Annotated in this window: 35 protein-coding genes and 3 pseudogenes (1 of these 38 running past the window's edge); 20 read left to right on the top strand and 18 right to left on the bottom strand. The window is 56.8% G+C overall.

The window, feature by feature from the left end:
* From ACF8E5_RS08435 to ACF8E5_RS08420, 4 genes and pseudogenes are all read right to left on the bottom strand, one after another.
* A partial coding sequence (locus tag ACF8E5_RS08435; protein ID WP_392475137.1) for a hypothetical protein occupies positions 1–1049 on the bottom strand: 1049 nt, incomplete at its 3' end.
* A 538-nt stretch (positions 1050–1587) separates the two neighbouring features.
* The gene (locus ACF8E5_RS08430) at positions 1588–1851 is read right to left on the bottom strand and encodes a DUF3077 domain-containing protein (RefSeq protein WP_392475136.1); all 264 of its coding nucleotides are present in this window, start codon (positions 1849–1851) and stop codon (positions 1588–1590) included.
* 87 nt (positions 1852–1938) lie between these two features.
* Positions 1939–2181, bottom strand: coding sequence for a hypothetical protein (locus tag ACF8E5_RS08425; RefSeq protein ID WP_392475135.1), 243 nt, complete (start codon positions 2179–2181; stop codon positions 1939–1941).
* 617 nt (positions 2182–2798) lie between these two features.
* Positions 2799–3445 (bottom strand): annotated as a pseudogene (locus ACF8E5_RS08420) (hypothetical protein).
* 639 nt (positions 3446–4084) lie between these two features.
* Between ACF8E5_RS08420 and ACF8E5_RS08415 the strand changes: the two are divergent.
* Positions 4085–8563 carry a TM0106 family RecB-like putative nuclease gene (locus tag ACF8E5_RS08415; RefSeq protein WP_392475134.1) on the top strand — a complete coding sequence of 1493 codons (4479 nt, stop codon included), beginning with the start codon at positions 4085–4087 and terminating at the stop codon, positions 8561–8563.
* 37 nt (positions 8564–8600) lie between these two features.
* On the top strand, positions 8601–9260 hold the full coding sequence (locus ACF8E5_RS08410) for an ankyrin repeat domain-containing protein (RefSeq protein ID WP_392475133.1): 660 nt from the start codon (positions 8601–8603) through the stop codon (positions 9258–9260).
* Between the two features lie 61 nt (positions 9261–9321).
* Here the strand turns inward: ACF8E5_RS08410 and ACF8E5_RS08405 are convergent, their stop codons facing one another.
* Complete coding sequence (locus ACF8E5_RS08405) at positions 9322–10197, bottom strand: WYL domain-containing protein (protein ID WP_196125447.1); 876 nt, start codon at positions 10195–10197, stop codon at positions 9322–9324.
* A 119-nt stretch (positions 10198–10316) separates the two neighbouring features.
* On the opposite strand from ACF8E5_RS08405, the gene ACF8E5_RS08400 reads away from it, so the two are divergent.
* From ACF8E5_RS08400 to ACF8E5_RS08385, 4 genes are all read left to right on the top strand, one after another.
* Entirely contained in the window at positions 10317–10577 is a 261-nt protein-coding gene (locus ACF8E5_RS08400) for a hypothetical protein (protein WP_144968035.1), read from the top strand.
* An 8-nt stretch (positions 10578–10585) separates the two neighbouring features.
* Positions 10586–11638, top strand: a complete 1053-nt coding sequence (locus tag ACF8E5_RS08395) for an ADP-ribosylglycohydrolase family protein (protein WP_196125445.1) — start codon at positions 10586–10588, stop codon at positions 11636–11638.
* Between the two features lie 287 nt (positions 11639–11925).
* Entirely contained in the window at positions 11926–12051 is a 126-nt protein-coding gene (locus ACF8E5_RS08390; protein WP_392475132.1) for a hypothetical protein, read from the top strand.
* 185 nt (positions 12052–12236) lie between these two features.
* Positions 12237–12974 (top strand): hypothetical protein, encoded by a 738-nt coding sequence (locus ACF8E5_RS08385; RefSeq protein WP_392475131.1) that lies wholly within the window; start codon positions 12237–12239, stop codon positions 12972–12974.
* A gap of 118 nt (positions 12975–13092) precedes the next feature.
* Here ACF8E5_RS08385 and ACF8E5_RS08380 read toward each other — a convergent pair whose 3' ends face one another.
* The 7 genes from ACF8E5_RS08380 to ACF8E5_RS08350 are packed head-to-tail and all read right to left on the bottom strand — an operon-like array spanning position 13093 to position 19938.
* Positions 13093–13989, bottom strand: a complete 897-nt coding sequence (locus tag ACF8E5_RS08380; RefSeq protein WP_392475130.1) for a hypothetical protein — start codon at positions 13987–13989, stop codon at positions 13093–13095.
* On the bottom strand, positions 13989–14729 hold the full coding sequence (locus tag ACF8E5_RS08375) for a DUF3944 domain-containing protein (RefSeq protein WP_392475129.1): 741 nt from the start codon (positions 14727–14729) through the stop codon (positions 13989–13991). The genes ACF8E5_RS08380 and ACF8E5_RS08375 overlap by 1 nt, the downstream gene beginning before the upstream one ends.
* A gap of 10 nt (positions 14730–14739) precedes the next feature.
* Positions 14740–15012, bottom strand: a complete 273-nt coding sequence (locus tag ACF8E5_RS08370) for a YkgJ family cysteine cluster protein (RefSeq protein ID WP_392475127.1) — start codon at positions 15010–15012, stop codon at positions 14740–14742.
* 49 nt (positions 15013–15061) lie between these two features.
* Complete coding sequence (locus ACF8E5_RS08365) at positions 15062–16696, bottom strand: GTPase (RefSeq protein ID WP_392475126.1); 1635 nt, start codon at positions 16694–16696, stop codon at positions 15062–15064.
* A complete protein-coding gene (locus ACF8E5_RS08360; RefSeq protein ID WP_392475125.1) occupies positions 16693–18456 on the bottom strand; it encodes a dynamin family protein in 1764 nt (587 codons plus the stop codon). Before ACF8E5_RS08360 ends, ACF8E5_RS08365 begins: the two co-directional genes overlap by 4 nt.
* 7 nt (positions 18457–18463) lie before the next feature.
* Complete coding sequence (locus ACF8E5_RS08355; protein WP_392475124.1) at positions 18464–19057, bottom strand: hypothetical protein; 594 nt, start codon at positions 19055–19057, stop codon at positions 18464–18466.
* A gap of 11 nt (positions 19058–19068) precedes the next feature.
* Positions 19069–19938 (bottom strand): GTPase, encoded by an 870-nt coding sequence (locus ACF8E5_RS08350; RefSeq protein ID WP_392475123.1) that lies wholly within the window; start codon positions 19936–19938, stop codon positions 19069–19071.
* Positions 19939–20428: 490 nt separating this feature from the next.
* Between ACF8E5_RS08350 and ACF8E5_RS08345 the strand changes: the two genes are divergently transcribed.
* From ACF8E5_RS08345 to ACF8E5_RS08290, 12 genes are all read left to right on the top strand, one after another.
* Complete coding sequence (locus tag ACF8E5_RS08345) at positions 20429–21172, top strand: hypothetical protein (RefSeq protein WP_392475122.1); 744 nt, start codon at positions 20429–20431, stop codon at positions 21170–21172.
* Between the two features lie 89 nt (positions 21173–21261).
* Positions 21262–22689, top strand: a complete 1428-nt coding sequence (locus ACF8E5_RS08340; RefSeq protein WP_392475121.1) for a DUF262 domain-containing protein — start codon at positions 21262–21264, stop codon at positions 22687–22689.
* Positions 22679–24709: a DUF262 domain-containing protein gene (locus ACF8E5_RS08335; protein ID WP_145128982.1), complete on the top strand. Its 2031-nt coding sequence runs from the start codon at positions 22679–22681 to the stop codon at positions 24707–24709. Before ACF8E5_RS08340 ends, ACF8E5_RS08335 begins: the two co-directional genes overlap by 11 nt.
* A gap of 367 nt (positions 24710–25076) precedes the next feature.
* Positions 25077–27269, top strand: a complete 2193-nt coding sequence (zorA1, locus tag ACF8E5_RS08330; protein ID WP_145128984.1) for a type I Zorya anti-phage system protein ZorA1 — start codon at positions 25077–25079, stop codon at positions 27267–27269.
* A gap of 13 nt (positions 27270–27282) precedes the next feature.
* Positions 27283–28026 carry a type I Zorya anti-phage system protein ZorB1 gene (gene zorB1 / locus ACF8E5_RS08325; RefSeq protein WP_015269894.1) on the top strand — a complete coding sequence of 248 codons (744 nt, stop codon included), beginning with the start codon at positions 27283–27285 and terminating at the stop codon, positions 28024–28026.
* The gene (zorC, locus tag ACF8E5_RS08320; protein ID WP_392475120.1) at positions 28023–29651 is read left to right on the top strand and encodes a type I Zorya anti-phage system protein ZorC; all 1629 of its coding nucleotides are present in this window, start codon (positions 28023–28025) and stop codon (positions 29649–29651) included. The genes zorB1 and zorC overlap by 4 nt, the downstream gene beginning before the upstream one ends.
* Positions 29651–32899 (top strand): type I Zorya anti-phage system protein ZorD, encoded by a 3249-nt coding sequence (zorD, locus tag ACF8E5_RS08315; protein WP_392475119.1) that lies wholly within the window; start codon positions 29651–29653, stop codon positions 32897–32899. The genes zorC and zorD overlap by 1 nt, the downstream gene beginning before the upstream one ends.
* A gap of 800 nt (positions 32900–33699) precedes the next feature.
* Positions 33700–36075, top strand: a complete 2376-nt coding sequence (gene hsdR / locus ACF8E5_RS08310; protein WP_145128991.1) for an EcoAI/FtnUII family type I restriction enzme subunit R — start codon at positions 33700–33702, stop codon at positions 36073–36075.
* Between the two features lie 38 nt (positions 36076–36113).
* Positions 36114–37433 (top strand): HNH endonuclease, encoded by a 1320-nt coding sequence (locus ACF8E5_RS08305; RefSeq protein ID WP_392475118.1) that lies wholly within the window; start codon positions 36114–36116, stop codon positions 37431–37433.
* A gap of 2 nt (positions 37434–37435) precedes the next feature.
* Positions 37436–38920, top strand: a complete 1485-nt coding sequence (locus tag ACF8E5_RS08300) for an N-6 DNA methylase (protein WP_392475117.1) — start codon at positions 37436–37438, stop codon at positions 38918–38920.
* Complete coding sequence (locus tag ACF8E5_RS08295) at positions 38917–40590, top strand: restriction endonuclease subunit S (RefSeq protein ID WP_196125417.1); 1674 nt, start codon at positions 38917–38919, stop codon at positions 40588–40590. Before ACF8E5_RS08300 ends, ACF8E5_RS08295 begins: the two co-directional genes overlap by 4 nt.
* 29 nt (positions 40591–40619) lie before the next feature.
* A complete protein-coding gene (locus ACF8E5_RS08290) occupies positions 40620–42590 on the top strand; it encodes a DUF262 domain-containing protein (protein ID WP_196125415.1) in 1971 nt (656 codons plus the stop codon).
* A 430-nt stretch (positions 42591–43020) separates the two neighbouring features.
* Here ACF8E5_RS08290 and ACF8E5_RS08285 read toward each other — a convergent pair.
* From ACF8E5_RS08285 to ACF8E5_RS08275, 3 genes and pseudogenes are all read right to left on the bottom strand, one after another.
* Positions 43021–44171, bottom strand: a pseudogene (locus tag ACF8E5_RS08285) (IS3 family transposase).
* Between the two features lie 62 nt (positions 44172–44233).
* Positions 44234–44437 (bottom strand): annotated as a pseudogene (locus ACF8E5_RS08280) (integrase arm-type DNA-binding domain-containing protein); the annotation flags it as partial.
* Positions 44438–45387: 950 nt separating this feature from the next.
* Positions 45388–45615, bottom strand: a complete 228-nt coding sequence (locus ACF8E5_RS08275; RefSeq protein WP_392475116.1) for a helix-turn-helix domain-containing protein — start codon at positions 45613–45615, stop codon at positions 45388–45390.
* A gap of 194 nt (positions 45616–45809) precedes the next feature.
* Between ACF8E5_RS08275 and ACF8E5_RS08270 the strand changes: the two genes are divergently transcribed.
* Both ACF8E5_RS08270 and ACF8E5_RS08265 read left to right on the top strand, forming a co-directional pair.
* Positions 45810–46547 carry a hypothetical protein gene (locus tag ACF8E5_RS08270; protein WP_392475115.1) on the top strand — a complete coding sequence of 246 codons (738 nt, stop codon included), beginning with the start codon at positions 45810–45812 and terminating at the stop codon, positions 46545–46547.
* 478 nt (positions 46548–47025) lie between these two features.
* Positions 47026–47952 (top strand): DUF5655 domain-containing protein, encoded by a 927-nt coding sequence (locus tag ACF8E5_RS08265; protein ID WP_392475114.1) that lies wholly within the window; start codon positions 47026–47028, stop codon positions 47950–47952.
* 11 nt (positions 47953–47963) lie between these two features.
* Here ACF8E5_RS08265 and ACF8E5_RS08260 read toward each other — a convergent pair whose 3' ends face one another.
* The 3 genes from ACF8E5_RS08260 to ACF8E5_RS08250 form a co-directional block, all read right to left on the bottom strand.
* Positions 47964–48728: a hypothetical protein gene (locus tag ACF8E5_RS08260; protein ID WP_392475113.1), complete on the bottom strand. Its 765-nt coding sequence runs from the start codon at positions 48726–48728 to the stop codon at positions 47964–47966.
* Positions 48729–49055: 327 nt separating this feature from the next.
* Entirely contained in the window at positions 49056–49709 is a 654-nt protein-coding gene (locus tag ACF8E5_RS08255) for a helix-turn-helix domain-containing protein (RefSeq protein ID WP_196125402.1), read from the bottom strand.
* A gap of 14 nt (positions 49710–49723) precedes the next feature.
* Positions 49724–49848: the final stretch of a recombinase family protein gene (locus ACF8E5_RS08250; protein WP_196125401.1), read on the bottom strand. Its footprint extends 445 nt past the window's final position; 125 of the gene's 570 nt are visible here — the last part of the coding sequence; its start codon lies beyond the right edge, outside the window; it ends in the stop codon at positions 49724–49726.

Below are 49848 nucleotides of genomic sequence, written 5' to 3'. Positions count from 1 at the left end.
TCGCCGAAGCGGAACAGACGGAACCCTCTAACACTGTACAAACCATTGGGCCCCTCATAGCTTTCCAGTTGCCACGTGGCACTACTGAACACCTCTTTCGGGTAGTCCTTTTCGCTCAACACATAGCTAAGCTCGGTATTGTCTCTGATCTTGATCAGATTGGCGGCGGAGTAAACCCACAAGTCCACGAAGGCCGGCAACAGCATTGCATTGACGAAAACGCACCCAAGTAATGTCAATGCGGCTCGACCGATGCGGCCCATCGCATCGCCCTCTGCCCGGTAAAAGACGATGACCGGCGCCAGGTACAGCGTCATGATCAGCAAGCAGAGCACGATAGCCCAAATGGCTTCCTCATCGCTCTCTCCGCCTCGCCAGGTCATGATGGCTAGCTGGGCGGGCATGACGCCGCTCATCGAAGTGAATGCCAGCAGTACACCGAGCCAGCCAACGACGGCTATGTAAAAGATTTTGCGATGAGCAGGTTTGCGGGGGCCAGGTGGCAGTTCCAGTACTTTCTCGTGCAGGGGCGGATTGCGGCGAAGCACAATCAGCAGCGCACAAATGGCAGCGGCTACGACGATAGGGAAGAAGTAGGCTGGGGCCATGGTGAAACCAAAGATTGCCCCCAGCAGGTTGAGCGATAGCAGTAAATAGCCCCCGACTACGATCAGGCCAAAGCGTAAGGCGAGCTTCTTTTCCAGCTCTCTGTCAACGTTGCATACAGACATGCTCAGCGTGAAGACCCAAGAGGGCACCGATACGACGATCAGCAGAGAGGCGAGTACCAGCAGGCTGAAGAATAACCAGGCAACCAAGTTTGAGGGGTTACCTAACGAGCTCAAAATCAACTCTGGGTGATGGATTACCCAAAGGTACTTGGTGAGGAGCAAGATTGAGATAAGCGTTGAAACTACTGGCAGCCACCATTTGATATCGGCAAGCAGTTTGAATACTGCTTGCCGGGTGGAGTTGGGGGCAGAGGGTTCGGGCGGTGGGTGGGAGGACTGGTTTTGCTGGACGGTTGTGGACGTAGATTCGGCTGTCATGGGTATGTGTTTCTTCCTTGAGTACAGTTTTGTGCTTAGGGAATGCAAAGACACGTTTAGGTGCTTTACACGTAGCCGCCCTTGATATTCCGCATGTTGGGTAGGCATTAGCGTTTCAGGGCAAGCATGGCGATAGGCAACGACACGCGAGGCTAAGGGTAGGGGCAAGGCACCGCAATAGGTACGGCGGATTTCGTGTGTCTTTGAGAAGCGGACTACAAGGAAAGAAAATAATCTGAAAGTTTCAGCTTGCTTTTGAGGTGGAGGCTGTAGGAACGCTAAACTTTCAGTGCTGAGATTACTGGCATGTTGATGCATCGCAATATCCGCGACGTGGCAGAAGGGCGCCCGCGGTGTCTGGATAGTTGTCGCTTCGCCAGAGTAGAAGGCGATAAGAAACGATAACGGCTTGGGCTTGGGCTTGGGCTTGGGCTTGGGTCGTTGGATTTCACGGCTCTTTTATGAGCTCCCGCAAGCTTCACCCACGAGCCATGTCCCGGCGCCATGAGCAGCCTCATTCCGCCGGGGATCTATAGGCTTAGCGCATCATGCCCAGTTCAGCATCGTCTAGCAGGGCTTTGCCGAGTGCGCAGAGGTAATGGGCGGCCCAGATCAGTTTGGGTTTGTCTTCCATCAAGCCTTCGAGCGTGAGGTCGCGGGCGTAACCCATTAATTCCGAAGCCTGTTCGCGTGCGTGTTGGCAAGGGATGCCGGGTTCGATGCGGAACAGTGCGTGGGTGTGGTTTTCGCCCTGGTAGAAGACGGTTTGGCCGAGGGTGCGGGGGGTGTCTGGGGTGGACATGGGTGTGGCTCCCTGAAGTTTTTTGGGCTGGCTGTTTTGTGCTGCGGCTGGGTTACTGCCGTTTTGCTTGAGCCAGGGGCTTGAGGGTTAGTGCGTGGGGTGTCGCGAGGGAGGGTGATGGATTTGCAGGAGGGCGGATTCCAGCAGGCGGCGCAGGCATTCCAGCTCGTGCATGGAGGCCATGATCAGTGGGGCTGCCGGAGAGCGGGGCTGCATGAGGAGGGCTTGTTGGGCCACGGCTTCGGCGCAGAGGGCGTAGTCGGCGGCTAGGGTTAGGGTGTCTTCCAGGGTGACGGGTGTGGGTGGTGGGTCGGGGACGATCTTCAGCATGTTCTGGTCCTCAGTGGAGCGACCAACGCTTGCTGTCAAACAAGTGGTGGCAGCTGTGCATGGGTTGACAGACCGGTGAAGACCAAACCGGCGCACACGAGGTGCCCCACACACAGCCGCCATAGGCAATCCGCGTGTTTGGTCGTCATCAGCCTGTCAAAGCTAGTCGTTGATGTGCAACGACGTGCTGAGACTAAGGCGGTGGAAAAACGACCGCAATGGGAAAGGTGGGTTGGGAGTGTCTTTGGGAAATGGACTACAGGGAAGGGGGGGATTCTGAGATTTTGGGTCGGAAGAGCTACTCGTGAACGTGTTTTCAGAGACGTCCGGCCGTTGGCGGTGCTTCACGGAACACGACATCGGGGCTCGTTTCAAGCGATATTGACCTAGCGGTTTCCAGATCCCAGGCACCAACATGCGCATAAAAGTGATCTGAAACTTCGGTGTGCCGGGGTAATCTGAATTAAGTCAGTAACATATTGATTAATAGTGGGAGTATCGGTTTGTAATTTTGGCTGGAATACCGATTGGAATACTGCGAGAAGTATTCCTGGTTTGCCGATGACCGGCTCGGGCGCCCAGCGTCGGGCGACCCAGGTCCAAGTGTGGTCACTGAGCTAAACAACCACGGGATAACATGCATCACCCCACAATGTATCCGGGTTATCCAACATCAGCAGAATGATGACCGGAACCAGCCTGCCGAGCAGGTTGGCACAGTCGCGCAGTTGATCTCGATTGACGCTGCTGTTCCAAGTGGCACCGCCATGCATGATCTGGTTGCGCAGGGTGTAGATCCGGTTGAACAGCACCCCTAGCACGGCCGCGGTGTTGCGATTGGCCAGTGCTTGCTGCGCGGTTTTACGACCGTTGGTAAAGCGTTCGGTCCACAGTGGCTCGCTGATTTTGCCGTTCTGGTAATCCCAGAAACTCCGAAACACATAAGGGTTGTCAAGCAAGATGCTAATACTGCCAGAGAACTCGGACCACACCAGATTTTCGATCAGGCTGTTCTTGTGCAAGGCACAGAGTTTTCGAGAAATGCCTTAAAGGTGGGCTGTTCGGACAGGCGGAACTCTTCATCAATGTCCGTCGCGTATGCCGAGTTGAAGGCGATCCACAGAAAGATAAAGCGTCCATCAATATCATCAGTCTGCTCAGCGCGGTTCAGCCAGCTCAGTGCTCGATGAGCACGCAAGGTGAGGTTGGGGTGATGGCCCTCACGTTCTTGGCGGTGTCGGGTCTTGAGTGCTTGATGGTCCATGAGGTGATGATCCTTGAGGGGGCGCGCGGTCCGTAAAGAGCTGATGTGTGTCTGAAAACTTTACAGCTAAATGAGCGACTCGCCGCTGGCGCTGGAAACTATATGGCCAGGGCACCCGAACCTGCTCCAATTGTTTACCTGTATGAACAGACAACGTGGACGCAGCCTGTCATTTTGCTTAGGGTATGGCCATTCGACACTACCTGCAAGGCGGCTGGCATGAAGCGTGATGACTTCCTGGCACAACCCGAAGTTGAGGCTTTCATTGAATGGCTGGCAGCCAACTTGCCGGTACTCACCTTCAAGCTGCGATTCAAGTCCAGCAAGTTTGTGCCCGGCGGTTTGACGGTCGATGTACAGGGGATAGAGCAGGTCCTTGAGCATTACCGCTGGAAGGCAAGCTGGCGCGACAGCCACCAGAGCGCGGTCGACTCTGAAACCTGGATGCAGACCCAGGGCTCGCTTAGGCAATTGCGTGAGTGGCTGTCGGCTGGTGTCCACGCCGGTGATGAGCAACAAGCGCTTCAGGCCTGTTTGCAGATTCTGCGCTGGGGCGGCGTGCGGGGCGCCATTCCATTCTTGCATCGGCTGGCGGCCAGCGGCGAGTTGTCGAGCTACCTGAAGAAGATGGCTGGGCTCATGGCGCTCGATGCCGACAATGACCTGGATGACCTCAGCAGTGTCGAGCGTTTCGATTCGGGCCTGACCAAGATTCACGCCTTGCTAGACTTGTCCGGTTCGCCGATCTATGACAGCCGTGTGGGCGCCGCGATTGCCATGTTGTATGCGCTGTTCCGCCAGCAGTGGGCAGGGCGTGGCAAACCTCTGCTGAGGTTTCCGTCCGGCGGCGCGCGTGGCGACCAAATCCGCAACCCCGGTGCGTTTGCCAATTGTTTGGCAGCGCCGCAGTTCTCGGCGATCGAATACGCTGAGTGGGCGCGCTGGCAGGTCCGCTTGGGCTGGATTGTCCGCGCGTTGCTCGGGCGCACAGGCTGGTTTGCCGACCAAGGGGCTATGCCCGCGCGATGCCATGCATTCGAGGCGAGCCTTTTCATGCTCGGCTATGACCTTCGCTGCTTTGGCCTGACACCAGTACCTGAGGCCCAAGCTGTTGGCGAGCAGGGCGAAGTATCGCTGCGCGAGTCTGGCAATAGCGGCTGGGTGCCCACGGGTCATCCTTTTGGCCAGGTGCTCAGTGACTACTTGGCCTTCCGTCACAGCGGTGCGCCAGACAATAAAAACGCGTTCGTTGATTGGCTGGTGGCTGAGCCGCGCAATGGGAAAACGCTCTCACGCGCTACTGCACAGGGCTATTGCTTCCCGTTTTCCATTGACGAGTTTGACTTGTTCGGTCGCTCGCTTGCTGTCCTTGAACGCATAGTTGAAGGTGGTGAGGACGGACTGCGAGCAGCCTTGTCTGGTGAAACGCTCGAGCCGTTCACGGTGGGGGACGAGCGCGTCAGTGTCTGCCTGGTTGATGTATTTATCACTGGCAATGCCTATGCCCGCGCAGAGAGCGACAAGGAACGTGTCGACTACGTCGTAAACGCTGGCTGCCGGTACCGAGAACTCCGCGAGAACACTCATGGCCGTAGGGCGCAGCGTAGGCAAGCACTTCGGCCTGCTCGATGTGCAGCACTTGCCAACGCCCTTGTTCGAGCAGTTCTACCAAGGTTGCTCGCTCGACGCCTGAGCCACGCCGGAGGCACTACAACCATGCAAGCTCGAAATGGGACTCGGCTGTATTCCGCCTCGGACATCTGCGGCTTCCTGGAATGCCAGCATCTGACAGCGCTGGACCTGCAACACCTGGTCGCGCCGATGGAGAAAGCCCCGGCAAGCGAGCAGAACCGCTTGATCCAGGACAAAGGGCTGGCCCACGAAGCAGCATTTCTTGAACGGCTCAAGAGCAACCATGCCCACGTAGTCGACGTCGCTGAGGGTAATCCGAGCTTCCCTCGGCGGGTGGAGCTGACCATCGAAGCCATGCAGGCTGGTGCGGACATCATCTTTCAGGCCTCGCTTCAGGAAGGCGCCTTTATCGGGCATGCCGACTTCCTGCGCAAAGTGCCTCGGCCGTCGGCGTTGGGTGGCCACAGCTATGAAGTGATCGACACCAAGTTGGCCAAGAATACAAAGGCCAAGTTTCTGGTGCAGGTTGCGCTTTATTCGCGGATGCTGATAGCGATTCAGGGCGTACAGCCACAGTTCATGTACATCGTGCTGGGTGATGTTGCGCGTACCGAACAGGCCTACCGGGTTGCTGACTACGCGGATTACCTAGAGCAGGTGCTGCAGCGTTTCACTGCGTTCGTGAACATTGACGGACCTCGGGTCACCTACCCGGACCCGTGTGGGCATTGTGGTTTTTGTGGGTGGCGTGATCGTTGCACTGAACAACGTCTACAGGATGACCATCTGTTGGCAGTCGCTGGTATCAGCCGCTCGCAAATCAAGAAATTACAGGTCGGCGGTGTGACCACCTTGCAACAGTTGGCGGCCAGTGGCGATGACTTGCGTATACCCAAGCTGCAAGTGGAGTCACTGAACAAGTTACGCCATCAGGCGCGCCTGCAGTTTCAGGGGCGCTCCAGCGATACCCCGTTGTACGAGCTGTTGCCGGTCATGGGGCAGCGGCGTGGCTTTGGCCGTATGCCTTCTGCAGTCGAGGGTGATCTGTTCTTCGATATGGAAGGTAATCCTCTGGAGGAGGGTGGCCTGGAGTACCTCTTCGGCCTGTATATAGACGAAGGCGGTGAACAAACCTTCAAAGCTTTTTGGGCGCACAGCCGGGACGAAGAAAAGATCGCGTTCGAGCAGTTCATCGACTGGGTCATCGCGCACCTTGAGCGTTACCCGAATGCGCATGTCTACCACTATGCCAGCTATGAAGAAACGGCCATCAAGCGCCTGATGAGCCAGCACGGTACGCGAGAGGCGCAAGTGGACTGGCTGCTGCGCAATGGCAAATTGATTGACCTTTACAAGGTGGTGCGTGAAGCGATCCGGGTCTCGGAACCCAGCTACTCGATCAAGAACATCGAACACTTCTACATGGCAAAGCGCGACGGTGATGTTACCAATGCCGGTGCGAGCATCGTGTTCTATGAGCGCTGGAAAGAGACTGGTGAGCCAGCATTGCTCGAGCAGATCGAGCGGTACAACGAAGACGATGTGCTTTCTACGTATTTGTTACGCAACTGGCTTGCAACCATAAGTCCGTTGGGCGTCGAGGCTCTTGCCGTACCGCATGCTGAGGGCGAGAAAGCCGTAGCAGAGCAGAAGGAGATCGAGGTTCTGCTGGCAAATTATCGTGATCGACTGCTTGCTGGCTTGCCGTCCGAAGAATGCGCACTGAGCGAAGAGGATCAGGTCAGGGTACTGACCTTCCAACTGCTCGACTTCTACCGTAGGGCAGAAAAGCCGGTGTGGTGGCAGCTGTTCAGCCGCCAGGACATGACGACCGGAGAGTTGCTGGAGGATATCGAGAGCCTCGCCGGTTTGCAGCGTACAAAAACGCCGCCGGAACCGATCAATAATTCGTTCCTGTTCGAATACAGTTTCGAGCCGCAGGAAAGCAAAATGCGTTCGGGATCCCAAGGTGTCATCCCAGAATCGTTGGCCAGTGTGCAACTGGTCAGTCTGGACCATGACGCGTGCCTGGCGACATTCAAGGCCACCGCAAAAAAGGCGCCACCGGAAGCCTTTGACATGATTCCCGGCAGGCCAATACCGTCCACGCCGCTGCGCAAGGCACTGTTTCGTTATGCCGATAGCGTCTTAGCTGGTGAGCAACGCTTCCAGGCGGTGGCGGATTTCCTCTATCGACGCGCACCACGGGTTAAAGGCATCGAGCCAGGTACGCCTCTGCTTAATCAGGACCTGGCAACGACCGATGCCATCAAGCAGGTGGTACGCAACCTCGAGGACAGTGTGCTGTTCATTCAGGGGCCGCCAGGTGCCGGCAAGACCTACACCGGCTCGCATGTGATCGTTGACCTGCTCAAAGCCGGCAAGCGCATCGGGGTAACCTCCAATTCGCACTATGCCATCAACAATCTCTTAGCGGCTGTTGAAGCGCGTGCACAAGTAGAGGGCGTCACATTCAAGGGACTGAAAAAGTCATCGGAAGGCGAGGGCACGGATTTCACTGGCCGTTGCATCCGCTCCATCGAGGACAAAACGGAATTCCTCGACAACTGGGGCCCGGCTATCGACCTGAGCGCCGGGACTGCTTGGTTGTTTGCCGATGCGAGCTTTACCGAACAGTTGGATTACCTATTCATTGATGAAGCAGGGCAGGTGAGCGTGGCGAATCTAGTCACCATGGGCATGGCGGCACGTAACATCGTGCTGATGGGTGACCAGATGCAGCTATCGCAACCTGTGCAAGGCGTGCATCCGGGCCGTTCCGGTGACTCTACACTCGACTACCTGCTGGACGGCACGCCTGCCATCGCGCCCGACCGAGGGGTGTTCCTGGCGCAGACTTGGCGGATGCATCCTCAGGTTTGCTCCTTCATTTCCTTGGCAGTATACGAAGGCCAGCTCACATCGGCGCCGGGTACCGAGCGGCAGTTGTTGCTGCTCGACGGAGAGCGACCAGAAATACCGGACAGCGGGCTGATGTTCTGCGCTGTGGAACATGATGGCAATGGCCAGAGTTCCGAGGAAGAGGCTGCCTATGTCAAAGCGCTGTACGAGTACTTCTTGCGTCAGCGATATGTGGACAAAAACGGTGATGAATACGTGGTTAGCAGTGAAAACATTCTGGTCGTGGCGCCTTACAACCTGCAGGTTCAGCTGTTGAGGCAGGTTCTGCCTGCCGGCGCGCGTGTTGGAACCGTGGACAAATTTCAGGGGCAAGAGGCGGAAATTGTCATCGTATCTATGGCGACGTCGAATGAAGACTACCTGCCAAGGGACATTGGCTTCCTGTACTCGAAAAACCGTTTGAATGTAGCGGTCAGTCGCGCCAAAACGCTGGCTTGCATCGTTGCCAGCCCGGACCTGACGGCCATTCGCTGTCAGACGCCGCAAGACATGAATCTGGTCAACGGCTTGTGTATGGCGATCCGCTATGGACGGGAGGAAAAGCAGTCGTCCCGGTGTGAATAGCGGCCTCGGTGTTTCTATCTATTCGGGAAAACGTGTCATGACTTATCCGCCCGCATTGCTTGCCGTGATGGAAAAGACTCTCAAGACGACGCGCTTCGGCATCGACGACCTGTTGGCGCTAGAAATAGGAGTCTGGCATGCCGCCGTGCTTTTCGACGACACCGAGCACTTGCGGCTATTTGCTCCTGCAGCGATGAACGAGCGCGACCGCGCCGAAAACACGCCACTGGACATCGCCTACCGACTTAACCGCTCGATATGGATCGACAGGTTGGAGGCGTTCGGGGCCGAGGGAGACAAGGCGCTTCTGGACTGGAAAGGCCTCGGCAGCTTTCTGGCCCCTGTCAACCATGTTCGTTTGCACAGCAAACGCGGCATCATCAAGGTGCTCGCCAATCGATACCGGCAGGGCCGCAGTCTGAATGACCGTGATGCGGCAGGTAATACTCCACTCCATTGGCTGGCCGTGCACGGCCACAGCAAGGCTGCGAACTACTTCGCCAACCACTACCGGACGTTCTGCCTGGACCTGAGCGCGAGGAACAACGTGGGCCACACCGCCCGAGACGTTGCCAAGCTGGCGTGCCATCACGACATAGCGGCGCAGCTGTTAATCCGGGAAATCGACAACTACCTGGGCGCGGCATATATCTGGCAGCAGATGTGTGCCGACCGCAGCAGTTACAGCTGTAGCTGAACCTCTGTGAGCGAGCCATCGACCAAGGGCATTGAGCCCCTTGTCTGAGAGACTCGCGATTTCAATCATGCAACAACCACGGCTTCAGCTCTTTGAGGTTGCTCACGACAATTTGCTGGGCCTCGGGGCTCATGGCCAGGCTGCGCCGGTCAATCTGATAGCGCTGCAGCACATACTTCACCAGCGCCCTGCGGCTGGGCACAACCAACTGCCCCTGGGTCATACCGAAGTCCGTCTCGATGATTGCCTTCTGCGCCTCGTTCAAGCGTCCGTCGGGCTCGATGATCACCGGAATCTCGGTGTTCCAGTCTTCATCCAGCTCGCGCGTATTCGGTGAGGCGTCGAGCAAATCCGGCTGCCCGCGCAAGCGGCTCAGCACGAAGTCGCGGTATTGGCCATTCTTTTCGCAGTAAGCCCGCACATGCCAGCGCATGCCGGTGTAGACCAGTGTGTGAGGTGCGATCAGGCGAACCTCGACGTTGGGGGTGTTGAACGACACGTATTCGGTTTCTAGGCGCAGACCCTCACGGCAGGCCTTGAGCAAAGGGCGCAGGACCTCCGGGCGGATGGGTCGATCCGGCACCTCCAGCACCTTGGTGTGCGCATAGGCCAGTGCGAGGCCGTCGATGTGCGGGGCCCGCTCATTGTTCTGGTAGAGCAGATGAAGATAGGCGCTGGCGCTGTCGTCGATGAAGAGCGGCTTGAACTGCTTGCTCGGTACATACCCTTTGAGTTGCTTGTCATATGTCAAGTTTTTGGGCGCATGCTCGGTGATGTAGGTGTTGATGTCCTTGGACGCCTGCTGGCGACTGATTCCAAAGCTCTGCATCAAGTGCCCCGTGGTCAGCCGGCCTTCCCACCAGGCAACGGTCTCAATCAAACGATAGCGAAGTGCCAGGTCCCAGCGTACCTGCTCGACGGATTGCTTGCGTTTCATACCCTCTCCTTGTGCGCGATTACTTTACCTGTATAAGTCTACATTCTAGACGTGTAGTTTTGCATTACATATCTTCGATTTGTCTTCGGAATACTTCGGGGGCAGAAAAGGATATGAGCATGACTATGCCGGAAGTGGTTGCGACAGGGGCCTTGGTGGCGATGGGGATCATCCTGCTGGTGCTGATTCAACAGGCTTTGAAGCTCGGTGAGCTTGGGAAAAAGGTCGAGCACTGTCAGAGGGACCTGCGCTGGCTACAGATTTGGGAAATGGAAAACCGCGAGCTGCGGTCGGCGTTGCGCGCAGAGCGGGAGCATGTTGCGCAGTTGCAGCGCAAGCTGGTGATTTTGCAGGACCTAGCTTCTGGTGAAGGGTGTTAAGGGACGATATGAACAGAATTGAACGGATCAGCGGCTGCCTGCTGGGGGGAGCCGTCGGAGATGCGCTGGGCTCTCCCGTGGAGTTGCTTGAGTGGCCTGTGATCGAGGCCAGGTTCGGTGCGCAGGGCATCAGTGATTTTGCCCAGGCTTACGGCATCACCGGTGCCATCAGCGACGCTACGCAGATGATGCTGTTTACCGCTGAAGGCTTGCTGCGGGCTTTTGTGCTTGGCAGTTCGCGGCAGCCATGCCATGTGCCCAGCGTAATTCACCACGCGTTGCTACGCTGGCTGACGACCCAGGATCATCCCTCGGTGATACCGGTCGTAACGGATGGCTGGCTGATCGAGCATATGGCGCTCTGGTCGCGTCGTGCCCCGGACACCACCAGCCTGAATGCCCTCAAGGCCAGCGGCCGGTTGGGTGCGGTCGCCAAAAACTACAGCAAAGGCTGCGGTGCTTTGGTGCGCGTTGCACCATGCGCATTCTTCGCCAACGCATTCGACTACGCAGCGCAGTCCGGGCGCCTGACGCACGGGCACCCGACGGCCTACTTGGCGGCAGGGCTGTTCGCTGACCTGCTTCAGCGTGTTGTAGATCGGCAAGCCAGCTTGGAGCACGCTGTGACGCAAACTTTGGCCCGGTACGGGAAAGTCCCTGGGATGAAAGATATCTGTGGCCTTGTCGAGCGTGTGCTGTTCTTCTTTTACGAGGGCTATGCACCGACCCCGCATCGCATTGGTAATTTTGTCGATGGCTGGGCTGCCGAGCAGGTGCTGGCGATTGGGCTGTGGTGCGCGCTGACGGCGCCCTCGTTCGAAGAAGGGGTGATCATGGCGGTGAATCACAGTGGTGACAGCGCCAGCACGGGGCTTGTAGTCGGGCACTTGCTGGGGGCGCTGCATGGTGCTGGCGGCATTCCGGCCCGCTGGCTCGAACGCCTGGAACTGCGCCAGGTGATTGCGCAGGTTGCCGAAGACATTGAGCGCGTTCCGCTTGACTACTGTGGGATTGGCGGCGCGTTCGATCAGCAGATCGAGCTGGCTTATCCCGGTAGTTGAATGTGGTTGGTGCAACGAGTTTGTACAGGGACCAAGGAGCTTAAACATGCCCATCAAACCCAGGCCCTTCACTGTTGAATGTGAAGGTTGCGGTTGGACGAAAACAGTGGCGCCGCGAAGTGATGAGTTGGCGCCGGGGGAGTGGGTCGACCATTGCCCGAAGTGTAGGAGCAAGGAATTGAAGGTGCGCGCTGCTGGGTGGTTGGCCGGAACGGTGGCGGAGTTGCTGGCGCGGCGGCGGTTTTAGAGCATGGGCGGGCAAATCAATCAATAAGGAGAATGCAGCCATGAAGAATATCTTTGCCGTTGTTGGGTTTATCGTGATCGTTACCAAGGGGTACGAGTTGTATCGCGAATATAGTGAGATGAAGCGTGAGAAGGCGGCGTGGGAGGCGGGGGGAGAGGCGGTTTGACGCGTGCCGAGTGTGGCATCGACGACTCGTTCGAGGGTATCGGGAAGCTTGTGGTTGTTTGTACCTGTGTACCGGCACTCCATAGGGAAACGGGTTAAGATTGCGGCAATTTGCCAGTACTGGCATGGGAGATGAATACGCGCCCCACGGAACATGGCAAGCAATCAGAAACCAAGGAGGAATAAATGCGAACGCAGGTCATCGTTGAGGATCATGTTCTGCCACAACTGCTCACTTCGGCCATTGAAGCTTACGAAGTGTCACACAGAGCTCATGCTCGAGGGCGAAGCAACAAGAAGCTCGAGACGTTCGGATTGCTGTGGGGATATGCGTTGCCGGTACGTGAGGGTGTGCCGGCGCGCCTGGTCGCGGTGGTCGCCACTGTCGAGACCTCGGCACTGCGGCATACTGACTGGGTGCGACCTGATTTCGAGTCCATCGCGATGAAGCGGGATTTCTTCGGCGAGTATTGGCCGCAGTTGGAGCTGATCGGCACGTTCCACTCGCACCCCTACGAAGATCTGAGCGAGGTCAACGACACCAAAGGGTGGCGCGCTTCGGAGGGGGACAGGGCGTTCTGGCCGGACTTTCATGCATTTGTATGCCCGGACATGGATGAGCTGGCGCATCTGGTGATCGCAATCACTGGGTTGTCTCGCAAGGGTACCGCCGAACCGGATCGCTTGGCAGGTAATGAGTACACTTCGGGTTATGTCGTCAGCGCCGACAAGCGCAAGCTGTGGATCAAGGGCTACACATCTGCGCTTTACGAAGAGATCGACGAGGATGCTCCCTTCGATGAGGCATTCATGGCGGGAGACATCGAGATGGAGCGCTCCTACGATGTTTATGAGGATGAAGATGTACTGCTGGAAATACCCTCGCTGGAGGCGCGCTTCCGACATGAGTTACTGCGCAAGTGAACGCAAGCTGTTCATGCTGGGAAAACACCTGCGGATGACTGGTGAGCGAGCCGCGTTTGATTCAGCCGGGCTGGGGCTCATGTTCGAGCCCCTTTCTCGACTGTGCTGGCTAGTGAACCTACGCAGCCTCGAGCGTTGCCATAGGGCCATAGGGCAAGGTGAGCAGTAGCTGGTTCTCTTGCGACTGAATCAGGTGCCTTGCCTTGTCTTCGATGCGCTGCAGGACCACGGTTTTGTCACCCATGTTACCCCGTACCAGTTCGCGATGTTGAGCATTGAGGAATGCTTTATATTGTTGCATTGCGGCCTGGTAACGCTCTGCGCCATCTTCAAGTATCAGTTGCGCGAACATCGGTTTGCCTACCCGGGCCGCCAGCAAATATTCAGTATGGATGCCGAGCGGCATGACCTCCAGCATCATGTGCGCGAAGTTGACTACCAGCTCGTAGTGTTTGCTGCCCAACTCGTTGCTGTTTTGCGCTAACGCCAGAATGTTGTCGATGAACGACATCGCATGGTTGCGCTTGGCTGCGGCTGACGCCAGCAAAGGGAAGGCCACCTCCTTAATTTCGCTAGCCAGGCTGCGGTCCTTGAGCAAGGTGCGGGCGACTTCGATACTGCCGATGTAGTCGGTGACCTTGTCCATGTAATAGATGATGTTCTGGGTATGCAGTTCTTTGGCGATTTCGTCGACGGTGTTCTGGATCTTGTCGAGTTTTGCCGCCAGGTATTTGGTCTGGATGATCAGCGCACCGAGAATCACGCAGGTGGACGCGGCGGTAGCCATCACGGTGGTCATCTGTGCGGCCTTGAGTGCTTCTTCGGCGGACTTGAACACGGTTTCCTTGAATGGTAGGTGCTGGATGACACCCGTCTTGCCACTGCCCGCCGCGTAATAGGCCACGCCGTCATGAATGACTGCCTTGCCTGCTGCCAGCGCATCGATGAGGGCGTCTGAAAAGGCCGTCTCGTCGAGCACCCAGATTTTTTCCAGAAGTTCTGCTGCTGCCTGCATTAGAAGTGATCCTCTTTTTCATACTGTCGCCGCATGAACGCGATTTGAATGACAGCCGGGATAGTGACCCGGTACGCCGTACCGCTGAGCAGAGGAACGGTGACGGCGATCGCTGCCAAAGGCCCGGCGATGGCCGCTACCGCGCGCCCACCTACCAGAGCCGCAGCACCACCCAGGGTTACCCCGACTGCATTGCTGAATGAAGCAGTGGCGCCCTTGGCAAGCCAGGATGACCACTGCAACGAGCCCAGGCCACCTGAACGAATGGCATTGACGATCGCGACCAGCGGCACCGCCCCGAGCGAGCCGTTCAGGTTCATGTCTTCGGCTGTGCTCCGCTGCTGTTCCGGCGACATTTGCTCCCAGCTCTTTGCCACCAGCTTTTCGATAAGCTGGTTTTCGATGGCGTAGGCGCTGGCTTTGCTGTCGTACTTCACATCGGTCTTGTCGCAGACGTCGCAAAGCATTTCCTTGTAAAGCACACCCTGACGGCGGAACAGGTTGACGATTGAGTCTCCAGCGAAATGTTGTAGCTCACCAGCAACCAGTTGCCAGCAGCGCCGCCATTGATCTGGCTGGCCCTGCAGCTTCTTGAATTGCGGATCGTCGGCGATTTCGCTTGCTCTTCGCTTTTCTCCGTCCTTGTCGAACATGAGATAGGCCGCCAGGTTGCGGATATCGTCTTCCCGGCAATATTGCAGAAAGGCCAGGTCATCATCCGCGCGATAGCTAATACCCATTCTGAAGTCTCTATGGTTGTGTGTTGCAGTTGTCTGTAGAGGCCACGATTGCTCCGGCGTCCTCGCCAACGCCAAGAGCCTGCAATTGCCTGCACCCGGCTTCATTGATTTTTACGAACGTTTCCCAACTCATTGCCTGGCGATAGTGCAGTTCGTACTGCCGATCAATGCGGCAGGCGTCCGGCCGCTGGTCATAGATGCGGCAACCGGCGTTGATTTCATCCAGGTGCCGGCAGACACCGTCGCCGCGGTCCATTGCGGCGGTATCAGCAAGCAGATGCACGCGTCGGCAGCATTCCATGCAGCGGCTGCAGGCAAAGGGCAGTGGAATGTCAGGCATACTCACCCATTGCGGCCTGGCACTGGACCAGGCGTTCGCGGTCTTCACTAAGGCGGCGCTGGTCCTGGCCGAGGCTGCTACGCAGGCTCTGCAATTTGTCCTTGATCTCGGCGAAGTTGGTCTTCAGGTGGGTATCGACCATGGTGTTCAGCGACCGCGAGAATTCCCAGGCAGTCTCATCGGCGAATGCCTGGATCGCCTGGTCGCGACGCTCGCGCTCCTGGGCCTCGCGTTTGGCCTGTTGCTCTAGGCGCTGCTGGTCAGGGTCGCCAGCGAAGGCGGAGTACAGCGTGCTGCCTACTTGGAAAGCAATACCGATGACCGGGATGACCTTGCCGACGATCTGCTCGGCAACCTTGCCCATGGTGACCGGGCCGACGCCTTTGAACAGTGTCGGCAGCCACTGCTTGCCGACTTTCAGCACGCTGACGACATGCTCGGCCTTGAGCATGCTGCTGGCCTGGCGGACGCCGGATTCGAGTAGGCTCAGGTCGATGCCTTGCGATACGGGCGCCTGGTCGGCGGGAGCTTCAGGCGTATCGAGGTCCGGTGCAGCCTGGGTATTGTAGGCCTGTGGCTGTACCTGCACCTCACGAATGACTTCGTCGAGCATCTCGGAAGCGTCTAGGCCCAGGCGAGTGAGTGCGTCTTCAAGCTCGCTGCAGATCTGTTCGTTGGCCTGCCCGATAAGCTGCTCGATCTTGCCCTGAGCGCCATCGATGTTCTGGTTCAGCGCAGTGATCGTGCTCTTGCCGACGTAGGCGGCCTTGGCTTCGATCAACGATTTCAAACCGTGGCGAATATCGATCTCGCGACGCGCGATTTCGCCATAGAAAGCGTCCAGGCGTTTGATCGAGGCTTGGTCCTGGAGTTTGTCCAGCTCGGCTACCGTCGCATCGAGGAAGCTGCGCAGTTCGGTGGCGACACGTGCGACGATGGCCTTCTGCTCTACGGATGCAAAGAACCCGGCCAGATCGCTTTCGAACTTCGGAAAGCCCGAGCTGTTCAGCAGGTTCTGCTTGTTCTCCAGTTTCGCCTTGAGCGCGGAGCGGGCGTTGACCTCGACGATCGGGATATGCCCAAGCACTTTCTGGTTACCGGCCTTCTGCTGAATGCGTTCGCTGAGTTCGTCTTTGATGCGGGCCAGGTCGATCGGGTCGAAACGGCTCTTGCAGTTGAGTACCAGGAAGGTCATCTTGCCGGCAAGTACCAGTTCAAGCAGCACATCGAGGGTTTTTTCTTCCTCGACCACGCCCAGCGGATTGACTACGAAGATAACCACATCCGACTGCACCAGCTGCTCTCGGGTGATGGCTTCATGCTCGAGCGGCGCGTCGATGCCGGGCGTATCGAGCACTTCGAAATCGCCCCAGCGATAGCCTTGCACACGGGCGGTTTCCGGCACATCGGCTACCGCGGCCAGCTCTTGGCCGAGCAAGGCGTTGATCAGCGTGCTTTTACCGGCGTTGTAGACGCCGTACACCATGATGCTCGCGCCGGCCTGGGCCTTCTTCGCCCGGCTCAGTTCGCGAATGCTGGCGACAGACTGCGGGTTGTAGTTTTCACACAGTCCATCCACTTCCTCATAGAGGGCCAGCAGTTGGGTCATCGGGCCTGGTTGGGTCATTGTGCAGTGCTCGTTTCGAGGGTGATGAGTGCCTGACGCAGGCGCTCCATTTCGATGGTCAGGATTTGGCAGTACTCGAGCATGGAGTCCCTCAGCGGCTCGTAGATGCCCCGTACCTGCTCGGTCAGATAGTCTGGTAGAGCATTGGCGTACTGCTCGATGGCCACTTGGCGTTGTTCTTCCAGGTTGTCGCCGACGACCACGTTGTGTTTGGCGCGGATGGCCTCGGCGCCGCGGCCGATCATGCTCGCGGCACTCCCCAGCGAGGCCCCCGCAGCTGCGCCCGCGGGGCCGCCAACGAAGAAGCCAATGACGCCACCGAGAACCGCCCCGCCAGCGCCCCAGGCAGTTTTGGTGCTGCTGCGGGTGCCGCTGGTGTATTCCTTCTCGACCGTAACTTCCCGGTAAGCAGGGATGGCGCCGAGACGGCTGGTGTCGAACGCGCGCTGCAGCGCATTTTGCTGACTTTCACCGATGCCTTTTATGGCCTCACCAGTCAGCTTGCCTAGCACCGTGGCCAGGCGCTTGCGCAGCTGAAACTGCGCGTCGTCGGTGCGGGGCCCGTTGAACAGCTGGTTGATGAAACTGCGCATTTCGGTGACGCCCTTCTGGCTCAGAGTTCGCAGCTCGCGCTCTACCGCCTGCTCCTGCTTCTGGATCTGCTGGTCGAGCGTCTCGGTCAGCTCCTTGATCAGGCTCAGGTCGTCGCAGGTTTCAGCTATAGCCTTGCGCAGGTTGTTCAGAGGGGTGGTCAGCTTGAGATCGACACCTGGGCCTTGCGCCAATGCCTTGAGAGTTTGGTACAAGGTACCCAGGCCACTTTCTTGCAAGTTCGAGGGGTGGCGCTCGGCAAAACGGGTCGAGATAGGCAGGATGGTGACATGGTTGGCAGCGTCATGTTGCATCTCCACCAAGTTGCCGGTGACCTCCAGGATTTGCCGCTGCTGGGTTTCCTTTGACTTCATCAATACTTCGGTGACGAGTTGCCCATCGTCGTCCTCGTCTTCATCGGTGATGTCGCTGCCGGTCAGCAGAATCATCAACGTGCGCTTACCATCGAGCAGGCTGCTGACCTCGCTCATGTCGGATTGGCGGCCCGGAGCTTGCGAGTTCATGGTGTAGAGAATCAGGTCCGCCTGGTCGACATACTTGCGCGCCAAGTCGCCATTGGCCGAATTGGTCGAATGCAGCCCTGGAGAGTCGACCCAGGTGAACCCAGGCAGCTTGAAGCCTTGAATAGAACTGGTGGCCTCGGTGGCACCGACCCTGAATTGCTTGGAACTGTACGCCTCGCCTTCTTTGTCGCCGCTGGCGACGTCGGTTCGGTCATGGGAGAAATATGTGGGTTTCAGAGTAGCATGGTCTTTGAGTTGGGCAGTGGGCTCACTGTGCCCCCAGGCCACGTAGTTGCCCAGCGAGCTCTTGCCCGACTTGACCTTGCCGTACACGAACACCAGCAGGGAATCGTTGTAGTTTTCACGAAACTCCGCGCCTCTCGCACGTATCTCGGCGCGCTCTTCCCAAACACTGAATTGATCCTTCAGGCGTCGCGCCATCTGGGACGCGCCTTCCTTGAGCGGGTTATTTTCGCTGACCGCGCTAGCCATGGTTTCGGTTTGCTGTCGCAACAGCGTGACAAAGCCCGTGCGCAGCGTATCAAAGCGTTGTTGGGCCTGCGCTAAGTCTTGCTTCTTACTGGAAAACTGACCCTGCAGTTGTTGAAAGACCTGCATCAACTCATCGCGAGTAACAGTGCTCATGGATCAATTACGCCTGAGGGAGAAGTTGACGTTTCAGCTGCTGCAGCCGCTCGATACGTGCCAGGGTCGCTTGCGCCTGGGCGAGCGCTGCTTGGTCGGAGGCAGACGCCTCTGCAGGCGCGGTCACGGATTCGAGCAGATTCACGCCTTGCATGAAATGAGCGATGTGGCCGCCTTCCATGGCGAGCGACGCCTGAAGAATGGCTTTGACCGTCTTGCCGTAACTCGATGTCGACGATGCGGTGCTACGGATGCGTTGTTCGAGCTGATCCCCTGGCACCCCTTCGAGCGTCAAGCGGGTCATCTTGTTGACACTTTCAGTGACCGGATTGTGTTTGTCTGACGAGGCGGCCAGCGTAGATGCCGCTCCCCTGAGCTGGGCCTTGAGTTGTTCCCGTCGGTCGCCTGCAAGTGACTGCACGCGGGCTTTCAGGTTTTCGCGTTCCCGCTGGCGCTTGGCTTCCTGCTCCTGCGGACGCCGTTCGCTATCGTCGTGGTGCGTGGTGCTACTCGAAGATGGCGGGCTGTCGTCACTGACCGCTTTGGCAATGGCGGCGGCAGCAGCGACTGCTGCAACGCCGATCAACCAGGGTAGAGGCATTGCAAGTCTCCTTACTTGAGGCTGTCGAGTTTGGTGCGTGCTTTTTGCATTTCGGACGTATGAGCTTTGAAGGTGCGCCGAGCGCCGTCGATGTGCTCTACGAAGGCTTTGGCCTTGACCACATATGGTTCGGTGATCTGCTCGATCAGCTTGAGGTCCCGTTCGATCTCAGCGTCGATCCGCTCGCCCAGCTCCAAAGCACGCCGTGCCAGGCGCCTATGCCGGGCCTCTGCCAGAGACTGAGCGAGGCTTTTCGAAAGTGTTTGCAGATGCTGCGCCAACTGTGGGATGCCGCTTTTCTCGCAGAGCCCTTGCTTGTTCTTCTCTACACCGTTTTTGAAGCGCGTGTTGGAGATGACGAAGCATTCAGGCGCCGTACCCAGATGAATCAAGGCCTGGCGTTCGATGGTGTCCTTGACTGCGGCGAGGTCGGCGTCCTGCAGCTTGTCCAGCTGGCTGATCACTAGCACCACCCGCTCGCCAACATCCTGGCCATAAGCGCTGCGCAGCTGGTCGAGTAGGGCCACTTCTTCCTGGTCCAGTTCACCAGGCGGGGCATGAACGAACAGCACAACATCAGCAGCATCGAGGCCCTGGTTCGCTTGTTGAGTGTCATCCTGGTCATAGCCCAGACCTGGGGTATCCACCAGTACGTAGTTGTCGAGTTCCAGCGCTTGGTTGGTACGGGTGGTACGCACATCACCGGTTTGGAAATGCTCGTCGCTGGCGTGGCCGCTGAGCATATTGAGCAGGGAGCTTTTCCCTGCCTTGACCAGGCCCCAGGCGGCAATGCGGGGCTTGCTCGGGGGGGCATTGTCGCGCTGGTTAACAAACAGCTGGTACTCCGCCTCCAGCGCCTCAAGTCGTTTGGTTCGGTCCATCAGTCAGCGTCTCCTGTCGCATCACTGTTGTTTGCAGTGCATCAGCCCACTGCCAGGCTCAGGGTGCAGAGCATGATGTCATACGGCTATTAAATATGCATTTTGACTTTATTGCCGAGCGCGATCGGTAGGCATTGGCAGGAAAGTTACGGCTTTAGCCTTGAGATGTTAAGCCTTGGGCAAGCTCACAATGGGTTCGGGCTATCCAGCTTCATCGGATTAATGACCAGAATCCGCTTGCCTAGTAGGTTGGCGCTGTCACCCAGTTGATCTGGCATGACGCTGCTGTACCAGATGGCGACCCCCATGACACCAGGTTCGAGGAGGGATGGTAGAGTTTTAACATGCCATGGTGGCATTATGCCCTCTCAATCATACGGTTTTTGCAGGGGAAGGCTGTGGTCGCACTGTGAGCTCATCTCCAACTTTTGCAATCGTGGCAAACCAGCTCGTTACATCCACCCAAGGTCCCGCTCAAGGAATGAACGCAATGATCAAAAAATCGGTGACGGAGCTCGCGTTCGTCAACAGTAAATCGCCCCTACCCACCGTCGAGGTCGATTCGCAGTCCATCGAGGACGCAGGTTTTAGCATCTACCGCACGGTGATGCAGGTACTCACTCAATTGGCTGAGCAGGACGCATCACTGCGGGCGACTCTCTACATGTACGGTACTGTCAGCGTCAATTTCCGCGAGCCGTGCTGGTCTGAATTTTTGCTGGTCGCAGGCCCAGAAAAAGTGTTGCGTGCCTTGGGGGCTGGCTTTGACCGTTTGCCGGCCGTGAAGTCGCGATTCAGTGATTACGTTCCGTCTTCCGCAGCCCTGCGCACCTTCCATGTCCAGGATGGCTTAGTGTGGGAGCAAGAGGATGCCAGCACATGGTACTCCCATGCCCAGACGCTGGCTGACCTGACCGCTGAAGTCGACGAGGCTGAAGAGGCCGACGACGATGGCGAGCTGATCGAGGAGGATGACGCGGAAGAGACCTGGGATACCGAGGACCTGGAGGCTTCTGATGATCAGGAAGAAGACTCAACGGTCGTTATCGGAAACCGGAAGGCGGCTCGCTATCGGGCCGCACGCTCGGATGCGAAAGTGAGCACCATCCGGGCAAGGATCGAAGATGTCTTCGGATTACCGGAAGGTTCTGTCGCACTCTGTGGGCCAGACGGCCGCGCGTTGCGAGGAAACGCGCTGATCAGGACGCTGCGTAACCGTTGGGACGAAAATTGATTCGGGAAATTCTACCCGCCAAGCCGAGTTCGCTTGTACGGGTCAGTACTCTGTCTTTTGCAGAGTTACTCAATGCAAGCGATTGGCCGTTGGCATTGGACAGCTATCAGCGTGGTTTCGTCTGGGGGCCAGACAAGCTGACGCAACTGGTCAATGACCTAGCAACATATGCAGCACAGGCGGATATCACCCTGCCTTACTACATGGGTGGTGTACTACTGCATCGCGACGCAAGCCAGTCGAAGCGGTTCATCATCGATGGTCAGCAGCGCATCACCGCGCTGTCGCTGTTGTACCACCGCTCTACCGGCAAGCTGCCAGTGGGGCAGGCACTCAGCTATTCGGGACAATCCGCGCGACATATTGCTGAAGGATTGCAGGCATTGAGGCAAATGGAGGCGATTGCGCCGCAGATCATCGAAAGGCTGCGACTGACAGTGATCGAAGTGGACCGGACTGACCTCGCTTTCACCTTCTTCGACACCCAGAACAACCGCGGGGTGCGCTTGGAGGCCACTGACCTGCTCAAGGCCTATCACCTGCGTGCGATCGACTACGCGCAAGGGAAGACTGAACTCAAGGCTGCTCTGCAGAGGGACTGTGCAGAGCGCTGGGAGAGGCTGCAACGCCACCCGGCGGTGCTGAGCCCAGGTCAGGACTTCGCCCCTAATTTATTCCATCGTTTTCTCTGGCGTGCGCGGCGTTGGCGCGGATCGCACACGCCTGCGGGGAAGCACGAACCGCTCCTGGCAGAATTCCAGCGCGACACTTGGCCCCACGCCGCCGACACCCGTAGCGGTATTGACAGCGTGCCGCTCTACGCGACCCGGCACAATCGGCTAGCGTCCTGCATGACGCTGGCGGGGGATGGTGATTATGTGCTGCAGGGTAGCCAGCTGCGAGTCGGGCAAAATCCTGCAAGCCTGCCTATGGCGTTGCGTCAGCCCATCCATGAAGGTGTTGGGTTCTTTCTATACGCAGACAAGTACGCAGCGTTGCTGCAACGGCTAATGAATGATCCTGCGCCTTGTCCGCAGGTCAGTATCTTCCGCACGATTTATAAACAGCTGCTGCGTAGTAACCAGGAGTACCTGCGCGAGATCTTCATGCTCTGTAGCCTGATGTATGTCGATCAGTTCGACGTTGAACAACTGACCGCTTTTGCCCTGCGCTTGGAGTTTTTGCTGGGCGCGATTCGCCTGGAGAAAAAACAGGTCAAGCAGGAAACCGCGGCCAATTTCTTCAGGCTGGCCGAGCTGAACCTATTGGATGTGATTGCCCAGAGTTACCACCCAAAGCAGGTGCTGGATTTCCTTCAGCACCGACAACAAGCGGTGACGTCTTCGTATGCTAACGAAACGGTATCAGCAGGGCATGGGGTGCAGGGGCGATACAAGAGGGCGGTCCTGGATTTCTATCAAGGGCAGTTGGACTGCGAATGCTCGACCCTTGCGGGTAAATCGCTATGGCTCGAAACGTACTTGAAGACTTGTCAGGAAGATCGCCATGAGTATTGATTCCCGTCTCTTCACCTTGGAACAGCTGGTTAATCAAGACGACGCGGCCTGGTGCTTCAACGTGCCTATCTACCAGCGGCTGTACGTCTGGGGTGATGATCAGATCAAGACATTGCTGACCGATATGGCGAATGCTTTTGATCGGGGCGAAGACCAGTTTTTTCTGGGTGGTGCCCTGCTGGTTGAAAAACCCTCTGAGCAAGATCGCCTTAAGGGTCTGCGCCGCTTCGACCTGATCGATGGGCAGCAGCGCTTCACGACGCTGTGGATGCTCAGCACGGTCGCCATATGGAACCAAGTGATGGGCGACTTCAGCAGGGTAGTGCTGAAGGACAGCGTGATTCCACGCCTGCATTTCTCGATCCGCGAGCAGGTGAACACCTTCCTCGCCAGCATGATGCCTGGCAAAAGTGGAGCAAGCCCAGAGATCCCCGATACTCAATGCATGAGAGAAGCTCAGCAACTAATGGCTTCTTTCAAGCAGACCTACAAGCGTGCGGATGGCAAGCTTGTGGATGACGAATACCTCAAGGAACTCGCTTGCTTCGTTTATCGCAAGGTTTCGCTCGTGCTCACACAGGTGCCTGAGGGGATGGACTTGAACAAGTTGTTTGAGGTCATCAACAACCGCGGCATCCAGCTTCAGCATCACGAAATTCTCAAGGCTAGGCTACTGCGCGACATCCCCGCCGAAAGCCGCTCCCGTTACGCAGCTTTGTGGAACGCTTGTGCCGACATGAGTGGCTTTGTCGAACGTAATCTTTGCCAGGATACACAGCTGGAGGCTCACCGCTTGGGTGATCTCTATAGCAAAGGGCAGCTGCTTCACGCAGTAGCTGTGCACGGGCTGCTCTCGCGAAGAGCGGAGGCTGCACAAGCGGAGTCTGCTGAACGACTGACCTTGGAGAACATCGTCAACGGTGCAGATCCCGAGTTTGACAATGGATACGCGACCATCGCGGCGGACGAAGGGGAGGCACCATGGGCGCGCAGTATCATTGGCTTCCCTTTGTTCCTTCTGCATGTGCTGCGTATCTGGTTGAAAGAGCAAGGGCAGCCGGATCTGCCCCGTGTGCTGGATCGGCACCTGCTTACCTTGTTCGAGGCCCATTTACTGCAGCCGGCGGAGCCCGCGCAGCGTACCGTGAGGGCACAAGGGTTCATCGACCTGCTTTGGCGTATGCGAGTGCTTTGGGATGAATACGTAATCAAGTGGGTCGATCAGGGGGATGACGAGGTTCATCAAATTTGCCACACCTCGATCTCTGCCAATGATGACAAGCGTTACATCAATCGCAGCCGTGACAATGATCTGAAACAAGGCATGTCGTTACTGCAGAGCATGCTCTACCACTCCCAGGAGATCACCACCCATTATTGGTTGACTCCGTTCCTCTATTTCATCCACAAGCATGCGCAAACCGTGCGTGGCAGCGTGGAGGAGGTTGAGCGCTACTACGGCTTCCTGTGCCATTTGGATAACCAATTGCTAGGGGAAGTGACGAGCGATCCCTTGGTAGTGCGCACGCGGGCATTCATGAATGAGCCCTGGCGTACCGCCGCTGCGCTTCAATTCGAGGCAGTGTTGCCCTGCGATTACGGCGTCGACTTTGCCCATTACTGGTTCTACAAACTGGACTTTGTGCTCTGGCATGAGCAGCATCGTGATCATGATGCATGGGGCAACTTCCGCTTCACAGCCAAGAACTCGGTGGAGCATATTTCGCCGCAGAATCCACAGGCGACCGATACCAATAAGGTCACCAGCGCCTGGCTGAACCGCTTTGGCAATCTGGCGCTAGTCTCGCGCAGCATCAACTCCGAGTACAGTAATCTGCCATACAACGAAAAGCGCCAGCGATTCCTCAACAAGCGAGCTCTTGAGAAGCGGCCAGACTCTTTGAAGATGGACTTGATATATTCGAATAGCGAATGGGGTGATGCGAAGGCAGAAGCGCATCAAACTGCAATGCGGGAGGCAATGCGACGCCATTACCAAAGGGGTTTCTGCAAAGACTAGCGCGTAGCGAAGGCTTGGGGTTTCAGCGAATCCCATGCCTTCATTCAGCCGCCTGCTTGTTAAGGCATGGAGCGCCCTCGACAAGTTTTTTCGGTCTCCCAAGTCAGGGGGCCATTAGTGGTTCCCGGCTTTACGACGGTTACGGCTCAAGCTAAGGTGATAGCATAAGGATATTATTATCTGGCATTTTTCCAAGGAAGGTTCTGGGGGCGCATTGATACGCCCATTCCACTCCGAGCTTGTAGTGCCCTAAAACGTGCTTGGCAAGGTGCTGTCGCTGTCCCCAGCGGGACAGGCGATTAGCGCATCCGTGTGGGTAATGCGGTCTTGCTGAATATCACAAAATGCTTAATTGAAGGCGGAAGGTATGGATTTTTCGACGTTGTTGCACCTGTGGGGTGCAGCAAGCTCTGAGCAGCTGATCGCACCCAAAATGGTTGTTGGTCTCGTTTTCATTCTTTGCGCTTGGTATTTCGTCCGTTACTTCTGTAGGTCATTCAAGCTTAGCGCCCAGCTGAAACGTTTGACTGTTAGCTTGCAGAACGTGAAAACTCTCGCTCCACCTCTTCGGCGGTCTGAGCTTGAACGTCTGTTCAGTGGCGGCAGATTGGAGCATTCCTGGCGTGAGTATGCTGAAACGCTGCATGATCAGTTCGAGCTCAAGGAGGGCGAACAGGTTCTTGTCCGATCGCGAGCCACTGCCGGTGCTGCACACTTCTTCTCACCGCAAAGTGTGGTTGATACCCCGCTGGGGACCGAGTTCTATAAGCACCTACCGGGTATCTTGACCGGTATCGGGATCGTCGGAACCTTCTTCGGCCTGATGCTAGGTCTTCAGCACTTTGACCCGAGCACGCCTGAACAGGTTAACGCCAGCGTCGATAAGCTGTTGAAAGACGTGCTGTTCGCTTTCATCGGCTCCTTCATTTCAATCATGGCCTCTATCGCCGTCACGCTTACTGAAAAGTGGCGCTTGGGACACTGCTACAAGCTGCTTGAGGCATTTAATGAAACCATCGACGGGCTTTTTGACAGCGGTGTCGGCGAGGAATACCTGGCCGAGCTGGTGCGATCAAGTGCTGAAAGCTCGGTGCAAACCCGTCAGTTGAAGGACAGCCTGGTAACCGATCTGCGGGAAATGCTACAGAACCTGGTTGATACCCAGGTCCGTGAAAGCCTCAGATTGGCAGATACCTTGTCGACGACCTACCGTGACTCGGGGCAGCTGCTGGCCGACCAGGTGAGCGGCGCAATTGAAAATAGCCTCAAGTCGCCGCTTGAAGCCATCGCGGGGGCCGTGCAGGCCGCCAGTGGCGATCAGTCCGGGCAGGTACAGAACCTGCTTCAGGATGTTCTGGTGGCGTTTATGAACAAGCTGGAAGGTACGTTCGGCCAGCAGTTCAATGGCCTGCACGAGTTGATGGGTCAGTCGGTTGCCGCCATGCAGTCGATGCAGCAGGGCTTCTCGACGCTGATCCAGGATATGCGTTCGGCTAGCGAGTCCTCCAATCAAAACAGTTCGACCATGATTGCCCAGCTACTGGCCGATATGCAGGCCGGACAAAACGCCATGCAAGCGGGGATGAACGAGATGCTCGCCAATCTGCAGGCTTCGGTTGCCCGTATCGGCAACGAAGGGGAGGGGGCTGGCGCTCGAATGGCCGAGCAACTGGAGAAGCTGTTTGCTCAAAGCGAGGCTCGCCAACAGGCAATGGCTGAGAATCTCCAGGCTTTTGTCGAGTCGATCAAGCAGAGCATCGGCCAAGGCCAACAGGAAACCATGGCCAAGATTGCAGGCTCCGTTGAGGTGCTGGGTGAGCAGCTCTCGGCAGTCTTCAAGCAACTGGAACAGGGCCAGCAGCAGATGGATCAATCCACCCGCGCTGCCCAAGCAGACCTGCACCAAGGTACCCGCGACCTGGTCGGTGGCCTCGACGAGCAGGTCAAGGCATTGCTGCAGACGGTTGCTGAGCAACAGAAATCTGCCCAGGACACTGTCAATGCGTTGAGCGCCCAGACAGAGCAGCATCTGCACAGCATGCAGCTAGGTGCGGACAAGATGCGGGCGGCAGCTGAGCGATTTGAAACTGCCGGCCAAAGCGTTGTGCGAGCCAGTGAATCGACTGCAGGGTTGATGGGTACAGTCCAGGGCGCAGGGGCTGAACTTGCACAGGCTTCGCGAGAGCTGAATACCGTTGTCGCGGACTACCGGAACAATCGTGAAGCGCTCGCGAAAACGCTCGCTGTCATCGAAGGGGTAGTTGCCAGTGCGCAAGGGGAAGCCAGCGGGCGCAGCCAATATCTCCAGGACCTGAAGGTTCAAAGCGAGCGGATGCAGGCGCTCAACCGTGAAGTATATGAATACCTCGAAAACATCAGCGGTGTCCTGGGTAACGGCTTCAAGGAATTCGGTGAAGGTATGGACCGGGCGTTGAGACAAACCCTGGGTAGCCTCGACACCGAGCTCGATAAAGCCGTCAAGAGCCTCGCTGGCGGTGTGGAAGGGGTCAAGGAAAGTCTCGAAGATTTCGGCGACATCATGGAACGTATCAGGCGGTAACGGAGGCTAGTCGATGTTTGGTAAGCAAATGCCTTCGGCTGCCCGTTCAAAGGACGAGGGAGAGAAGCCTTTCTGGATTTCCTTCGCTGATTTGATGACCGCGATGATGATTCTGTTTCTCGTGGTCATGGTGGCGGCTTTGAGCTCCGTGACTCAGCGGATCAACCAGGCGGAACAGGGGGAGAAGCAGCGTAGCAAGGACATCAGTCAGATTTGCGAGCACCTGAGCCTCAAGGCGAAGACTGCCAGCAAGACCATCGTCGTGGACTGCAAGGACAACCGGATTAGCTTCGGCGATGCTGGCCGCTTTGGGCACAACCAGTACGCGCTGAGCAACGATGGCCAATCGGCACTTCAGGAGGTCGTGCCGATGATTCTGGACGCGGCCAACAGTGAAGAGGGGCGCAAGTGGTTCAAGCAGGTCGTGATCGAGGGGTCTACCGATACCGATGGTTCCTACCTTTATAACCTGCACCTGTCACTGCAGCGTTCGGAGTGGGTGATGTGCAGCCTGCTCGATAGTCGCAGCCCGCTCCAGGTCGGATTGTCGCCGGAGCATCAGCAGCAAATCAGATCGATGTTTCTGGCGGGTGGCGTGTCCTTCAATAATGCAAAGGACACCAAGGAAGAAAGCAGGCGAGTGGAGTTGCGCATGCAGTTCTTTGGCTTGAAGGAGAAGGAGGGCAATCTCAAGCCTGAAGTGCCGGTGTTCACTAATACTGATGTGGAAAAATGTCAGTTGGCGATGAACCGATGACCAGCTCGATCGCGAGGCTTTCCGCCGCCATTAGCCAAAGCCTGTCAGCTCATCGCACGGTGCAGGCACCAGAACCGTTGGAGCGATTTCCCCGTCTGGCTGCTGCGGGAGTCGATCTTTACGAGCGATTCGAGCGCGCTGAAAAGGCCTTGCCGCCACCCGAAGAAAAGCGCCGTGCTGCGATAAGCAAGTTTCGCAATGTACTACCACTCAACGCCTCGGAATGGCGCTTGGTATTCGCCGGCCTTTCCGACAAGAGTGAGCGCGTCGGGCCGATACTGGACGATGACCAGCTTTATGCCCGCGTACACGAAGAAGTCCATCAGCGTATCGAGAAGCGAAGGCTGAGCCGCCGGGATTGGTTGGCGCTGTGCTTCAGCTACTTTGGCTACGACGCCGCCAAGCCTGCGCAGAATGCCAATTGGTGCCTGTTGCGCGAAGACGTTCAGCTCGGGTTCGAATGCGTCAGAGACCAGCAGAAGCGAGTGAAGGAATGGGTGCAGATCGTTCAGCAGCATCAAGAGGTTTTCTCCGAGCAGGCAGGTGCCACGCTGGGTGACCAGATGTTCAAGGGCGAGATCAGCGACCTTTCGGCATTGCAGACGATTGCGCAGATCCCTGACAACAGTTGGCTGTGGCGCAGGATTTTTACCGTACTGATTTCTCGCATTTTCATGCTGGATGACGCCGAGTTTTCTCAGCGTCTGGCTGACCTTGTCGACATCGGTCGTCAGCACCCGCGGTACATGAACGACGTTTTAAGTGCGTGCTTGTCGCGTTACCACCTGGCAGCTTATCGAGAGAAACCATCATCGCTGCTCAAACAGCTCGCGCTCGACAATTGGGGTAGTCCGCAGATCCGCTCCAGACAAAACAGCTGGTTGCAGTATGTCGATAAAGATGTCTGTGCGATGGTTGTGGCGTGGTTCGCGAAGGAGGATCTGGAGCACTTCTTCAACCTGCTCAAAGGGGAAGCAGAAGTCGATCAATCTCGTCTGCATTATTGGCTGCGTTTTGCCAACCAGATGAGTTACACCCGGATTGTCATGGGTTCGGATGCCTGGCATGACAGCGGGCGAGACTTCGTCCACTTCCGAGAGAAGAACAAAGGGCGCCTCAGCCGACTGGTAGGTGGCCCCGGTCATAACAACGCCGTCATCATGCAGATCGGGAACTACTTTTTCGTGGAGTTCTCCGGTACGGGTAATGCCTGCTATGTGTATCAAGCAGACAAGTCGCCTTTCAATCCAGACAAGTTGCAGCTCGAATTGGCGAGCGAGCTGAAGCAGCCTAATCGTGCACTGGATCGAATGCGGCATTCACCTGCACCCAGTCGCCCGGACCGCATAGAGGGTTGGCTCAGCAAATTCGATTATGCCCTCGAGCAATGGGGTATTCGTGTACAGAGTCAGGCCGCAGCGGCAGGTTCAGCCAAGCCGTTGCCTTTTGAAGACCAGGTCCGTGACGCTCTAAAGTCGGTCAAACACAAGGTCGATGATCAGCGCGGGCGCGGCGGTGCATTTCAGGTCCAGCTTGATGATCATGACCCGGCCGCAGTAACTGCGCTGCAGCGCCTGGGCTTCAGGCCCGTCAATAACCAGCCACTCCGGTTCTGGAGACAGTAATGCTCAAGCGTTTCCTCAAAGGCATTGGCCTGCAGCCGAACTCGGCAGCAGAAAATACTGAGCCGGTTTTTTCCATTGAAGAGCAGGGCATCTGTTATCCCCTGAGCTTGGCGGAGAGCACGGAGTCCTGGTCGCTGGCGAGTTACCTTGATCAGCTGGAAGAAGAGGAGTTCGTCTCCCAGTTGAGCGATCGCTGGCTCTTGACGTGGGATGAGCTCTACCGGCTGCTGGATGAGCCAGAGCACGAAACAAGCCTGCCATTATTGGGGTTGCCGCCGCAGACAGGCCTCATCCCTCAATTGAGCAGCCAGGGCAGCCTTGCCTCCGACGATTTCAAGGTCTCCATCAGTGGCTGGCGTGATCCGCAGTCCAATGCCAGCGTGCAGGTGCAGCGAACGGGGGCCATCGTTCAACATCAGGGAGCCACAGAAATGCTGCCTGAGGCGTCCTGGAAACTGACCGGTGCTGTACGACAGCTTTATCTGGCACAACAAAATGAGCCCGGTGAAGTGACCAACCAGATCGGCTGGGCCAGCATCAGAAAGCTGGCGCGCAAGGCTGGCGCTGGTATGGATGGCTTCTTGGATAAGACCGTCGTTATCAAACCCGAGAAACTGCGGCTCAACCCACGAAAGTCGAAGCTTGGCGACACACCAGTTATCGAGTTGCAACCGAGCTTTGATGGCCAGCCGGCCAACTGGCTTGAGAGCTTTGACGGTGCCAAGCAGGTTCAGGATCGATACCGGGTAACGGGTGACGATGGCTCGCTGACTCATGTTCTGATTGAGCCTGAAGTCAAATCGGTACTGGACTACGTGCGTTCGTTGCCTGGGCGTCGGGTTGCTGGTGACGATGCCCTTTCATTTGTCCGTAACCCTTACAGCACGCTCGGCGAAAGTGCCGCACATGTGCTGGATGCCGAATCCTATGAAGACGAGCTAGCCGAGGCCGGTATTTTCTTTCATCGCTTCCATCTGGAACCCAAACTGGATGAAGCGGGCCAGCGTATCGAGCAGGTAACACTGACGCTCGAACCGATTTCTCCAACCCCGCAAGCGCCTATCGAAATTGAGTTCAAAGCCGCCCATGAATTCGCGCCGCTTGTGCATGAGCTGCAGCTGAAGTTGGCCGCCGGTATGCCTGCGGGCTTTTGGCAGGGCTATGAGCTGGAGCTCAGCGATTTTGATTTGCGCCAGTTGGCAGGCATCAATGACCTGCTTAAACGATGGGAAAACGAGGCGGCCGGTATCGAGTTTGACTCGGTCTTGGACCTTTCCCTCTACGGCGACCGTGTGACGGGCATTGGGGAAGCGGAAAGAATTACTTCGCCTTTCCTGGTCAAAGAGGCGACCGAGAACTGGTTGCCGAAGGATGTGGCAGCGCTGGGCATCGACGCAGAAATCCTGGGTCGGTGGGATCCTTCCGATCGTACTCAATTTGAAGCGTTTGGGCAGCGGCTGGATGAAGCACGCGCTGCCGGTGATGACACGGTCTGTTTGCCTGAGTCCGAGACACCACTCTCGATTGCCGCAGCAGAACAACTGTTGGATGCCTGGTCGAAGAAGATTGCACCTGTCGAGACCGGCCAAGTTGAGCAACGGGAGAAAGTTGGCCGCGCCGTACTGCAAATCGGCCACAACATTGACGAGCCGACTTACGTACAGGTACGTCAAGCAGCGTTACGCGCCGCTTTGGATGCAACGCCAGAGTTGCCTGGTTTGCTCAAGCCTGAGGTCGTTCTGCGTGACCATCAGTTGCAAGGCGTTGCGTGGTTGCAGCATTTGTTCAGCTTGTCCCCCATGGACGTATCGGGTTGCTTGCTCGCTGATGACATGGGGCTTGGGAAAACGATCCAGTTGCTCACCTTCCTGGTCTGGTACCTGGAACAGTACCCAAACGATCAGCCAACGCTGATCGTCGCTCCGGTTTCGTTGCTCGATAACTGGGAGCGAGAGCTTCACCGTTTCTTTTTTGCTGACGCACTGCCCGTATTGAAGCTGTACGGCTCGGCCTTGAGTGCGGTGAAGTTCAAGAAAGATGAAATCCCTGCGGACTTGAAAGCCAAAGGCATCAAGAACCTGCTGCGCCCGGGTTGGATGGGCGATGCCCGAATCGTCCTGACGACTTACGAGACACTGCGCGATCAGGAGTTTTCCCTGGCGCGCCAGCAATGGTCCATCGTCGTGTGTGACGAAGCTCAGAAGCTGAAGAACCCGGCGGCACTGGTGACTCAAGCGATCAAAGCTATCCCCGCACGCTTTCGAGTGGCGTGTACTGGTACACCAGTCGAAAATACCTTGATCGATCTCTGGTGCCTGTTCGACTTCATTCAGCCAGGATTTCTGGGCGGCTTGAACCAGTTCGGTCGCGACTATCAGCGCCCCATCGAAGCCGCACTGGAGCGTGATACGGATGCGCTGGAACGTCTGCGTGGGCTGATCGAACCGCAGACTTTGCGGCGGACCAAGCAGGACATCGCCAAGGACCTGCCGGCCAAAATCGAAGACGCAGCATGCCGTTCACTCGGCATGCATGCCCTGCAGCGTAACCTCTATCTGTCCGAAATATCCGCATACAGCCAAAAGCAGCAGATCGAAGAGCAGCTCGATCAAAAGACCTCCGGCATGCTGGGCTTGCTGCACAAGCTCAAGCTGATTTGTGCCCATCCTTGCAGCGTTCAGCCAGACACGCGGTTGCGCGACAACTCGCCGAAGCTTCAGTGGCTGATTCAGACGCTCGAGTCGATCAAAAGGGCCGGCAACGGCGACAAGGTCATCGTCTTTACCGAGTTGCGTGATATTCAGCGGGAACTGCAGCACGCGATTCAGCAGCATTTCGGGTTTCGGGCGACGGTCATCAATGGTGATACCAGTACCAGCAGTCAGAGCGCCAATAGCCGGCAGAGGCTGATCGATCAATTCCAGGAGCTGCCAGGTTTCGCGGTCATCATCCTGTCCACCATCGCCGTCGGATTCGGGGTGAACGTGCAGGCCGCCAACCACGTCATTCACTTCACGCGCTGCTGGAACCCGGCCAAGGAAGATCAGGCGACCGATCGGGCCTATCGGATTGGGCAGCAGAAGGATGTGTATGTGTACTATCCGACGGTTCGAGATGCAGCGATGCCGACGTTTGAGGCGACGCTGGATGAACTTTTGAGTAAGCGACGGGCGTTGGCGCGGGATATGTTGAATGGGGCTTCGGAGCTTCAGGCTTCGGATTTTGAGGGATTGCTGGGGGCGCGGTGAAGGCTGAGCCTTTAATTAATCAAAATCACAATCGAATTAGAAAGGTGACGGCCAGCCTCGACACACTGTTAATGCCTGCCTCCCTATGCGGGGTTACTTAGCTATGTGTCAATTATGCGTGCAGGTTGTTCATTACTGCATTGGCAATTGCAGAGCTTTCAGCCTCCTGAGGGGTTTCTAACGAAGTATCGCCAGCGAGGCCTGCCTGGATTGTTTACCTGTGAGCTTGTCCAGTCTTGGCGCCGGCAGCTCAATGGCCTACGGTGCGCTGAAGTTTGCATCGCAGGTCGCATACGTCGAAGCAGCTGTGATGTCCATGATGCCGAGTAGGTTGAGCGAAGAGCTATCCGCCTCGGACTCAGCATCGCATTCTTCGTGACGGCGGCATCGATGGCCCATTGGATTACTCGCATCCGCTGTTCTGTGAGCGCATCTGCCTTTGCTTTCTCACCGGGGGCAGCTCCCGGCAGCTTCAGGACAGACGGGGGATAGTGATGATCCAGCGGCGTGATCCAGTCGCACGGGGGATGTTCATTTCGCCATGCTCTGACGTCACAACGCCGCTCGAGTAGCTTGAGTGGAATACTGGTGCTACCTCTGCGCAAAAAACAACGCGTTTTGATGGGACGCGAGCTTTACCCATGCTGGCGGGATAGATATTGTGACGTCGTTCGCACACAGTTAGGTCAAAGAGCCATCAGGGACGTAATCAAGGGTTCTAGCGTACACTTTTACGCCGTCCCAATAATCTCCTCGCTAACCAGATATGCGAGGTCAAGGTAGTTCAACGGGACGGATACATGGACAAGAATTCACTGACTGAGCGCGACATCTGCAGCAAATACATCACACCGGCCATCACCGCGGCGGGCTGGGATTTGCACAAGCAGGTTCGTGAGGAAGTCAGCTTTACTAAGGGGCGCATCATCGTCCGTGGCAAGCTGCACAGCCGGGGTGAATCGCGTCGCGCAGACTACATCCTGTATCACCAGGCCAACCTGCCGCTGGCTGTTATCGAAGCCAAGGACAACAAGCATGCCCTCGGCGCCGGAATGCAGCAGGCGCTCGGTTATGCCGAGGCGCTGGATGTGCCGTTCGTGTTCTCCAGCAACGGTGACGGTTTTCTCTTCCATGATCGCAGCGGTACCGGCGCGCAGAAGGAAACCGAGCTGAGCCTGGGGCAGTTCCCCAGCCCCGAGGAGCTGTGGCAGCGCTACTGTCAGTGGAAGGGCCTCAGCGGCGAAAGCCAGCAGAAGGCCGAAGCCCCGTATTACGACGACGGCTCCGGGCGCATGCCGCGCTACTACCAGATGAACGCCGTCAACCGTACCGTTGAGGCCGTGGCGCGCGGGCAGGATCGCATCCTGCTGGTCATGGCCACCGGCACCGGCAAGACCTACACGGCCTTCCAGATCATCTGGCGCTTGTGGAAGTCTGGGCAGAAGAAACGCATCCTCTTCCTCGCCGACCGCAACATCCTCGTCGACCAGACCAAGAACAACGACTTCAAGCCCTTCGGCCAGGCGATGACTAAGATTGCCAAACGGCAGATCGAAAAGTCCTACGAAATCTACCTGTCGCTGTATCAGGCCGTGACCGGCAACGAAGAAGAGAAGAATGTCTACAAGCAGTTTTCCCGCGATTTCTTCGACCTCGTGGTGATCGACGAATGCCACCGAGGCAGCGCCTCCGAAGACTCGGCCTGGCGCGAGATTCTCGACTACTTCTCCGGTGCCACCCACATCGGCCTGACCGCTACGCCGAAGGAGACCAAAGAGGTTTCCAGCATCACCTACTTCGGTGAGCCGGTGTACAGCTACACCCTCAAGCAAGGCATCGAAGATGGCTTCCTCGCCCCGTACAAAGTGGTGCGCATCGACTTCGACAAAGACCTGCAAGGCTGGCGCCCGCCCAAGGGCACGCGCGACAAGAACGGTGAGCTGATCGAAGACCGCGTCTATGACCTCAAGGACATGGACCGCGACCTGGTGATCGAAGCGCGCACCCAGTTGGTCGCCCGAAAGGTCACCGAATACCTGACCGCCACCGACCCCTTCCAGAAAACCATCATCTTCTGCGACGACATTGACCACGCCGAGCGCATGCGCCAGGCCCTGGTCAACCTCAACCCCAAGCGCGTTGAGGAAAACCGCAAATACGTGATGCGCATTACCGGCGACGACAAGGAAGGCAAGGCCGAGCTGGACAACTTCATCGACCCCGAGTCGCGCTACCCGGTGATCGCAACCACCAGCAAACTGATGACCACCGGCGTGGATGCCCAGACCTGCAAACTGGTGGTGCTCGACCAGCACATCAAATCCATGACCGAGTTCAAACAGATCATCGGTCGTGGCACCCGTATCAACGAGGATTACGGCAAGTACTGGTTCACCATCATGGACTTCAAGAAAGCCACCGAACTGTTTGCCGACCCGGCCTTCGATGGCGAGCCCGTAGTGATCTACAACCCCGAGGGCGACTCCACACCGGTGCCGCCGGAGGAAACCGAGGGTGAAGAGGGTGACGTGATCGACGGTGGCGCGGGGGCAACCGAAGGTGACGAAACCACCGGCGGCGGTGCCGATGATGACGGCAAGAAGCGCGTCAAATACGTGATCAACAACGTCGCTGTCCATGTCATAGCCGAGCGCGTGCAGTACTACGGCCCGGACGGTAAGCTGATAACCGAATCGCTGCGCGACTACACCCGCACCTGCCTGAAGAAACAGTTCGCCTCGCTAAATGACTTTCTGCGGCGCTGGAGCGACGCAGAGCAGAAGAAAGCCATCATCGACGAACTGGCCAGCGAAGGCGTGATGTGGGAAGCCTTGGCCGAGGAAGTCGAAGCCAAGCGCGGCCAGCCGCTCGACCCCTTCGACCTGATTTGCCATATCGCCTTCGACCAGCCGCCGCTCACCCGCAAGGAACGCGCCGAGCAGGTGAAAAAGCGTAACTACTTTGCCAAATACTCCGGCGCCGCCCGCCAGGTACTGGAAGCCCTGCTCGACAAATACGCTGACACTGGCGTCGAGCACATCGAAGACATCAAGATTCTGCAGCTGGCGCCGTTCAGCCAGATCGGTGCGCCGATTGAACTGGTCAGGGCGTTTGGTGGCAAACCGGGTTATCAGGAAGCCATACAGGCGCTGGAGAGCGAGCTTTATGCATCGTGACGTATACCCTCGCGTTACCCACTTTGTGAGTTTGCAAGATGGAACCTAAGAGCAAGGATCAATGGCGCGACTTCCTGGCGACCGCTATGGAAACAGCCCCGCCTATTACACCTGCGCGGGCAATTCGTCAGGTCAGTACTCAGGAGTATGTGCAGGCGCTGCGTCTTATTGAACCTGAAATTACTGACAAGCAGCGACGCATGCTGATCGGCCATGCCCAGGCCAAAGAACATGCCTTGACCATGTCAGAGCTGGCAGAGCAGGTTGGTTTTCCCAGCTACAGTGCAGCCAATTTGCAGTACGGCCTGCTGGCCGCAAAACTGGCAGACAGCCTTGCCATTGCTCGACCAACATTCCTGGTCTACGTGATCGCCAGATTTGATGCAGACCCTGAAACGTCCCACAGCCGGGCGTATATGTACCCGGAGTTGGTAGTTGCGCTGCGGGAACTGGGTTGGTTAGAGGTGCCTGCTTGCAGCCGGTCAGGGGCGGCCGCTCGGACCCTGTCCAATGTCCGGCCGAGTATCCAGGAGGTGCTGTCCGTTCTACTGAGTGCGGGTTTCCAGCGTCCTCAGCAGTCAGGGCTGAAGGTCGTCAGAATGGAACATCCTCGCCTTGGCGAGGCTCTGTTTGTCAAACAAAGCACCAGCCTGGAATCCCGCTTGCAAGCACCGCTGGTACTACACCCACGCTATAAGGAGCGCTTGCAACAGATATTGGCGATTGCCGGTGTCGAGCGTGGGAGTACGAGCTACTACCACAACTCCAATCTGCGTGGTTTCCCCAAGCGCCGCAACGGCGGGGAAACCGATATCGCTTATGGCATCGATCTTGGCTTTAGCCATGCCGCTGCCTTGGAACAGACCCTTGAATATCTCCTGGGCGCAAAAACCGCTGTCGCGGTGGCCTTGCCCGCCTCGCAAGAATTAGTCGAGGCTGAGGTGCTTGATCTGTCAGAGCAGGCCCACAGCGACACCGAACGCGACGCCCTGATCAAGGCCCGCATCGGTCAGAGCGGCTACCGCGACGACCTGCTGGCCTACTGGGGCGGTTGTGCGGTTACCGACTGTTGCGTACCGGAGCTGTTGCGGGCGTCGCATATCAAACCCTGGCATGCTGCCAGCCCGGCCGAGCGGCTTGATCCGTTCAACGGGCTGTTGCTCACCCCCAATCTCGATCTGGCCTTCGACCGTGGCCTGATCAGTTTTGACGATCACGGGCAGATTCTCCTCGGTGAGGATCTCGACCCCGACAGCGCCCGTGCGCTCAACATCACCCCCTCTCTGCGCTTACGCCAGATCGAACCGCAGCATCGCGGCTATCTGGCCTGGCACCGTGAACACCTTTTCAGGAAGTAAGCATGTCCATCAGCTCCACCATCAAATCCATCCAAGACATCATGCGCAAGGACGTTGGCGTCGACGGTGATGCGCAGCGTATCGGCCAGCTTGTGTGGATGCTGTTCCTGAAAATCTTCGACGATCGCGAGCAGGAGTGGGAGCTGCTCGATGACAACTACCGTTCGCCGATTCCGGAGAGCTGCCGCTGGCGCACTTGGGCGGCCAACCCGGAAGGCATCACCGGCGATGCCCTGAAGGATTTCATCGACAACAACCTGTTCCCACAGTTGCAGAACCTCCACGAATACAGCACCACGCCGGCTACCTACGTGGTGCGCGGCGTGTTTGAGGATGCCTACAACTATATGAAGTCCGGCCAGTTGATCCGCCAGGTGATCAACAAGATTCAGGAAGGGGTGGACTTCAACAAGGCGCAGGAGCGCCACGCCTTTGGAGACATGTACGAGCAACTGCTGCGCGACCTGCAGAACGCGGGGAATGCCGGTGAGTTCTACACGCCCCGCCCGGTCACCGAATTCATGGTGCGCATGGTCGACCCAAAGCTGGACGAAAAGGTCATGGACCCGGCCTGCGGCACCGGCGGCTTCCTCACCTGCAGCATTGAGCACAAGCGCAAGCGCTATGTGCAAACCGCCGAGGACGAGCGCGCCCTGCAGGCGAGCATCTTCGGCGTGGAGAAAAAGCCGCTGCCGCACCTGCTGGCCACCACCAACATGATCCTGCACGGCATAGAAGTGCCCAACCAGATCAAGCACGACAACACCCTGGGGCGCCCGCTGATCAGCTGGGGGCCGGCTGAGCGGGTCGAGTGCATCGTCGCCAACCCGCCGTTCGGTGGCATGGAAGAAGACGGCATCGAAACCAACTTCCCCACGGCCTTCCGCACCCGCGAAACCGCCGACCTGTTCCTGGTGCTAATCATGCACCTGCTCAAGGACGGCGGCCGCGCCGCCGTGGTGCTGCCCGACGGCTTCCTCTTTGGTGAAGGCATCAAGAGTCGCATCAAGGAAAGGCTCCTGACCGAGTGCAACCTGCACACCATTGTTCGCCTGCCCAACGGCGTGTTTAACCCCTACACCGGCATCAAGACCAATCTGCTGTTCTTCACCAAGGGCACACCGACCAAGGACGTGTGGTTCTACGAGCACCAGTACCCGGCCGGTTACAAAAGCTACTCCAAGACCAAACCCATGCGCGTCGAGGAGTTCGCCGTCGAGGAAGCCTGGTGGGGCAGCGAGGCCGATGGCTTTGCCGCGCGGCAGGAGAACGAGTTCGCCTGGAAGGTCAGCTTCGACGAGCTGCAAAACCGCAACTGGAACCTCGACTGCAAGAACCCTCACGTCGGCGAACAGATCAGTCACGATCCGGACGAACTGCTGCGCGACTACGCCGCGCTGCAAGGCGAGATTGGCGAACTGCGCGACCAGCTCAAGGCTGTGCTGGCCGAGGCCTTTGCCGCTCAGGCGGCGGAGCGTGACGCATGAGCGCCGTGTTGACCGACAATCTGCCGCTGCTGGCCGGCGCGCCCAATGGCATCAAGAAGCTGCGTGAGCTGATTCTGGAGCTGGCGGTGCGCGGTAAGCTGGTGCCGCAAGATCCGAGTGATGAGCCGGCCAGTGAGTTGCTAAAGCGGATTGCTGAGGAAAAAGCGCGGCTTGTGGCGCAGGGGAAAATCAAGAAGCAGAAACCGTTGGCTGGCGTTGAAGAGGCAGCACTACCGTTTGAATTGCCAGTGGCCTGGGTTTGGGCTCGTCTTGGCGAAATTACCAACTTTGGTACTACAACCAAAAAAGACGAAATCCCAGATGACGCTTGGGTGCTCGATCTTGAGGATATTGAGAAAGACACTTCAAGACTTTTACAGAAGGCTCGCTTTTACGAGCGTAACTCTCTCAGTGACAAGAACAGCTTCGTTAAAGGCGATGTGCTCTATGGCAAGCTCCGTCCGTATCTGAATAAGGTTCTAGTAGCTGAGGATGACGGATTTTGCACAACCGAAATTCTCCCGTTCAGGTGCCACGGACCTTTTGTAGCGCACTACTTTATGGTCGCGCTGAAAAGCCCGTACTTCCTCAGCTATGTGAATGCTAAAAGCTACGGTATGAAAATGCCTAGGCTAGGGACTGAAGACGGTAGGCAAGCCCTTTTCCCTCTACCCCCTCTCGCCGAACAACACCGCATCGTCGCCAAAGTCGATGAGCTGATGGCCCTGTGCGACCGGCTGGAAGCGCGGCAGGTCGATGCCGTCAGCGCCCACGTCCAACTGGTGCAGGCGCTGCTGGGCAGCTTGACTCAGGCCAGCGATGCAGAAGACTTTGCGCAAAGCTGGCAGCGCCTTGCCGAGCACTTCCACGCCCTACTCACCACCGAATCCAGCATCGACGCCCTCAAGCAAGCCCTGCTGCAACTGGCCGTAATGGGCAAGTTGGTGCCGCAAGATCCTAGCGATGAACCGGCGAGTGAATTGCTGAAGCGGATTGCCGAGGAAAAGACGCGCCTCATCTCCGAAGAAGGCCTTCGAACGACAGCAAGAGACGATGTCCCAGAGGCTGAGCACTACTTCAGGCTGCATACCGGTTGGGCGTCCTGCCGGCTTGGCAACCTTGCTCGTTTCATTGACTACCGGGGCAGGACACCTACAAAAACATCATCTGGCGTACCGCTCATTACTGCCAAAAATGTGCGTCCAGGATTCATCAGTAGAGATCCTCAAGAGTTCATTGCTGACACGGACTACTTGTCTTGGATGACAAGAGGCTTTCCACGGGTTGGAGACATGCTTTTCACAACCGAAGCTCCAATGGGGAACGTGGCGATAATTGATATTGCTGAGCGTTTTGCACTGGCTCAGCGCGTGATTTGCTTCCAACTGCATGAGCTGGAAACGGGCCCATTCCTGAAGCTGGCCCTGATGTCCTCTGGCTTTCAGGCGCAGCTTTCAGATGCCGCCACAGGTATGACCGCCACTGGTATCAAATCCTCTCGCCTCAGAGAAATACCAGTTCCGATACCTCCGCTCGCAGAACAACACCGCATTGTCGCCAAAGTCGACGAGCTGATGGCCCTCTGCGACCAACTCAAAGCCCGCCTTAACCAGGCCCGGCAAGTGCACGAGCATCTGGCCAGTGCGCTGGTCGAGCAGGCCGTGGCCTGATTTAACAAGAGCACTGATAAGGATATCCTATGCGTCCCGACAAGAAAGCCGTCACCGACCTGTTTACCGAGCGCGCGCAGTACCTGATCCCCTTGTTCCAGCGCGGTTACGTGTGGACGCTGAACGAGCAGGTGCAGCCGCTCTGGGAAGACCTCGTTGACCGCCTGGAGGCTATCGTCCAGCATCAGGCCGATGCGGCCATGGTCGGGGCTGGCCGGCTCAGGCCGCTACGTAGGCACTTTCTCGGCACTGTGGTGATCGGCAGCCTCAAGGGCGGCAGCAGTGATGCCGTGGGCAACCGCGATGTGATCGACGGCCAGCAGCGCATCACCACCCTGCAGATCCTGCTGCTGGCGTTTCGCGACCTGGTGGCGCCGCTGGATGACGAGGCGCTGAGCTACGACCTCAAGCCGCTGACGCAGAATATCGGTAAGTACCGTCAGAGCAGCGATTCGCTCAAGGTGCTGCCGACCAATGTCGGCCGCGATGTGATGCAAGCGCTGGCCGAGCTGGGCAGCGCGGAGAAGGTTTGCGAGCGCTTCCCGGCCAAGGTTGGTCGGCAGTATCAGGAACGCCCGGCGATGGTGCGTGCCTACCTGTTCTTCCACGCCATGCTAGCCTGCCACCTGCGTGGCCTGCGCTACGATGACCCGTTGCCGGGCGCCGCGGCGGATGAAGAGCGCACCGTGGCCCATGCGGTGATTCGCTCCATCGACGCGGACAGCCAGCTGAAACTGCCTGGCGCCGACCTACCGCTGCAGGTTGAGCGCGCCCATGCGCTGCTGGTCACCCTGCGCGAAGGCTTCCAGATCATGTCACTGGAGCTGGAGGACGAGGACGACCCGCAGATTATCTTCGAAACCCTCAATGCCCGGGGCGCGCCGCTGTTGCCGAGTGACCTGATCCGCAACTTCATCTTCCTCCACGCCACCCGCAACGGCGAGGACGTAGATGAGCTGTATCACCAGGGCTGGCAGCATTTCGACGAGACGGTAGACACCAGCACTGGCAAGGGCGCCAAGTTCTGGAAGCAGCAGGAGCGGCAGGGCCGCCTGAAGAACTCGCGACTGGACCTGCTGCTTTACCACTACGTGGGCATGCGCAAGTGCGAGGATCTGAAGGTGGCCCACGTATTCAACGAGTTCAAGGACTGGTGGCAGGATGAGTCGCGCGACACTCAGCGCGAGCTGGCGCGCATCACGCACCTGGCGGGGTATTTCCAGACCTTTATAGTGCCGGGGCAGGCGAGTCGCCTCGATCTGTTCTGCCGGCGTCTGAAGCTGTTGGATGTATCCACGGTGACGCCGCTTGTGCTTTATCTACTGGAGCACCATAAGCCGGACTCCGCGGAGCTCCTGCAGGCCATTGGTGATCTGGAGTCTTACTTGGTGCGCCGCTTTATCTGTGGCTACACCACCAAGAGCTACAACCGCACCTTCCTCAACCGCTTGCTGGCGGAGATGGTGCGCGAGCAGAAGACCGATGCCGCGACCCTGCGCGACAAGCTGCTGTCCCTGCAGGGCGACAGCCAGTGCTGGCCGGATGACGAGGCCTTCGCCCGTAACTGGTGCCATCGCGCTCTTTACCAGGGCCGCAACACCAGCAAGGTCCGTGCGGTTCTCGAGGCGCTGGAGCTGTCCATGCGCGGTAGCAAGCAGGAGACCCTAGTGCTACCTGATGGCCTGACTGTGGAGCATGTATTGCCGCAGAAGTGGCAAACGAACTGGCCGCTCGCCGAGGACACACCAGAGAACCAGGAAAGGCGCCGCCGCCTACTGCACAGTATTGGCAACCTCACACTGGTGACCCAGGCCTTCAACTCCGCCCTGAGCAACGAACCCTTTGCCGTGAAGCGGCAGGAGATCGTGACCACCAGTCTGCTGATGCTCAATATGCACTTCCAGGCGTTTGGTGAGAACGATGGCTGGGAAGAAGAGCAAATCGTGTCGCGCGCCGACAAGCTGTTTTCCTATGCCCTGAGCCTCTGGCCTAGGCCGTAATCCCCTCAACGTTGAGTTTTTGTAATTACGTCTTGGATGACTTGAAATGTGGGATCTTCTAAAGCTTCTCTGACCGGATTTTTCGTTGCTGTTCTCAGCAGAAACCAATGGCGTCAGTGCCTGGCTATGGATTGCTACGGCAGCAATCTTCTCTATTTCTGTGATATTCGTCGGGCTTTACGTAGTGTCTTGGAGGAGCGATAAGCTGCTGGTCACAAAAAGTTGGATGGCGATCGGCACCAATTCTTTAGCATTTCGTCGCCCATGCTGACGGCATTTTGCCTTTATGCCAGTAAGGTTGAAAGAGTGGATTTTGAACAGGTTCACTCAGCGATAGAATGTCCACGCTAAGATAGTTGAAGGGGAACAGAGAGCCCTGTGGACTGCCTACTCTCGATTCGAGCGTCAGATCTGAATCGCCCCTCGTTTCCTAGACACTCTCCAAGCTCAGGAAATAGCGTTTCTCATACTCTATTGGAGACAGCTGCATAGCACTGCTGTGTCGGCGTTTAGGGTTATAGAACATTTCGATGTAATCGAAAATATCACTTCGGGCTTCTCCACGGGTTGTGTAGATCTTTCGTCGGATTCGCTCCCGCTTCAAAAGCTGGAAAAAGCTCTCGGCTACGGCCTTGTCGTGGCAGTTTCCCCGCCGACTCATGCTGCTGATTACATTGTTAGCCTTCAAGAAACTTTGCCAATCTGAGCTACTGAACTGACTACCTTGATCTGAGTGAATCATCACTTGCTGATGTGGCTTGCGTCGCCACACAGCCATCAACATTGCGTCGATAGCCAGGTCGCTGCACATCCTTGGCTTCATTGACCAACCAATTACTTGGCGTGAAAACAGATCCAACACTACCGCCAGATAGAGCCATCCTTCATAGGTGCGGATGTAAGTGATATCTGTCACCCAGACCTTGTTTGGCTCACTGACCTTGAACTGCCGCGCGAGATGGTTGGGCGAGGCCACTGTTGGGTTTCCACCGTAAAACCCTGGACGCCGCCGATAGCCCGTTTGCGAACGCAGCCCCTCCGCCTGCATCAAACGCCCGACTCGATTTCGTCCGCATTCCTCTCCCAGCTCACGTAGGTCATCGTGAATTTTGCGGTAGCCGTACACACCTCCGCTTTCTAGTCAAGCGTGCTTGATCAAGCCAAGCAGACGTTGATCTTCTTTTGCTCGGGCAGATTGAGGTTCGGCCAGCCAGGCGTAGTAGCCGCTGGGGTGCACCTTGAGGGTTTGGCAAAGACGCCGCACCGGGTAATCAGTCGAGTGCTTCTTGATGAAGGCGTACTTCAGCCGCACTCCTTGGCAAAGTACGCGGCGGCCTTTTTTAGGATGTCTCGCTCTTCAGTCACGCGCTTGAGTTCAGCGCGTAGCTTGCGTAATTCGGCCTGCTGATCGTCGTCTTGCTGACGCTGCTCTTGGGGCTTGCTGTAGACCTTGATCCAGGCGTAAAGGCTGTGCACGGACATGCCCAGGCGCTGGGCGACATCGGCGACAGATTTGCCTTTTTCGGTCACTTGCTTGACCGCTTCGATCTTGAATTCTTCGGGGTAACGCTGACGACTCATGGCACCTCCTATTTGGGCCTCATTATGAGGCTTGGAGGTGTCTACGAAACCAGGGGCGATTCAAGCGAGACTTCGGGGAAGGTTCCCAGTCCCATGTTGATCCGCTTCTTCGTCACTGGGTGTCGATAGTTGAAGTTCCACAGCTTGGAACCATTGCTTCTCACTCGCATTTGAAGTCCACCGCCATCAAATAGGACGTAGTCCTTTTCAGCAGGCTTCGCAGATTTGACTTTGAGTTCAGAGAGGCGTGTAGCTTGTGCGCACATTGGCATTCCAGACTTGATTTTGGCATTCCAAAAATTAGCCCTACGGGCTTGGAATGCCATTTGGAATGCCAAAAGGTGTAGCTGCTCATGGACGTCCGTGGACGCCGAGGGCGTAGAAAGCCGCGTATTTACTGGCTTTCAGACACAAAAAAAGACGTCCGTGGACGTCTTTAGATGTAAATTTGGTGGAGCCGGGGGGAAATTAACCTTACACAGCTGCTTCACTTAACCCCCTGAATTCCTTGCCTTCAACCCTGACGCCTGTACTGCAGTGTCACACCCTGGTGGAGCTGAGTGATGGTAGAACGCTGACCATACGATTTCCGTTCCTGCTCCACAAGGTGGGGGCATATAAAATGCTTTAGGAGGAGTTGAACCGCCGTCCGAGATGTCGACCAACAATGGGGCTGATAGGGGGCGTCATGAATTCCAGAGATGACCCTCGGTCAGAGGCGGTTCAAGCTGCTAACCTAGAGGGCTGTGAAGCGTAAGCAAAAATTGTTCGCCCCTTTTGGCATAACCTCTGAAGGCTCGATTGATGTCAAGGAACAGCAGTAAGTCAGGCGCACTTGTGTTGAAGGTGTTTTTCGCCTTGCTAGTGATGGGTGTATTGGCTAAGGCCGTTCAGCTGTTGGTAATCGCTGGCGTCCTACTTTTGCTTTACTGCCTGGTTCGAGCGCCCGGCCCTACGCTTGTTTTTCTTGTGATTGGGCTGATAGGGGCTGCTCTAGAACGAGTGCCTGACAAATTCATACTGATGGGCTTTGGCGCTGTGTGTCTCGCGTGGATCGTAAGAATACTCAGAAAAAAAGAGCCGATCGTAGCGGCTGAATCGGGCAGTCAGCCGTTGATAACAGATGCTCGAAAGGGAGTTGAACCGCCGTCCGTAGAGTAGCGAGCAGAAGGTCTAAGGTGAATGCCATGGCAAAGGAGAGGAAATGTTGCTGGCGCTATTCGATCAGAAGCTCTGAGGGCGACACATCGAGCGCTGAGGCAAGCCGTTCAATGTTATAGATGGTCACGTTCTTCTCCGAGCGTTCCAGCATCCCAATGTAGGTGCGGTGAACTCCGGCGCGCTCAGCCAGCGCCTCCTGAGAAAGGCCAAGTTCTAGGCGCCTGCGTCTAACGTTCGCTGCAAACACGGCAACGAGTGGGCAGTCTTGAGGTTTGATAGTCATGCTTGCAAATGTGATTGCCTGCATACTATGGTTCTACATACTAAAGTTAGCACTGTGCGCCGGGTAGCTAATCCGGGTGCAGCACGAGCTGCTGCGGTAAGCTTTCAGGCTGCTGCTTTGTCAGGCCGACGGTCGATCAGCAGTGCTCGTGATGGAAAATAACCTCAAACGGCTAAGACCAAGGAAGCGGGGATATGCGAGTTAAGTTTCTAGTTTTTCCCTTCATGTTTGTATCACTCAGCCAATTGCTTTCAGGTTGTGCAGCTCAGATCGCTGCGCAAAATGCAATGCTTGATCAATGTATGGAGAGAAATATACACGGGGCGAGGTATGTAAGCGGGCGCACGCTGCCGAGTGAAGTTGTCAAAATCGCACATATGGAATGTGAGCATGAGTTCTTCAAGGGAGGTATGGGCTCTAGTCAGCAGCCGAAGATGAGTCTAGAGCAAAGGCGCGCCTATGAGCAGTTGGCTAGTAACAAAATCTCTCAGTCACCGCGCTACAGATTTTCAGTAAAGAATGATAAGTACAAGAACGAAGTTTCCGTTAGTGGGATTGACTACATCTCGAATTCAGGGTCGTCAGAAAACTACTACACCAAAGCCATTCTTTCAGCCCAGAAAGTCGAGGGTGGGAGGGTAAGGTACTACATCGAGGTCTTGCGTAGCGGTTTAGAAAAGGCGGAACTAAAAGTTGCTTATTTCAAAGGTGGAAACAAACTGGATGCGAGCCCTGTTGGCGGCGATGTCAATTGTGTGAATAGAGTTTTCTGCTTCTGGACGGAAGGGGCGGTGGTTGAGATTCCTCAAGATTTTTTGTCCGGTGGAAAACCTCTTGACTTTAAGCTGTCCGGTCGAGTTGATAGCGATTCCGTTGAGATTCCCTCAGATTACATCTCTATGTTTATGACTGAAGTTAGCAAGGCTATGTAATGATGACATGAACGCTAGGGGCAGCTTCAACTGGCCTTTTAGGATTAACTGTTGAACTTTCCCCTTTGTATGCCAAGTAGGGCTATCGTCGCGCCAGCGGCTCTCTGAGGGCTCTATCGGGGCTCTCAGGCGAGTCCTGTGAGGGAGCGGTCGCGATAGAGGCTGCTCACCCAGCTCCTGCGGGCTCGTCAGGCCGGTCTCTCTGCCGCGATATCAACGCTCTGCCTCCCGTCTCAATTGAGCGGAAATGAAGGTTTATTTCCCTGGAGGTAGGTCGTAGGCGCCAACCAATGCCGGGTTGATCTGCACCGACAAACCATTTTTGATAGAGTAGAAGCACCAGCGAATCGCTGAGCTACCGGCTCGCAAGTTAATGATGCGCTGGCTGAAAGTTAGACAAGAGGTGGCGATGACTGACATAAGTTTCAGCATCGCCTAGTCAAATTATTACGGGCAGGTTACTAACAAGGTTGATCGCATGAGTGATATTCAGCTTTTTCGCCTGAGCGCGGCAGGCGGTGCTTGTGAGTTGCCGGGTCGTGCAGTCGCGATAGAGAGACAGCTACAAAGTTTGATCGAAGCACAGATGGAAACCTTTCTCGGGGTGCGCTTTATTGCGACCGAGTACACCACCGGTAAAACCCACAAAGGCCGTATCGACTCTCTGGGCTTAGACGAAAACGGCTGTCCTGTGATCATAGAATATAAGCGCCACAGCAACGAGAATGTGATTAATCAGGGCCTGTTCTATCTTGACTGGTTACTGGATCATCAGGCCGAGTTCCGCTGGCTGGTGATGGAAAAATTGGGTAAGGATGCAGCCGATCAAATTGAGTGGAGCGGCACGCGACTGTTATGTATAGCTGCAGACTTCACCCGCTACGACCAGCATGCCGTACAGCTGATTCAACGCAACATTGAGCTCATCCGCTACAAGCTATTTGGAGATGATCTGCTTCTGCTTGAGCTGGTCAATGTGGTGAGCGTGGCGGACACCACCGCCACAGCTAAGTCTGTGGACAGTGACACAGTAAAACCAGCATCTATCAGTAAGGACAAGACCTGGCAGGAGCAGCTAGCCCAAGCTCCGTCAGAAATCGTTAGACTCTTCGAGCAGACGACTAGCTACCTGCACTCCCTCGGTGATGATGTTCAAGAGAAGCCTCTGAAGCTCTACTTGGCTTTCCGTCGCCTGAAAAACTTCGCCAGCGTAGTGGTGCAATCTAAGCGGCTACAGCTTTACCTCAAACTCAATCCAGATTCAGTCGAACTTATCGAGGACTTCAGCCGCGATGTGCGCGCCATCGGCCACTGGGGCACCGGCGATTTGGAACTGAGCCTGCGCACCCAGGCGGACTTGGAAAGGGCCAAAGCGTTGATTGAGCGTAGCTATCAGGAGAACTAGACCTGAGCGCTTCACTCGGTCTTTGTGGGCGCGTAAAGGCTTTCAGGGGCATCCTGGATGATCTCTAGTGCAGTCAGTCCCGCGATTCTCCCCGAGTACCAGCGTTTGGCTTCACGCCTCAATTGGGCGGAAATGAAGGTCTGTTTCCCCGGTGGCAGCTCGGAAGCGCCAGCTAATGCCGGGTTGATCTTCACTGACAATCCATTTTTGACAGCGTAGAAGCTCCAGCGAATCGCAGAGTGTCGCGGGTCTCGCTCAATCTGTTCACCGGGCGCCTGGAACATCAGGTCAGAATCTGCCTCTCCTTTGATGGCTTGCAGGGCCATGCGAAGAGGTGTCTTCCCCGTAGCGGAGAATCCGGCTGGACCGATGATCAACCCATGCAGGTGCCAACGTCTGCGGCTGGACTCATCAGCAAGGCCTGCTGGCGCTTTCTCGATACCATACAAAAACTGCGCGCCAGCACCCACTGCTTTTGGAATGCGTCGGGTGAGCTCATCCCGGACGTATTGCAGTGCGGTCTCGTCACCATTGTCGATACGGTCGCTGAGCTCCTTGCTGAGGATGAGAGTGAAGGTCTTGAGCTCCCAGCCCTTTTTCTTTGCTATCCAATACAAAGGGGTCGCTGCTGCTGCAAGCTTGGTGTACTCGTCAGCCTGTCTCCAAGGCTTCAGCATGGTCTCGCTGGGGATGGGTTGATTGAGGAGCGTCTTGGCTTTCACCCCTCGCTCAGGGAGGTGGGGATTGTTGTTCGTTAACATAATCATCTTGGCCATGGCGAATTCCTTCGCATGCACCGCCGTTCCTACGGTTGAGGGCTGTTTGAGAGGTCGTGGTTTTACGGGTTTTTGCTTCAGGGGCAAAGTAAGGCCGGAATCATCCGCACCGTGAGCAGCACGAGAAAGAGACGCCGAAAAGCTACCTGTGAGCTCGTCTGAGAGGGGATCCTGCTCTAGGGTAGGGGTGGGGGCGATTTCGCGTTTCGTGCTCATAACGGGCTATCAGGCCTCTCAGCGAGGGTGATTTTCAAAATTGTGATCTATTGGATGAGACCAGGGTGTTCGATACTTACACTGATTTCTAAGACTTTGACACCTACCCGGTCATGAACCGGGCAAGATTGGATCAGAACCTTCGCTGACAATGTCGTCGTCATGGTGCTGTAGTTGCGCGAGGCGTCTGCTGTCGAGCCAGCGCAATGTCTCCAGCTCGTCCTCAACGCCTTCAAGGTTCCCTTCGTGTTCGGCCTCTTCTAGCCGCTGCTGTGCGCGCATCTCTGCGACGTCTGCGTCATCCATGATGTGTATTTTCAACTCTGGAAGCTCTTCTATGTCGAGAGCTTGGTTCAGCTTCTCTAGGGGGAGGGCACGTCGTGTTACATCCTGCGTCAGCTTGAGCGCAGTGGATGCAGCTGCAAGCCCCCTGAAAACGATAGGATCAGCTGGGTCAAGAATTTCAAGAGCGCTCGCCAACTTGGTCCGGATCTGCTGATTCAGCGCCAGCTCTTCAACCACCAGTGATGCTGCTGTTTGCTGTACGGCGTCCAAAGAGAATGCTGCGGTGAGTAGCTCCTCCCTCGCCCTCTCTATCAGGGCCTGTGTGGACGCCCCCGGAACGACCTTGTTTGCTTTGAGGATGCGCTGCGCTGTACTAATACTGATGTTGAGCCTGCTCGCGATTGCTGGAATCGTAAAGCCAGCCTCGCGCAGGATGACAGCCTGAGCAGTTTGATCCGGTGTCTTCTTTTTACCTGGCATCGAGCACCTCCTGCTCAGATCTTGTTCCAATGACGTTTGACTGTAGCAATACCGATTTTGAGTTCGGCTGCCACTTCTGCCTGTGTCATGTTCCTGGCCTTAGCCTTCAGCACAGCCTTGGTGGTATCAACTGCTTCAG

The sequence above is a fragment of the Pseudomonas sp. WSY_20 genome, assembly GCF_043104335.1.
In the GTDB taxonomy this organism is placed as follows: domain Bacteria; phylum Pseudomonadota; class Gammaproteobacteria; order Pseudomonadales; family Pseudomonadaceae; genus Aquipseudomonas; species Aquipseudomonas parafulva_B.
The sequence above is the reverse complement of the archived record's forward strand: the minus strand, read 5'-3'. Positions and strand labels throughout refer to the sequence as shown.

Bases quoted from the DNA above. Each gene is read 5' to 3' on its own strand.
- ACF8E5_RS08345 (WP_392475122.1), top strand. From the start codon at position 20,429: ATGATCAAAAAATCGGTGACGGAGCTCGCGTTCGTCAACAGTAAATCG.
- ACF8E5_RS08275 (WP_392475116.1), bottom strand. From the start codon at position 45,615: ATGACTATCAAACCTCAAGACTGCCCACTCGTTGCCGTGTTTGCAGCG.
- ACF8E5_RS08290 (WP_196125415.1), top strand. From the start codon at position 40,620: ATGCGTCCCGACAAGAAAGCCGTCACCGACCTGTTTACCGAGCGCGCG.
- ACF8E5_RS08410 (WP_392475133.1), top strand. From the start codon at position 8,601: ATGACTTATCCGCCCGCATTGCTTGCCGTGATGGAAAAGACTCTCAAG.
- ACF8E5_RS08295 (WP_196125417.1), top strand. From the start codon at position 38,917: ATGAGCGCCGTGTTGACCGACAATCTGCCGCTGCTGGCCGGCGCGCCC.
- ACF8E5_RS08300 (WP_392475117.1), top strand. From the start codon at position 37,436: ATGTCCATCAGCTCCACCATCAAATCCATCCAAGACATCATGCGCAAG.
- ACF8E5_RS08405 (WP_196125447.1), bottom strand. From the start codon at position 10,197: ATGAAACGCAAGCAATCCGTCGAGCAGGTACGCTGGGACCTGGCACTT.
- ACF8E5_RS08365 (WP_392475126.1), bottom strand. From the start codon at position 16,696: ATGACCCAACCAGGCCCGATGACCCAACTGCTGGCCCTCTATGAGGAA.
- zorB1 (WP_015269894.1), top strand. From the start codon at position 27,283: ATGTTTGGTAAGCAAATGCCTTCGGCTGCCCGTTCAAAGGACGAGGGA.
- zorA1 (WP_145128984.1), top strand. From the start codon at position 25,077: ATGGATTTTTCGACGTTGTTGCACCTGTGGGGTGCAGCAAGCTCTGAG.
- ACF8E5_RS08430 (WP_392475136.1), bottom strand. From the start codon at position 1,851: ATGTCCACCCCAGACACCCCCCGCACCCTCGGCCAAACCGTCTTCTAC.
- ACF8E5_RS08270 (WP_392475115.1), top strand. From the start codon at position 45,810: ATGCGAGTTAAGTTTCTAGTTTTTCCCTTCATGTTTGTATCACTCAGC.
- ACF8E5_RS08415 (WP_392475134.1), top strand. From the start codon at position 4,085: ATGGCGCTCGATGCCGACAATGACCTGGATGACCTCAGCAGTGTCGAG.
- ACF8E5_RS08395 (WP_196125445.1), top strand. From the start codon at position 10,586: ATGAACAGAATTGAACGGATCAGCGGCTGCCTGCTGGGGGGAGCCGTC.
- ACF8E5_RS08260 (WP_392475113.1), bottom strand. From the start codon at position 48,728: ATGGCCAAGATGATTATGTTAACGAACAACAATCCCCACCTCCCTGAG.
- ACF8E5_RS08425 (WP_392475135.1), bottom strand. From the start codon at position 2,181: ATGCTGAAGATCGTCCCCGACCCACCACCCACACCCGTCACCCTGGAA.
- zorC (WP_392475120.1), top strand. From the start codon at position 28,023: ATGACCAGCTCGATCGCGAGGCTTTCCGCCGCCATTAGCCAAAGCCTG.
- ACF8E5_RS08335 (WP_145128982.1), top strand. From the start codon at position 22,679: ATGAGTATTGATTCCCGTCTCTTCACCTTGGAACAGCTGGTTAATCAA.
- hsdR (WP_145128991.1), top strand. From the start codon at position 33,700: ATGGACAAGAATTCACTGACTGAGCGCGACATCTGCAGCAAATACATC.
- ACF8E5_RS08305 (WP_392475118.1), top strand. From the start codon at position 36,114: ATGGAACCTAAGAGCAAGGATCAATGGCGCGACTTCCTGGCGACCGCT.
- ACF8E5_RS08360 (WP_392475125.1), bottom strand. From the start codon at position 18,456: ATGAGCACTGTTACTCGCGATGAGTTGATGCAGGTCTTTCAACAACTG.
- ACF8E5_RS08355 (WP_392475124.1), bottom strand. From the start codon at position 19,057: ATGCCTCTACCCTGGTTGATCGGCGTTGCAGCAGTCGCTGCTGCCGCC.
- ACF8E5_RS08385 (WP_392475131.1), top strand. From the start codon at position 12,237: ATGCGAACGCAGGTCATCGTTGAGGATCATGTTCTGCCACAACTGCTC.
- zorD (WP_392475119.1), top strand. From the start codon at position 29,651: ATGCTCAAGCGTTTCCTCAAAGGCATTGGCCTGCAGCCGAACTCGGCA.
- ACF8E5_RS08375 (WP_392475129.1), bottom strand. From the start codon at position 14,729: ATGGGTATTAGCTATCGCGCGGATGATGACCTGGCCTTTCTGCAATAT.
- ACF8E5_RS08380 (WP_392475130.1), bottom strand. From the start codon at position 13,989: ATGCAGGCAGCAGCAGAACTTCTGGAAAAAATCTGGGTGCTCGACGAG.
- ACF8E5_RS08255 (WP_196125402.1), bottom strand. From the start codon at position 49,709: ATGCCAGGTAAAAAGAAGACACCGGATCAAACTGCTCAGGCTGTCATC.
- ACF8E5_RS08265 (WP_392475114.1), top strand. From the start codon at position 47,026: ATGAGTGATATTCAGCTTTTTCGCCTGAGCGCGGCAGGCGGTGCTTGT.
- ACF8E5_RS08350 (WP_392475123.1), bottom strand. From the start codon at position 19,938: ATGGACCGAACCAAACGACTTGAGGCGCTGGAGGCGGAGTACCAGCTG.
- ACF8E5_RS08390 (WP_392475132.1), top strand. From the start codon at position 11,926: ATGAAGAATATCTTTGCCGTTGTTGGGTTTATCGTGATCGTTACCAAG.
- ACF8E5_RS08400 (WP_144968035.1), top strand. From the start codon at position 10,317: ATGACTATGCCGGAAGTGGTTGCGACAGGGGCCTTGGTGGCGATGGGG.